Here is a 56,994-nt window from a genome sequence, read left to right as displayed (position 1 = left end):
GATCTATGCCGCGACCAAAAGCGGCGCGGCGGTATCGTTCAAGCAGATCCACGAACCCACCGGCAAGCCGATCCACTACGAAAAGATCGTCACCGGCGTCGGCCCGGTCGACACCGACGAGATCATGAAGGGATATGAGGTATCGAAGGGCGAATTCGTGCTGCTGGAGCAGGACGAGATCGATGCGGTGAAGCTCGAATCGAAGAAGACGCTGGAGCTGACGCAGTTCGTCGATGCGAGCGAGATCGACGTGCTCTATTACGAAAAGCCCTATTTCGTCGTGCCGGCCGACGACCTGGCGGAAGAGTCGTTCATCGTGCTGCGGGAGGCGCTGCGGCGGACCAAGAAGGTCGGGCTGGGCCAGCTGGCGATGCGGGGCCGCGAATATGTCGTCAGCCTGAAGCCGTGCGGCCGCGGCATGGTGCTGGAAACGCTGCGCTACGCCGACGAGGTCAACAAGGCGCAGAGCTATTTCCGCGAAATCCCCGACAGCAAGCCGGACGCCGACCTGCTCGACCTGGCCGAGGCGCTGATCGACAAGAAGAGCGGGACCTTCGATCCGCAGGAATTCCACGACCGCTACGTCGATGCGCTGAAGGACCTCGTCGCGCGCAAGCGCAAGGCGAAGGGCGGCAAGGTCATCGAAGAGAAGGACGATGGCGGCGGCAAGTCCGGCAGCAACGTCGTCGACCTGATGGCGGCGTTGAAGAAGTCGATGGAAAAATCGGGCGCGACTCCGGCGTCCCCGAAAAAGGCGCCGGCGAAGAAGGCCGCGGCGAAAAAGGCTTCGGCAGCGAAGACGGCGGCCAAGAAGCGTGCCTGACCCGCTTGCCCGCTACAACGCCAAGCGCGATTTTGCGAAGACCGCCGAGCCGGCGGGTACGTTGGCGCCGGGTCACGGCAACAGCTTCATGGTGCAGAAGCATGATGCGACGCGGCTGCACTGGGACTTCCGGCTGGAGGTGGACGGCGTCCTGAAAAGCTGGGCGGTGACGCGGGGCCCCAGCCTGGACCCCGGCGAGAAGCGGCTGGCGGTGCGGACCGAGGATCATCCGCTGTCCTATGCCACGTTCGAAGGGACGATCCCGGCGGGCGAATATGGCGGCGGCACGGTGATGCTGTGGGATCGCGGCACCTGGGCGCCGATCGCGGGCAAGTCGGCGAGCGATCTGGAGAAAGGCCACCTGCACTTCACGCTCGACGGCGAGCGGATGAAGGGGGAATGGCTGCTGATCCGCCTGAAGCCGCGGGCCAAGGAGAAGCGCGAGAACTGGCTGTTGCGCAAGATCGACGATGCGTTCGCGGGCGGCACCGACACGCTGGTCGAAGAGGCGCTAACCAGCGTCGCCACCGGCCGGACGATGGCGGCGATCGCGAGTGGCAAGGCCCCGCCCGCGGCGAAGCGGAAGGCGCGCGGCAAGCCTGCCGCCGCCACGACGCCGAAACGCCGCGGCGCCGGCAAGGCGATGCCGGCGTTCCGCGAACCGCAGCTGTGCACCCTGGTCGACAGCGTGCCGGCTGGCGGCGGCTGGCTGCACGAGGTGAAATACGACGGCTATCGCGCGCTGGTCGCCATCGGCGGGGGCAAGGCCAGGGTCTATACCCGCAGCGGCCTCGACTGGAGCGACAAGTTCGCCGCCATCGCCGACGCCGCGGCGGCGCTGCCGGTCGATTCGGCGCTGATCGACGGCGAAATCGTCGCGTTCAAGGACGGGCGCCCCGACTTTTCGACGCTGAAGGATGCGATCGCGGACGGCGGCGACATGACGCTGTTCGCCTTCGACCTGCTCGCCTGCGACGGCGAGGACCTGACCGGCCTGCCGACGGTCGAGCGCAAGGACCGGCTGCAGGCGATGATCGCCAATGGACCGCGCATCCAGTTCGCCGAGCATGTGCTGGGGTCGGGCGAGGAATTGTTCGCGACGATGTGCCGCGAGGGGCTGGAGGGCGTCGTGTCGAAGCGCGCCGATGCGCCTTATGCCGGCGCGCGCAACAGGACGTGGCTGAAGGCGAAGTGCATCCAGCGGCAGGAATTCGTCATCGTCGGCTGGACGCCATCCACCAAGAGCCGCGGCTTCAAGTCGCTGCTGCTCGGGGTGCGGGAAGGCAAGGGCTTCCGCTATGCGGGCAAGGTCGGCACCGGATTCGACCAGGCGCTGATGGCGGACCTGTCCGACCGGCTCGCCGACCTGAGCGTCGATACGCCATCGGTCGATGCGGCCAGCCTGGCAGCGCACAAGGCGGCGTTGCGCGGGGCGAAATGGGTCCGGCCGAAGCTGGTCGCGGAAATCGCCTTTGCCGAAGTGACGCCGGACAAGGTGCTGCGCCACTCCAGCTTCCTGGGGCTGCGCGGCGACAAGGCAGCGAAGGAGGTGGTCGCGGAGGTTCCCGAGCCGGCGCCCGCCGCGCCGGCGGTGCACGTGACGGTCAGCAACCGCGATCGCGTGATCTTTCCGGAGAGCGACGTCACCAAGGGCGAGCTGGCGGATTATTATGCGCAGATGTCGCCGATCATGCTGCCCTGGGCGGGGCGGCGCCCGGTCAGCCTGGTGCGCTGTCCGCAGGGCCGGGCCAAGGCCTGCTTTTTCCAGAAGCACGATGCGGGCAGTTTCGGCGAACAGGTCCACCATGTCGACGTGCGCGAAAAGGATGGGTCGGTGGAGCCGTACCTGTATGTCGACGACACGGACGGCCTAGTCGCCTGCGTACAGATGGGGACGATCGAATTCCACGGTTGGGGATCGTCGATCGACGATCTGGAAAAGCCCGACCGGCTGGTGATCGACCTCGACCCCGACGAGGGGCTGGATTTCGCCGACACCAAGCGTGCGGCGGACCATGTCAGCGCGCAACTGGCGGAATTGGGGCTGGTCAGCTTTCCGTTGCTGTCGGGCGGCAAGGGCGTCCACGTCGTCGTGCCGCTGACGCCGCAGGCGGAATGGCCCGCGGTGAGGGACTTCGCCGACCGCTTCGCGCGGGCGCTGTCGGCGGCGGAGCCCGACCGCTTCGTCGCGGTGATGACCAAGGCGAAACGCAAGGGCAAGATCTTCATCGACTATCTGCGCAACCAGCGCGGCAGCACCGCGATCATGCCCTATTCGGCGCGGGCGCGGGCCGGCGCGCCGGTCGCGGCGCCGGTGTCGTGGACCGAATTGCGCGACATCGACACCGCGGCCCGCTGGGGCGTGCGCGATGCGACCGAATTGCTGGAACGCGCCACATCGCGCGCGCTGGCGGGATGGGGCGTGGCGGATCAGGTGCTGCCCGATCTGTGAGGTTCCGGCGCGGGGCCGGTCATGCGCAGTCGCCATCGTTCCGGCGCGGGAAGACGGGCGAAGCCCCAATTTGTGTTGCTTCGCAGCACGCAAACGAACACGGTGCATGCGGGTTCAATGGGGTGACACGCTATAGCGATGGCGACGCAGGCTGCGCCCTTGTTCGATGCCGCGACGCATGCGCGGCGCTGGATCGACGATTATTGCGCGCGCACCACCACCGGCGACGTGCTGTGCGGCAGTGACGATCCCGCCTGGGCGGCGATGTTCGAGGAACTCGCCACCGTCGCGTCCGACGATCTAGACCATGTCCGCGAACGGGTGCGCCGCCACGCCGCCGATATCGGCATGGGATTCCGCATCATCGGCGAGGCGGACGAGCGGCCCTGGCCCGTCTCGCCCGTCCCCCTGCTGATCGACGCGCGGGAATGGGACGGCATCGTCCGCGGCGTCACCCAGCGTGCCGAACTGATGGAGGCGGTGATCGCCGACCTCTACGGCCCCGGCCGGCTGGTCGAGCGGGGGCTGATCCCCGCGGCGCTGGTCACCGGCAGCCCCTATTTCCTGCGGCCGATGGTCGGGCTGGAACCGCCGGGCGGCAAGCACCTGCATTTCATCGCGATCGACCTGGGGCGCGGCCCGACCGGCGAATGGCGCGTGCTCGCCGACCACCTGCGCGCCCGCGGGGGCCGGCTATGCATTGGAAAACCGGTTGGCGGTCAGCCGCACGCTGGGCGGGTTGCAGGGGCGGATCAACGTCCAGCGCCATGCGCCGTTCTTCGCCGCCTTCCGCGCAGGGATCGCGGCGATGTGCCGCCGCACCGATCCGCGCATCGGCCTGCTGACGCCGGGCCGGTTCAACCCGAGCTATCCCGAACAGGCGCATCTCGCCCGGTACCTCGGCCTCTTGCTGGTCGAGGGTGCCGACCTCGCCGCGCTGGAAAACCAGGTCTATGTCCGCACCATCGGCGGCCTGAAGCGCATCGATGCGCTGTGGCGGCGGGTCGATCCGCGGATGCTCGATCCGCTGGCCTTCGATTCGCATTCGCAGATCGGCGTGCCGGGCCTGATCGACGCCTATGCCGTGGGCAACGTCGTGCTGTCCAACGCGCCCGGCGCGGGCGTGCTGGAGGCGCCGGCGTTCGGCGCGTTCCTGCCGCAACTGGCGACGAGGCTGCTCGGCGAGAGCCTGCACCTGCCCAACATCGCGACATGGTGGTGCGGCCAGCCATCCGAATTGACGCGGGTCGAGGAGGACCTCGACCGGATGCTGATCGGATCGGCGTTCGGCCCGGTGCCGCTCGGCCTGCCCGGCGGGCGGACGGTGCACGGCGGCGAACTGGATGCGGGCCAGCGCGCGCAGCTGCTCGCCGACATGACGCGGCGACCGCAGGATTATGTCGGGCAGGAGATCGTCCGCCTGTCGACGATGCCGGTGGTGATCGAGGACACGCTGGAGCCACGCCCGTTCACCCTGCGCGTCTTCGCGGCGCGCGATGCGAGCGGCGGCTGGACGATCATGCCCGGCGGCTTCGCACGGATCGGCGAGGCGACCGATCCACGGGCGAGCGTGCTCGGCGAAGGAACGTGGTCGGCCGACGTCTGCATCCACGGTGCCGAGACGGTCGAGCCGGTGTCGCTGCTCCCCGCACCAGATTCGCACCACATCCGCCGCAACCCCGGTACGCTGCCGAGCCGGGTCGCCGACAATTTCTACTGGCTGGGCCGTTATCTGGAGCGCGGCGAGGCGCTGCTGGCGGCGATCCGCGTGATGCTGGGCAATTCGATCGATGCCGATGCCGGCGCGGCCTTGTCCGCGGGAACGGTCGGCAAGCTGGTCGGCCTGATCGCGGGCGGCGGGGCGGCGCCGCACCCGACGTCGCTCAAGCGCGGCGACCTCACCGCCTTCGCCAAGGTGGCGATGGAGGACGAGGGCTGGCATTCGGTGGCGACGATCAACCGGCTGGCGCGGGGCATCGGCGAAGGGTCGCGCGACCGGTTGTCGGCGGACATGGTAAGGCTGCTTGATGCGCCGTTCCCCACCAACCGCGGCATGCTCGATCGCGCCGGTGCGCTGCAGCGCCGCTACGTCGCGATCGCCGGCCTGTCAGCGGAGCATATGGGGCGCACGGCGGCGTGGCGGTTCCACGACCTGGGCCGCCGGGTGGAACGCGCCATGGCGATGACGCGGGCGCTCCGGTTGTTCGGCATGCCGGGCGCCACCGCCGACGATCTGTCGACGCTGCTCGACCTTGCCGACAGCCAGATCAGCTATCGCCAGCGCTACCTGACCGGCATCGCACGGGTGCCGGTGGTCGACCTCGTCGCACTCGATCCGGGCAATCCGCGCAGCCTTGCCTATCAGGCGGAGCGGATCGGCGAACGGCTGCGCGACCTGCCGGTGCTGAGCGACGACGGCATGCCCGAACCGCAACAGGCGCACGGCCGCGCGCTGGCGGCGGCGTTGGCGATGACCACCGCGGCGACGCTGGAGCCGGACGTGCTCGGCGATCTGGAGCGGCGACTGGCGCAATTGTCGGAAAGCGTCGCGCGCCGCTATTTTTTGCAAGGCGCCGAGCCGCTGCGCGCCGGGGGGCTGACGCTGGCGTGATGCTGTACGATATCCGCCACATCACCCGGTTCGATTATGGCGGCAACGTCAAGTTCGCGCGCTGCAACCTGCGCCTGAAGCCGATCGACTGGCCGGGGCAGACGCTGGAGGACTATGCGCTCACCGTCGAGCCGGTCGGCCGTACGATGCCGGCGCGCGCCGAGGCCGGGCTTGCCAACGTCACCCGGCTGGTGATCGATACGCCGGTGCGCGAACTGACGATCGAAAGCCGTTCGCGGATGCGCGTCGACCGGCTGGTGCCGGTGCCGGACGGCAGCGACCCGACACTGGGCGAGATCGCCGCGCTGGGGCGCGCCAGTCGCGACCTGTCGGCGGCGAGCCCGGCCAATTACCTGTTCCCCTCGCCGCTGATCCCCCTCGACCATGCGATCGCTGCCTATTGCGCGCCGGACCTCGATCCCGATCGTGGCAGCCTGGAGGCGGGGATCGCGCTGGCGCGGCGTATCCAGGACGAATTCACCTTCGATGCGACGGCGACGCTGGTCGACACGCCGCCGCACGAGGCGTTCCTGCAACGCAAGGGCGTGTGCCAGGATTTCGCGCAGATCATGATTACCGGCCTGCGTGCGGCCGGCCTGCCGGCGGCCTATGCGAGTGGCTATATCCGCACCATCCCGCCGGAGGGGCAGCCGCGACTGGTCGGCGCCGATGCGACGCACGCCTGGGTCCTGCTGTGGTGCGGGCCGGCGCGGGGCTGGGTCGGCCTCGATCCGACCAACGGCATCTGGATGGCGGGCGACCACATCGTCATGGCGGTGGGCCGCGACTACGCGGAGATCGCGCCGGTCGATGGCGTCGTGCTGGGGTCGCAGGCGCAGAACATGGCGGTGAGCGTGGACGTCGCGCCGCTGGACTAGTTTGCGTCCAGGTGACGGGGCGAAACGCGATGATGTGAGGATTGGGGTTCACGCGGAGGCGCGGAGGTGTTGCGCGCCAGTCCTGCCATAGCTTCCCGCGACCGACCGGAGCCGAGCATAGAGAGCGGCCGCGCTCGGGCCATCTCCGCGCCTCCGCGTGAACCGGACGTCTTCGTCTTTTCGCGGCTTCGCGGGATCACCCGCTCATTTCGTCACCGCATTTCCGTTGCCGACATCCTCGTCGGTATCGTCGTCGCCGGTGCCGGAATATTCGACGTGGCTCTGCCCGCCATGGCCCATGAAGCCGCCACCCACATCGTCCTGCTTGCCCTTGCCGGTGTGCGGATTGGGGTAGGCGCCGCCATTGCTCTCGCCGTCCGACTTGCCGGCCGGGCTGGCGGCGGCATCCTTGTCCGCGCCGTGATCGGTACTCATCGCCTGCATCGGCTGCTTGTCGGTCATGATCGCATCTCCTCTGCCCGCCCAACGAGCGAAGCCGAGATTGCGTTGCGCCGCGCCCTCCCCCACATAGGCGCGTAATACACCAACGGGGAACCAATGGCCGATCCATATCAGACCTTGGGCGTTGCCCGCGGCGCGTCCGAGGCGGACATCAAGAAGGCGTATCGCAAGCTCGCCAAGGAGCTGCATCCCGACCGCAACAAGGACAATCCCAAGGCGTCGGAGAAGTTCAGCCAGGTCACCAACGCCTATGACCTGCTGAACGACAAGGACAAGCGCGCCCGTTTCGACCGCGGCGAGATCGATGGCGATGGCAACCCCGCCTCGCCGTTCGGCTATGGCGGCGGCGCGCGGCCGGGTGCCGGCGGACGCGCCGGCGGGCCGGGCGGCGGCTTCAGCAGCGCCGGCTACGAATTCGGCGGCGGCGATGCCGACATGAGCGACATCTTCGAGGGGTTGTTCGGCGGCCAGAGCCGCGGCGGCGGCTTCGCCAGCGGCTTTGGCCGACGTCCGCAGCCCAAGGGCGCCAACGTCACCTATCGGTTGCAGGTGCCGTTCGTCGATGCCGCCATGCTCCATCCCCAGCGGGTGACGCTGGGCGATGGCAAGACGATCGACCTCAAGCTGCCCGCCGGCGTCGAGACCGGCACCCAGATGAAGCTGGGCGGCAAGGGCGAGCAGGGTCCCGGCGGCGCCGGCGACGCGATCGTGTCGATCGATGTGCAGGGCCACCGCGTCTTCACCCGCGACGGCGACGACGTGCGCCTCGACCTGCCGATCACGTTGACCGAGGCGGTGGCGGGCGGCGCGGTGCGCGTACCGACCGTCGACAAGGCGGTGATGCTCACCGTCCCCAAGGGCACGACATCGGGCAAGACGTTGCGATTGAAGGGCAAGGGCTTTCACAAGAAGGATGGCGGCCGCGGCGATCAGCTGGTGACGCTGATCATCGACATCCCCGCGGATGATGCAGCATTGCAACAGTTCGTGGCAAGCTGGACCGACGGGCGGAACCCGCGGGCGGCGATGGGCGTCTGACCGCGCAGTGACCGATACCACCGCCCTGACGCCCGAAGACCGTGCGCACCTGCGCCATGGTGCCCGCCACACATTGGCCCGGCTGAAGCCGGGGCCCGCGGTGCTGGAAGTCACCAAGCGCGCGGCGCTCGGCGTGTTCAACGATGGCTTCATCCATGCCGGCAATCTCGCCTATCTGGCGCTGATGACGGTGTTTCCGTTCTTCATCACCGCCGCGGCGGTGCTGTCGCTGCTCGGGCAGAGCGAGGAGACGCAACGCGCCGTCGCCTCGTTCCTGCACGTGCTGCCGCCCAACGTCGCCGACATCCTGCGCAAGCCGATCGCCGACGTGCTCGTCGCGCGCACCGGATCGCTGCTGTGGCTTGGCGGTCTCGTCGGCCTGTGGACGGTCGGCAGCTTCGTCGAAACGATCCGCGACATCTTCCACCGCGCCTATGGGATCAAGGCGACCGCGCCGTTCTGGCGATCGCGCCTGTCGTCATCCGGCGTCATCATCCTGTCGGTCATCATCGCGCTGATGAGCTTCCTGGTGCAGGGCATCCTCACCGCCGCGGAACAGTTCATCTATCGCCTGCTGCCGTTCGCAGAGGGCGTGGCGGGCTGGGTCGGGCTGTCGCGAGTCATTCCCGGGCTGGTGATGTTCGGCGCGCTGTACCTGCTGTTCTATTCGGTGACGCCGGCGAAATATCGCTACACCAAGTGCGCGAAATGGCCGGGCGCGCTGTTCACGGCCGGCTGGTGGATCAGCATGACGGCGCTGCTGCCGATCGTGCTGGCGCAGCTCGGCGGCTACGACCTGACCTACGGCAGCCTTGCCGGCGTCGTCGTCATGCTGTTGTTCTTCTATCTGATCGGGCTGGGAATGGTGTTCGGCGCGCATCTGAACGCGGCACTGGCGGAACCGCCCGAACCGGCGCTACAGGGAACCGCGACGACTATGGAGGCGAAGACGGCGTGACGGGTTTGATGGCTGGCAAGCGTGGGTTGATCATGGGCCTGGCGAACGACAAGTCGCTGGCCTGGGGCATTGCCAAGCAATTGTCCGAACATGGCGCGGAACTCGCCTTTTCCTACCAGGGCGCGGCGATGGAAAAGCGCGTGCGCCCGCTGGCCGAACAGCTGGGCGTGGCGCGGCTGTTCGACTGCGACGTGTCCGACATGGCGGCACTCGATGCGACGTTCGACCGCCTCGGCCAGGAGTGGCCGACGATCGACTTCGTCGTCCATGCCATCGGCTTTTCCGACAAGTCGCAGCTGCGTGGGCGCTATTACGACACCACGCTCGACAATTTCCTGATGACGATGAACATCTCCGCCTATTCGCTGGTGGCGGTGGCGCAGCGCGCGCGGCGGATGATGCCCGATGGCGGATCGATCCTGACGCTGACCTATTACGGCGCGGAAAAGGTCATTCCGCATTACAACGTCATGGGCGTCGCCAAGGCCGCGCTGGAGACGAGCGTCAAATATCTGGCGGTCGACCTAGGCCCGGACAATATTCGCATCAACGCGATTTCCGCAGGGCCGATCCAGACGCTGGCGGCGCGCGGCATCGGCGATTTCAACTATATCCTGAAGTGGAACGAGCTGAACGCCCCGCTGCGCCGCACGGTGACGATCGAGGACGTCGGCGGCGCGGGCCTCTACATGCTCAGCGACCTGGCGAGCGGCGTGACCGGCGAAATCCACCATGTCGATGCCGGGTACAACGTCATCGGCATGAAGGCAGAGGATGCGCCGGATATCGCGCTGGCGTGACGATGACGATCCGGCCGGCTGGCGGCGGTGACGTCGCGGCCATCGATGCATTGCTGCGCCACTGTTTCCCGGCGCCGGCCGAGGCCGTTCTTGTGCGGGACCTCTGCATCGAGGGCGACATGCTGCTGACCCTGGTGGCGGATGACGCCATGTCGGCGGATCTGGCGGGACTGGTCGCCTTCAGCCGGATGGCGGTGACGATCAACGACCGCCCCGTCGCGGCAGCGGCGCTGGCGCCGATCGCGGTCGACCCGGCGTGGCGACACCGGGGCGTGGCGGATGCGCTGATCGCGGCGGGGCTGGAACATCTGGAGGCCGCAGGGATCGTGCTGTGCTTCGTGCTCGGCGATCCGGCCTTCTATGGCCGCTTCGGCTTTGCGGCGGATATCGCCGCAGGGTTCTCATCGCCTTATGCCGGTGAGCATTTCATGGCGCTGCCGTTGCAGGGTGGCTTGATCCCCTGCGGCGTTCGCGGCAACGCCGCCCATGCGGCGGCCTTCGCCCGATTGGGGACCAGCGCGTGAGCATCAACAGTTTCGGCCACCTGTTCCGCTTTACCACCTGGGGCGAGAGCCATGGGCCGGCGATCGGTGCGGTGGTGGATGGCTGCCCGCCCGGATTGCGGCTGAGTGAGGCCGACGTACAGCCGTGGCTCGACAAGCGGCGCCCCGGCACATCGCGCTTCACGACGCAGCGGCGCGAGCCGGACCAGGTACGCATCCTGTCCGGCGTGTTCGAGGGGCGGACGACCGGCACGCCGATCAGCCTGATGATCGAGAATGTCGACCAACGGTCGAAGGATTATTCGGAGGTGGCGCTCGCCTATCGCCCCGGCCACGCCGATTATGCCTATGACGCCAAATACGGATTTCGCGACTATCGCGGCGGCGGCCGGTCGTCGGCGCGCGAAACCGCATCGCGCGTCGCGGCGGGTGCCGTCGCACGGCTGGTGATCCCGCAGGTGCGCGTGCGCGGCTGGGTCGAGGCGATCGGCGGCGATGCGATCGACTATGCCGCGTTCGACGATGCGGCGATCGACGGCAATCCGTTCTTCTGTCCCGATCCCGCTGCCGCGATCCGCTGGGAGGCGCTGGTCGACGGCGCGCGCAAGGCCGGATCATCGCTGGGCGCGGTGGTGGCCTGCGAAGCCGGGGGCGTGCCCGCGGGATGGGGCGCGCCGCTCTATGCCAAGCTGGATGCCGAGCTGGCACATGCCTGTATGGGCATCAACGCGGTGAAGGGCGTCGAGATCGGCGACGGATTCGCGGCCGCGGCGCTGACCGGAGAGGCGAATGCCGACGCGATGCGTCCGGGTGACGCAGGGCCCGAATTCCTTGCGAACCACGCCGGCGGCATCACCGGGGGCATCGCGACCGGCCAGCCGATCCGGCTGCGTGTCGCGTTCAAGCCGACCAGTTCCATCCTGACGCCCGTGGCGACGATCGATCGCGATGGGGCGGCGGCCGATATCGCCACCCGGGGGCGCCACGACCCGTGCGTCGGCATCCGCGGCGTGCCCGTCGTGGAGGCGATGATGGCATTGGTATTGGCCGACCAGGCGTTGCTGCATCGGGGTCAGACGGGCCGCTAGCCGGCGGCACGATGGAACCCTCTCCTGCCCGACCCGTTGGGGCGAGGCAAGTTTTGCAGGAGAGAACAGATGCGTAAGATCATTCCAATCATGGCGGCTGCCATGCTGATCCCAGCCGCAGCATACGCCCAGACGACCACCGGCGGCACCGCCGGATCGACGACGGGTACGACCTCGGGCACTATGGGCGGCACCATGGGTGGTCAGACGACCACTTCGCCGACCGACCAGACCATGTCGCCGTCGACCACGACGCAGACCCGCTCGTCGAAGCGGACGCGTGGTGGCCGTAGCGGTTCGACGACCACCGGCACCACCGGGTCCACGACGACCGACACGACCATGGGCGGCAGCATGGGCACGTCCACGCCAGACCCGATGAGCGGCACGACGGGCACCGGCACCGGTACGGCGACCGGTACCATGGGCGGCACCGGAACGACCGGCACGATGGGCGGTACGTCCACGACCGGGACGATGGGCGGCACGGCCGGCGGAACGACCACCGGCGGCACGACCACCCCGCAATAAGCATCGCATCCCGATGCTCGAACAGCCGGGTGGCATCCGCCGCCCGGCTTTTTCGTGCCTGCTCGACGTCGCCGGTGGCTGCGATCAGTCCGCGAAAGGGTCGCGGACCAGGATCGTGTCGTCGCGTTGCGGGCTGGTCGACACCAGCGCGACCGGGCAGCGAATCAATTCCTCGACGCGGCGGATATATTTGATCGCCTGCGCTGGCAGGTCGGCCCAGCTGCGCGCGCCGGCGGTCGATTCCTGCCACCCTTCCATGGTTTCGTAGATCGGCTCGACCGCGGCCTGATCGGCGGCATGCGCGGGGAAATAGTCCAGCGCCTCGCCGCGAAGACGATAGCCGGTACAGATCTTCACCTCGTCGAACCCGTCGAGCACATCGATCTTGGTCAGTGCGATGCCGGTGATCCCGCCGACGGCCGCCGATTGGCGCAGCAATACCGTGTCGATCCAGCCGCAGCGACGCTTGCGCCCGGTCACGGTGCCGAATTCGTGCCCGCGCTGGCCCAGCCGCTCACCCGTTTCGTCCTCCAGCTCGGTCGGGAAAGGCCCCGAACCGACGCGGGTCGTATAGGCCTTGGCGATGCCGAGCACGAAGCCGACCGCGGATGGCCCGAGCCCGGACCCGCCCGCCGCAGTACCCGCGATCGTGTTGGACGAAGTGACGAACGGATAGGTGCCGTGGTCGACGTCCAGCAACACGCCCTGCGCACCTTCGAACAGGATGCGCTTGCCGCGGCTGCGCGCTTCGTTGAGATCGCGCCACACCGGCTTGGCGAAGGGCAATACGAAGCCCGCGATCGCACGCAATTCGCCCAGCAGTTCCTCGCGGTCGATCGCCGGCGAACCGAAGCCCGCCCGCAGCGCGTCGTGATGCGCGAGCAACCGGTCGAGCTGCGGCCCTAGATCGTCGAGATGCGCCAGATCGCAGACGCGGATCGCCCGCCGGCCGACCTTGTCCTCATAGGCCGGGCCGATGCCGCGGCGCGTGGTGCCGATCTTGCCGGCGCCCGACGCATCCTCGCGCAGCGCGTCGAGGTCGCGATGAAGCGGCAGGATCAGGGCGCAGGTGTCGGCGATGCGCAGCGTTTCGGGCGTCGCGGACACGCCCTGTGCCGCCAGCCGCTCGATCTCTGCCTTGAGCGCCCAGGGATCGAGCACCACGCCGTTGCCGATGACGGAGGGCGTGCCACGGACGATGCCGGAGGGCAGCAGCGACAGTTTATAGACGTTGTCGCCGACGACCAGCGTGTGGCCCGCATTGTGGCCGCCCTGGAAGCGTACGACCATGTCGGCGCGCTCTGCGAGCCAATCGACGATCTTGCCCTTGCCTTCGTCGCCCCATTGCGCGCCGATGACTGCTACGTTCGCCATGGATACAGGTCTCCGCCTGCCGGCGTTGATCCGTGCGCCCTTCGACAGGACTCGGCACACGAACTGTCCTGAATTACGGGGGCGCGCCTACCGGTCCGCGCCCCGCGGGTCAACCGTCGAGCGGCCGCGCCTGACCATCCGCATACAGGTGGGTGGCGAGTTGCGCTTCCGGCGTGTCGCCCGGTTCGAGCGCCGCGACGGTCACCCAGCCGGCAGCGCGCATCCGCGCGCCATCCGCGCCCGGGGTGCCGAACGGCAGGAACAGGCGGCGGCGGTCGACGGTGCCCGCGGTGGCGACGATCGCGTCGGCATAGAGCGAAAAGCCGGTGGCGGTTTCCTCTGCGCCGCCTTCGTGCATCAGCGCATAGGTGCCGCCGCGCCCGACTTCGCGCGCGGCGCCGGCGATGAACAGCGAGAAGCCGAGCCACGACTGATATTCGAAGCCGTGCCGCTCGGTGGGATCGAGCGTCAGCGCGACATCGTCGCCCAATGCGGCGGCGATCGCGGCGAGGCCGTCCAGGCGGCTGGCGAGGACATGGCCGGTGTCGAACGCGCGTAGGCGGGCCATGGCGGTGCCGAACGGGCCGGCGGCTTCGATCAGCGGCAGATATGCGGGCGCGATCGCGGCCACGGCACCGGCGTCCTTGGCGTCCAGCCGGTCCTGCAGCGTCTCGACCGATTCCAGTGCGACCGGCAGCGGACCGGCGGACAGCGTCGCCACCAGATCGGGCAGGGTGAAATCGATCGACAGGCCGGTGGCACCCGCGGCGGTGAGCGCGGAGACGGCGACCGCCACCACCTCCTGCGCCGCAGCGATCGAATCGAGCCCGATCAATTCGCAGCCGATCTGCCGCCATTCGCGCGCGGGTGCGAGTTCGGGGCTGCGCAGCTTCAGCACCGGGCCGGCATAGGACAGACGGACGGGCCGCGGATGGTGGCCCATGCGCGTCGCCGCGATGCGCGCGATCTGGGCGGTGACGTCGGGCCGGATCGCCAGCGTGCGCTGCGACACCGGATCGACGTAGCGCACCGCGTCGGTCAGCGCCCCGTCCTTCAGCCGCGAACCGAGCGCGTCGGCATATTCGACCAGCGGCGGGTCGGCACGTTCATAGCCGTACAGCCGTGCCGCCTCGAGGACGCGCGCCTCGATGGCGGCGGCGGCATCGGCGTGTGGCGGCAGGCGGTCGCGAAAACCTTCGGGAAGCAAGGGTGTCATCGTGTCCCATCCCCTATCCGCGCCGCGGCAGGCGGGCAACGCGCATTGCGCGCGCGCTGCCCGCCCGTGCCTCAGAACGTCAGGCCCATCGCCGTCTTCACGCCGCCGAGCGCCTTCACCTTCGCCAGCAGCGCGCCATCGACCGGCTCGTCGACCGACAGCAGCAGCACCGCCTCGCCGCCTGCCTGACGCCGACCGAGGTGGAAGGTGCCGATGTTGACGCCCGCCTCGCCCAGCGCCGTTCCCAGCCGACCGATGAAGCCCGGGGCATCCTCGTTGACGACGTACAGCATCGGCCCGACCAGATCGGCCTCCACCTTGATGCCGAACAGTTCGACCAGCCGCGGTGCCTGATCGCCGAACAGGGTGCCGGCCACCGACCGTTCGCCATCGGCGGTCTTCACCGACACGCGCAGCAGCGTGTGGTAATCGCCCTCGCGCTCGGTACGCACTTCGCGCACCTCGACGCCGCGGTCGCGCGCCAGCAGCGGCGCATTGACCATGTTGACGGTCGCGGTCTGCGTGCCGAGGAATCCGGCCAGCACCGCGCTGGTGATCGGCTTGGCGTTCAGCTCCGCCGCGGCGCCCTCGGTATGGACCGAAATGCGCGTGATCGCGCCGGTGGTGAGCTGGCCGACGAGGCTGCCGAGCTTTTCGGCGAGCGCCATGTACGGCTTCAGCTTGGGCGCCTCCTCCGCCGACAGGCTCGGCATGTTGAGCGCGTTGGTGACGCCGCCCGACACCAGGAAATCGGCCATCTGCTCGGCGACCTGAATCGCCACGTTGACCTGCGCTTCGGTGGTCGAGGCGCCGAGGTGCGGCGTGCTGACGAAATTGGGCGTGCCGAACAGGGGCGATGCCTTCGCCGGCTCCTCGACGAACACGTCGAGCGCCGCGCCGCCGATATGGCCGCTGTCGAGGCCCTGCTTCAGCGCCGCCTCGTCGATCAGGCCGCCCCGCGCGCAGTTGATGATCCGCACGCCCTTCTTCGTCTTCGCCAGCGCCTCGGCCGACAGGATGTTGCGGGTCTGGTCGGTCAGCGGCGTGTGCAGCGTGATGAAGTCGGCGCGGGCGAGCAGTTCGTCCAGCGTCACCTTCTCGACGCCCATCTCCAGCGCCCGCTCGGGCGTCAGGAACGGATCGAACGCGACGACCTTCATCTTGAGGCCGCGCGCCCGATCGGCGACGATCGAGCCGATGTTGCCCGCACCGATCAGGCCCAGTGTCTTGGCGGTCAGCTCGACCCCCATGAAGCGGTTCTTCTCCCACTTGCCGGCCTGCGTCGAGGCGTCGGCCTCGGGCAGCTGGCGGGCGAGCGCGAACATCAATGCGATGGCGTGTTCGGCGGTGGTGATCGAATTGCCGAACGGCGTGTTCATCACCACCACGCCCTTGGCGGATGCGGCGGGGATATCGACATTGTCGACGCCGATGCCGGCGCGGCCGACGACCTTCAGATTGGTGGCGTGTTCGAGGATCGCCTTGGTGACCTTGGTCGAGCTGCGGATGGCGAGGCCGTCATAGTCGCCGATGATGGCGATCAGTTCTTCGGGCGTCTTGCCGGTGATCTCGTCGACCTCGACGCCGCGCTCGCGAAAGATCTGCGCGGCCTTGGGGTCCATTTTGTCGCTGATGAGGACTTTGGGCATGGGTATTTCCTTCGACTACCAGCCGTCATCCCCGCGAAGGCGGGGATCCAGATCCGCTGACGTTGCGGCTCCTTCGACGACCTGCGTGTATGGATCCCCGCCTTCGCGGGAATGACGATTTGGAGTTAAGCCGCCGCCTTCGCGGTCGCATAGGCCCAGTCGAGCCACGGTCCGAGCGCCTCGATATCGGCGGTATCGACCGTCGCGCCGCACCAGATGCGCAACCCCGGCGGCGCGTCGCGATAGCCGGCGACGTCGTATGCCGCGCCTTCCTTCTCGAGCGCACCGGCCATCGCCTTGATGAACGCCTCGTCGGCGCCTTCGACGGTGAGGCAGACGCTCGTCTTCGACCGTGTCGCCGGATCGGCGGCGAGATGGCCAAGCCAGTCGCGTTCCGCCACGATTCTGTCGAGCGCCGCCGCATTGGCGTCCGACCGGCCGATCAGACCGCGATCACCCAACGACTTTGCCCATTCGAGGCTGACGATGACGTCCTCGACCGCAAGCATCGAGGGCGTGTTGATCGTCTCGCCCTTGAACACGCCTTCGGTCAGCTTGCCCTTGGAAACCAGGCGGAACACCTTCGGCAGCGGCCAGGCGGGGGTATAGCTTTCCAGCCGCTCGACGGCGCGCGGGCCGAGGATCAGCACGCCATGCGCGCCCTCGCCGCCCAGCACCTTCTGCCAGCTGAACGTCGCGACGTCGATCTTCGCCCAGTCGATGTCATAGGCGAACACACCGGACGTCGCGTCGGCGAACGACAAACCTTCGCGGTCGGCGGGAATCCAGTCGGCGTTCGGCACGCGCACACCGCTGGTGGTGCCGTTCCAGGTGAACAGCACGTCGGTCGACCAGTCGACCTGCGTCAGGTCGGGGAGCTGGCCGTAATCGGCACGGATCACGGTGGGATCGATCTTGAGCTGCTTGACCGCATCGGTCACCCAGCCTTCGCCGAAGCTTTCCCAGGCAAGCGTGGTGACGGGGCGCGCACCCAGCATCGTCCACATCGCCATTTCGAACGCGCCGGTGTCGCTGCCGGGGACGATGCCGATCCGGTGCGTGTCGGGGAGGTTCAGCAACGCGCGCATCAGGTCGATGCTATATTGCAGGCGCTGCTTGCCGATCTTGGATCGGTGCGAGCGACCGAGCGAATCGGTGGCGAGCTTCGACGCATCCCAGCCCGGAGGCTTGGCGCAGGGGCCGGAGCTGAAGAAAGGGCGAGCAGGCTTGGTGCTCGGCTTCGTCACACCCAATGCGGGTGCGGTCGCGGTATCCGTCAATGTATCTCTCCTCACAGAGAGCACGCGCCGCGTTGGGGCGGCGTGGCCCGTCGACCGCTCTAGAGATGCATCGTGTCCCGGGCAAGCCGAATTCGTCCGGGTCGGACTTGTTTCGCCATATCGTCCTGCCGCATGGTCGTGGACGTGTATCGCTTTCCCGCCATTGCCACCGTCGCCATGCCGGCCTTGCTCGCCGGTTGCGGCAGCGCACCCGAACGGCCGAATGCGCCCCGCCCGACGATCGCCACGCCATCGCTGCGCGAGACGTCGCAATGCCTCGCCGACCTGCGGGCGATGAGTGTCGCCTATCGCATGCTGCCGGACAGGGATTTCGGCAATGGCTGCGGCCTGTCCGGCGCCGTGCAGCTGGTCGAGATCGGCGTGCCGGTCACCGGCATCACCGCGATGCGCTGCGGCGAGGCGCGGGCGTTTTCCGCCTGGGTCCGCAATGCGGTCGCGCCGGCGGCATATCAGCTGCTGGGCAGCGAACTCGCCAGCGTCCAGAGCATGGGCAGCTACGCCTGCCGCAACGTCGTCGGCACCGCCCGTGCCGGTGGCCGGCGATCCGGTCATGCCATCGCCAATGCGATCGATTTCGCCGGTGTCACGCTGAAGGACGGGCGGCGCGTCACCGTGTTGCGCGACTGGACCTCCCCCGACCCGCAGGTGCAGCGGTTTCTCACCACGATCCACGATTCGGCGTGCCGTCGCTTCGGCACCGTGCTGTCGCCCGCCTATAACGCCGCACACCGCGATCACCTGCATCTCGAGGACGATCGCGCGGGGTTTTGTCGATAGGATTTCGGGCGTTGAGCGGCTTCCCGCTTTGTTCTAACGCCTGCGGATGACCGACACACGCTTACCCGAACGGGTCTTTCCGCGCGCCAGCCAGGACGCCGCCAGCGCCAGCCAGGCGATCTCGACGCCGCAGACCGAACACCCCGCCTACAAGCTCGCCTTCCAGGACATGGACTTCCTGCTTCGCGAAGACTTGCGGCCCGTCCGCTTCCAGCTCGAACTGCTGAAGCCGGAACTGCTGCTGGAGGAAGCGAAGATCGCCTCCACCTTCGTCATGTACGGTTCGGCACGGATCCCGGAACCGGCCAAGGCGCAGGCGATGGTGGACCTCGCCACCGACGATGCGTCCCGGGCGATCGCCGAGCGGCTGGTCGCCAAGAGCCGGTATTACGACGTCGCGCGCGAACTGGCGCAGATCGCCAGCCGCGTGCCGCGCGACCAGAACGGCATGCGCCAGTTCGTCGTATGTTCGGGCGGCGGCCCGTCGATCATGGAGGCCGCCAACCGCGGCGCGACCGAAGTCGGCGCCGAATCGATCGGCCTCAACATCGTCCTGCCGCACGAACAGGCGCCCAATCCCTATGTCACGCCGTCGCTGAGCTTCCAGTTCCACTATTTCGCGCTGCGCAAGATGCACTTCCTGCTGCGCGCGCGCGCTCTGGCCGCCTTCCCCGGCGGCTTCGGAACGTTCGACGAATTGTTCGAATTGCTGACGCTGATCCAGACCGGCAAGATCAAGCCGATCCCGGTCCTGCTGTTCGGCCGCGAATTCTGGGAAAAGGTGGTGAATTTCCAGGCGCTGGTCGACGAGGGCGTGGTGAGCCAGCGCGACCTTGGCATCTTTACCTATGTCGAGAGCGCCGAAGAGGCGTGGGACGTGGTGCGCAATTTTTACGAGGAACAGGCGAAGAAGGACGACTGATCCGGGACGGTGCCGCCTTCGCACCGTCCGGCCATGCCAGGCGGCACTCGATCCCGCCCGCCACAACGAACGTTCCGCCCCGACCTCACCCCGCGGTGCTCACGCACCTGATCCCCTCTCCCGCCGGGAGAGGGGAGAGACGGCGCAGCCGGCGATGGGTGAGGGTCGGACGGAGCGGCGGCACGCGATCCCGCCCGCCTCAACGAACGTTCCGCCCCGGCCTCACCCTGCGGTGCTCACGCACCTGATCCCCTCTCCCGCCGGGAGAGGGGAGAGACAGCGCAGCCGGCGACGGGTGAGGGTCGGACGGAACGGGCGGCGCTCCATACCGCCCGTCACAACGAACGTTCCGCCCCGGCCTCATCCTGCGGTGCTCACGCACCTGATCCCCTCTCCCGCCGGGAGAGGGGAGAGACGGCGCAGCCGGCGACGGGTGAGGATGGGGCGGGGCGTCGCGCCAGAACAGCCATGGTCGTATCGTGACGCACTGCGTTCAGACCCCTCTCCCGCCGGGAAAGGGGCGGCAACGCCCTTTATTTGCCGGCCTTGGCGCCTTCCTTGGCGGCGGCGGGGTCGACCGATGGGGCGCCCGATGCCGGCGTGCCGGTGTTGGCGAGGTTGTTGACCGCATCGGTGTTGGTGACCGAATCCTTGCCTTCCGGAGGCGTCTTGTCGGCCGGAGCGGCGGCACCGGCAGCCGGGGCCGCCGGAAGCGGCAGGTTCGATCCCTGCGCATTCAGATAGGCGATGACGTTGGCGCGATCCTGCGCATTGCCGAGACCCGCAAAGGTCATCTTGGTACCGGGCGCGAACTTGCGCGGGCTGGTCAGCCACGCATTCATCTTGTCGAAGTCCCAGTTGCCGCCGACACCCTTCAACGCATCGGAGAAGGCGAAGCCGCCCTTGCCCTGGCCGATGCCCTCACCCAGCGTACCGTACAGGTTGGGGCCGATACCATTCGCCCCGCCCTGCGTCGCGGTGTGGCAGGCGGCGCATTTCTTGAACACTTCCGCGCCCTTGGCGACGTCGGCGGTCGGCAGCAGCGTCGCGATCGGCACGATGGCGGCGCCGCCTTCGGCGCCCTCCGCCTCGACGCCCTCGATCGCATAGCCCATCTTCTCGGGGCGTTCGCTGTGGAAGGCCATGCCGCCGACGATCGACAGTCCGAGCGCGAGCCCGCAGGCTGCCAGCGTCCACCCGGCGATCGTGTTGGTGCGGTTATCCATCTGCCTAACGCTGCCCCTGTTATCCTTCGCGTCAATTGCGCGCGCGGCAAACCCATAGGAAACGGCGTGTCCGACCGCAAGCGCGAGCTTGCTGGGCGTGCGCCGGCGCTCTACCGCCGCGGGCGTCATGGAAACCTACGCCGCCCCCGCCCGCCCGATCGTCGCCGCGATGACCGCCGCCGCCGCCGCCGAGCCGGGGCGCGCCGTCGCCTTCCAGGGTGCGCCGGGGGCCAACAGCCACGTCGCCGCGCTGGAATGCTTTCCCGACGGTTTGCCCCTGCCCTGCTTCGCGTTCGAGGATGCGATCGACGCGGTGCGGGACGGACGGGCCGATTGCGCGGTGATCCCGATCGAGAATTCGCTGCACGGCCGCGTCGCCGACATCCATTTCCTGCTGCCGGAATCGGGGCTGGTCATCACCGGCGAACATTTCCTGTCGATCCGCCACGCGCTGATGGGCACCGGCACCCGCGACGACGTGCGCGAGGCGATGAGCCACCCGCAGGCGATCGGCCAGTGCCGCCACTGGCTGAAGGCGCATGGCATTCGCCAGATGGCCTATCCGGATACCGCTGGCGCCGCCGCCTATGTCGCCGAACTGGGCGATCCGGCGGTCGCGGCGCTCGCCCCGCCCGGTGCGGCCGCCATCTACGGTCTCAACCTGCTGGGACTGGACATCGCCGATGCCGATCACAACACGACGCGCTTCGTCGTGCTGGCGCGGGGGGGCAAGCCGCCGGTCGGCCCCGGTCCGTGGATGACCACGCTGATCTTCGAGGTGAAGAACATTCCCGCCGCGCTGTACAAGGCGATGGGCGGTTTCGCGACCAACGGCGTTAACATGACCAAGCTGGAAAGCTACCAGCGCGGCGGGCAGTTCGTGGCGACCGAGTTCTTCGCGGATATCGAGGGCAAGCCCGGCGACGCCGCGGTCGATCGCGCGCTGGAGGAACTGGGCTTCCACTCCAAATGGGTGCGGGTGCTGGGAACGTACCGACGCGCGCGGGATCGGGGGTGATTCTCCCCGCCGGGGGAGGACGGCGCCTCATCCCTTGCGGCTGAAATCGATTCTGATCCGCACCCATGCGCCGATCTGGGCCTTGCCGTTGATGCGGGGCGGACGAACCTTGAACTGCCATGCCGCTTCGCGAATGCTGCGCGCCAACCCCGATCCCGCCTGCGAATCGCCGAGCTGGACGCAATCCTCCACCCGGTAATTGGCGGCGGTACGACAGGCGATCTCGGCCCACGAACCCAGCGGCACGTTGGCGGGAAGGTAGGGCGACAGTTGCGATTGCGCCGGTTCGACGTACCATTCCGCCGCGAACAGTCGCTGCCCGCCCGGCCCGGTGCCTGCCGATGCGCTCGTCTCGCCGGCGTCGCCGTCGCCCTGCCCGTCCGCCGCCGCGACCTGCTTGCCTGCGCTGCCACCGGATTTGCGCGAGGGGATCTTGCCGACGTCGGATGCGGCGAACTCGTTCTTGCTCAGTACCAGATAGCCGGGAAAGGTCGTCGTCACCGGCGGCACCGGCGTATCCTCCGTCGGCGGCTTCGGCGCGGCGGGTGGTTCGGGCGCGGTGCGACGGCTCGCCCGGGCGGCGCGGGCGGGCGCCTTGGCGCTCTTGGTGGCGGTGGAATTGTTGTCACCGACGGGCAGCATGTTCACCGTCAGCGACCGGCCGGGTTCCGACGGCGGATCGAGCGTCGGCGCCAGCCGCCAGAGCAGCACCGCGATCAGGATGTGCGCGGCGATCGTCAGTGCCAGCGAAAACGCCCGGCGACGGTCCGACGAAGGCTGATAGGACCGCATGGAACGCCGCGCCTAGCGCGCGCCGCGGGCCGCCGCAACTGGTTCGCACGCGGTCGGCGGCGCTGCCATGCCGATGCCACCTTCACCCGCCAATCCGGCGCGATGGACACATCCGCCGACCCGATGCCGACGCCCGCCAAAATCGCGATCTACGACCTCGATCGCACGATCACCCGCGCGCCGACGTGGACGCCGTTCCTGCTGCACGCGGTGACGCATCATGCGCCCTGGCGGCTGGCGCTGCTGCCGGCGGTGATCGGCGCGGCGGCGCTCAGGGCGCTGGGCCTGATCCACCGCGACCGGTTGAAGCAGGTGATGCACCGCGCCGCGCTCGGCACGCTGACGCCGGCGCGCGCCGAACACATCGCCGCCGGCTGGCTGGCACGCTTCGGCCCGGCCCATATCCGCCGCGGCGCGCGCGCGCAGATCGCCGCCGACCGCGCCCATGGCCATCGCATCGTCATCGCCACCGCCGCCTATGGCTTTTATGCCGAGGCGATCGCGCGGGACGTCGGCGCCGATGCGCTGATCGCGACGCATACCGCCATCGACAGTCTCGGCCGGCTGCTGCCGCGGATCGAGGGGGACAATTGCTACGGCCCGGCGAAGCGCGACATGATCGAACGCTGGTTCGCGGATCAGGGCATCGCGCGGGATCGGGCGACCGTGCGCTTCTATTCCGACCATGTCTCGGACGTGCCGAGCTTCGAATGGGCGGACGAGCCGGTGGTGGTCAATCCCCACGCCGCCCTGCGCCGCGTCGCCGCGCAGCGCGGCTGGCGTCAGGTCGACTGGAACGGCTGAGCCGCCCCGTCGGCGAGGATCGCGCGGACGAGGTCGAGATCGGCCGGCGTGTCGACGTCCACCGCCGCCAGGCCGTTCCGCGCCGCCACCGCTGCCGCCCGCACGCCCACCGTCGCGCCCAGCCGGGCCAGCGCGGCCTGCAAGGTCAACCGCCCGGTCGCGTAGCGCAGCAGCGTTCCCGGCCCCAACCGCCGGACGATCCGCCACGGCCGCTTGCGATCCCGTTCGACCGACATCCACAGGCCGATCGCCGCCTCGGCTGCCGGGGTGCGGCACAGGAACAGGTTGCACCCCGACCATGCCCCGTCGGCGAAGCGGAGGTAGGTGCGCCGCGTCGGCGGCGAATCGCGCTCGATCGCGTCGCGGCTGGCGAGCAGCGCGGCGACGTCACTGTCGCCCGGTGCATCGGCCAGGAACGCGCGCACCCATTCCGCCCGCAACAAGGCATGGTCCGCGGTCGTCACCAGCAGCGGCGCGCCCAGTGTCTGCAGACCGAGCAGCGTGCTCGCGCTCGGCCCGGCGGCGGCGGCCAGCGGTTCGGTGCCCAGCCGCAGCGCCTCGGCACGCACCGCAGGCGCGTTGGCGGACACCGCGATCCGCACCGCGCCCGCCTCGCGCAGGGCGGTCACCACGCGCTCCAGCATCGTCGCACCATCGATCCGGATCAGCGCCTTGTCGGCCACGCCGGCATGATCGGCGACCGGGTCGGGTCCACCGCGCGATCCCGCCAGCACCAGTGCATGAAAGCTCATGACGCGCGCCTATGCCACACCCGCAACATCACGCCAGGGGCCGCGAGGATGGGGTGCCGTTCGCGCCACGGCGTCAGCGGCAGGTCGATGCCGGTGTGGCGTTGCAACTTCCACAGGCCGTAACGGGCGGCACCGTCGAAGGTGAACGCCGCCTTCACGAGCCGCGCGACGTTCAGCCACTTGCCCAGCCGCTGGCGCCACCACCACGCCGCCAGCGTCGCCCGCATGTCGCGTTCCGGCACGAGGGGGGCGTACAGCTCTCCGCGGCGTTGGTGACCGATCCCGGCCCCCTGCCACGCCAGCGGCAGCAGCGTGTCGAACCGGCCGGGGTCGAAGGCGATGATCTGCCGCTCGCGCCCGGGCGCCTCGACGCGCAATTCGGCGGAATATGTCTGGCGGAACAGCGCCAGCCAGAAATCGGCCGGCCTGCCGCTCTCCGGTCCTAACACCGCAGCGAACCGCGCCGCGGTGGCGGCGGCATAGGCGACGGCGCGCACGACGCGCGCACCGACCGTCGGATCCGCAGTCCACACCAGAGCTGCGGGCTGGGCGAAGCGGGTCCATACCGTCGTATCGATCGTCCGCCCCTCCGCCGCACGGCAGAAGGTGTCGAGCGGCATCGATGCGACCTTCGCCCGGACGATCCGGCCGCCGACCTCGACCTCGTGAAAGCTGACGTCCGGCCACAGCGTCCGCGTCGCCCAGGCGCCCATGCCCCATCCGCGCGGCGGGGGGTCAGCACATAGAAGTCGAGGACGCCGTCGAGGTCGCCGGTGCGCAACACCGATCCATAGAACAACACGGCAAGGCCGTGCAGCCGGTTCACCACCGCGCGCGCCGCCGCCGCGATCGGCGGCGCCACCGCCGCGTCGAGTTCGTCCGCGACGAACGATAACAGCGTCGTCGCCACCGCTTGGCTCAAGCCGCGGCGAACCGGATCGGCGCTCCCGCACGGATCGTCAGGTCGCCCCCGGCATAATGTTCGCCATCCAGGATGAACGCCTCGTCCAGCTGCACACGGACCGTCCGGGGGTCGGTCCTGGCAAAGCCTGCCGCCACCGCGGGGCTGCCCGTCGTCCCCGACAGGATTGGCTTCAGCATGCGGAACAGGTGCCGGGGCGGGGCATTCACGGTCAGCATCTTCAGCCCGGCGCGGGCCGGCCCGAACGGCTTCAACCCGACCGGCATCCGTTCCAGCGTGGACGCGAGCAGCAGGTACAATTGCCGCGTCGCCGGCGCCTCGTCGTCCGCCTGCACGCGCACCGCGGTCCCGCGGCGCCAGGCGTTGCCGGCACCGCCGAACAGCGTCTGCGCGATGCTCCAGCCGAGTGACAATGCCACCGCCACGCCGTTGAAGGCGCCGGCGCGGTGCGTGCTCTGCGCCAACTCGGTCGCCCGCACGAATCCCCCCATGCCCAGCAGGAACCCGCATGCGTCCGGCCGGGCGGCATCCCCGCGCCACACCTGCACCGGCGCACGCTCGACGAATCGCCCGGCCTGCGCCGCGGCGATCGCATCGCGCACCGTCCAGCCTTCGGGAATGCCGAGGTCCAGTGCCAGCGCGTTGGTCTTGCCAGACGGGATGATCGCCATCGGCGGCATCACGTCGAACACCCGCGCCGCCGCGGTCATCACGTCGCGCAACGTCCCGTCGCCGCCGTTCACCACCAGCAGGCCGATGCCACGCGCCGCATAGTCGCGCAGCGCCTCTTCCAGCGCCTCGAACGTTTCCGGCGCGGTGTACAGCACGTCCGGCCAGTGATCGAGCCGCATGCCGTGCTTCATATTGCGATGGCTGCGGATATTGGCGATGACCCCGACCAGCAGCGGTGCGGGCGCCGGGCCGATCGCCGCCGGGCCGCGCGCGATCCGCGCCTCGCCGACCACGTCGAGCGCGGTATCGGGGCGCCGGAACATCGCCCGTCCGGCCGCACTCACCCATGCCTCGCCGGCGGAGGGTCGCCTGTTGATTACCGTGGCCAAGTTACGCCCTCCGTCACGCGTTCTTCATCGAACTGTCACAGGAGCAAATATGGGCAGGATTGCGGCCCCAACAAGAAAATTGATGCCGATTGGTATGATTCGGCGGAATTATCCCGCTCTATTGGTCACTTGACCGGATTTCGGGCTGTTCGGACTGGAGCAGCGACTGGATGGCGAGCCCCAGCAGCAGCGCGACGATCACCGCGTTGACCAGCACGGCGATCGACACGCCGATCACCTCCAACGACGGGCTGAGCCAGAAACTGACCATGAACAGCGCCGCGATCCCGACCAGCCGGGCAACGAAGGTCGCGCCGATCCGGTTAGCCGCCAGCAGCAGCGGTTCGAATCCGACGGTGACCAGATCGATGCACCCCGCCGCCGCCAGCCACAGCAGGATCGGATAGGCGCGGCCGAATTCCTTGCCGCCCATCAGCGTCAGCACGGGGTGGCCGAACACCACGACGATCAGGAACGCAAAGGCGGCAACCACCGTCGCCATCAGGAACGAGCGCAGAATCATCTGCCGCACCCGCGCCAGCCCACCGGCGGCGACGGCCCGGACGATTTCCGGAAACGCCGCGCGGGCGAGCAGTTGCGACACCTTGGTCAGCGCCTGCGCCAGCTGCAACGCCAGCCGGAACGCGCCTGCCGATGCGGTACCGACGGTGCCGCCGACCAGCAGCAGCGGGATCTGCTTGCTCGAAAGGCCGAGCGAGGAACTGGCGTTGGTCGCGAGGGAAAAGCGGACGATACCGGGGTGATCGGTCACCACGTCGCGCACGCCGATACCGGGTGCGAACAGCAGCTTGAGGTCGCCGCTGCGCGCTAGCGCCGCCCAATAGGCCGCGGCGGTCAGCACCTCCGCCAGGCCCCAGGCGATCAGGAATCCGGTGACGCTGGGCAGGAACAGCGCCGCCAGCACCGCGCCGACCAGCCGGGTCGCCGGCGTCACGCTGTCCGCCGCCGCCGCGATCGAGAACCGGTCGCGCAACCGCAGGATACCGAGCGGCGTCGAGCGGATCGACAGCAATTGCGCGACGGTGAAGATCATCGTCGCGCGCGCATGGACCGGCCGTACGCCCAGCGCCTCGCCCCAGGTGTGGATGATGACCGCCGCCAGGACCACGCCGATCGCCGCGCTGCCGATGTCCAGCAGGCCGCACGCCTTGAACAGGCGTGCCAGCCGCGTCTCGTCGCCGGGTTTCAGATGCTGGTGACCATAGCGGACGATGATCTGCCACGTCTGGAAACCGACCACGGTCGCCAGCGCCTGGCTGGCACCGGTGATGAGCGCGAACCGGCCGAAGCCGGCCACGCCCAGCGTCCGCGTGACGATCGCGAGATAGACGAGGCTGAGGACCGCGAGCACGCCCCGGCTCGCCAGCATCCAGCCGAGGTTGCGCGCGATCGCGCGCATCGGTCCGCCCTGCGGCCCGCCCCGGAACATCGCACTGGTCATCGCGTCATGCCAGCCAGCTGACGATCCTTCTGCCCTGTCTGGCGACAACCATCGCCTGGAACAACCGGACCAGATGTACCACCAGCGACGCCATCGTCCAGACGGCGACCGCGACGATCCCCCAATCGGGCCGCGTCACCACCAGGCCCGCGAAAAGGATCACCATGTTGGGGTTGCGCCGCGCGGTCACCAGCCTGAATCGGCTGTCGAACCGTTCCCAGACGTGGATGTGCATGCCGAACCGCGCGATGAACGCGCCCTCGATCAGCCGCTGCGCGACATAGCCGAACAGCATCGCTGCGATCACCGCGACGAAGCCGTCATGGCTCAGCGGATGGCCGTAGGGGGTACAGCCCGCCGCCCAGGCCCACCACCAGAAGGGCGGGTGGATCAGGTCGACGCCATGATCCCAGGCGTTGCCCAATGCCGACGACGTGATCGTACAGCGCGCCAGCTTTCCATCCACGGTATCCAGCACCATGAAGACGAGGCCGATCGCGAGCCCGCTCCAGAACCAGCCATACCAGAAGGCGATGGTGGCGATGATGCACAATACCGATCCGACCGCGGTCACCTGGTTGGGCGAAATGCCGGCCCGCGCGCACAGCCGCGTGATCCACAATGCCCATTCCGGCCACAGATACTTGGTCAATAGGTCGGTGACGCCCTTGTAGGCACCGGTGTAACTCGCCCGTTCGATGGCCGGAACGGCGGCAGGCACCAGCCGCTCGGCGAACGGCTTCTCGCGCTTGCGCAGCGCCTCGTTGAAGATGCCCTCGTCCGCCTCCGCCGCGATCACAGCCAGCGTCCCGGGATCGAGCGGCCCGTCCGCCTCCATCGCCGCCATGACGCGGGCGCGATCCGCCGGCGTCGTGACATGCGCCAGCACCGGCACCCCCTCGCGCGTCAGGACCGTGCCCGGCCGGGCGATCAGGTACGGCAACCACGCCGGATCGAATGCGAATCGCAGGTTGGCGAGCAGCGCACCCGCCGCATCCGCATCGCCCGCCAGCGGCAACCCGCGTGCCGCCGCCATCCGGCGCAGCCGCTCGGCGGCGGTCATGCCCCAGATCGGCGTCGGATTGGCGCCGACCGGAATGACGATCGGCTGATGCGATGATGCGGATGCGGCCATGTCCGGCCCGATAGCGTCCACCACGCGTTCGGGATAGTCGGCAGCCGTCAACCGTCTGTCGACACGCGTGAAATTGCCTCTGCCGCACGCCGGGGCGCGGTTCCGTCGGTGTTGCCGAGGGAATCGGCGGCGAACGTCCGCTGTGCGGCGACGAACGCCGGATGCCGCGCCGCTGCTCCTTCCAGCGCATCCGGCAGCGCGGCAAGGTCGCTCACCACCTCGCCCGCGGTCCACATGTCGTAGCTGGGATCGCCCCGCCACACGACGCCGCGCGGGTCCAGGAACACGCAGGGCCGCGGCCGCATCAGGAATTCGACGACCTGGCTCGACGTATCGCCCAGATACAGGTCGGCCGCAGCGGTATAGCTGCCATCGACCATCGCAAAGCTGTCGAGGTCGACATGCACGTCGCCGCGTCCCGCCAGCGATGCCGCAAAGCCACGCACCTCCGGCGCCTTTTCGACCAGCCGCTGATGCGGTGCAAAAATGAGATTGTAGCGGTTGGTGGCGAGCACCGTGCGTACCGCCGCCTCGCCCCACTCCCACCAGGACGAGCGATGCCGCTGCCAATGGGGGGCATACAGTACCGTGGCACGCGGTTCGGCGAAATCCAGCGCGACATGCGTGCGCTGGCGGAATCCCGCCTTGATATAACCGGTGACCGCGACGCTGGCCGGGTCGACGCCATGCGCCGCGAGCGCCTGTCGCTCGCGTATCGACGCGACGATGGTCAGCGCCGCCGCCTTGCGCCGCCGGTCGTCGCGGTTCATCATCGATCCCGCGCCGTGCAGGATGTTCACGAACCGCGCACGGGTCGGCAGCATCGCGGGTATCCACAGGCTGGTCTGTTCCGCGGTCACGACCACCCGGGTCCGCAACAGCCGCGGCGCCAACCGGGCGAGCACCGGCAGTTTCGCCGGCAAGGGCGGATTGCGCCCGGCATCCCATGCGCCCAGATCGCGAAACCCCGGCGCCCGCCGGATCCGCACGCGCGTGTCGGCGCCCAGCCAGCCGCCGATCAGCGCCTCGTGCATCGACGTCGCCACCCAGGCATCGATACGCCATGTCGGCTCGGCCGCGGCCAGCGCCTCCAGCACCGGAAACAGGTGCGGGATCAGCAGCGTCTCGCCCAGGAACAGGAACGCGACGTCGCTCGCCATCACCCGTGCTGTCCGGTCCAGGCCGCGATATCCTCGGGCTGGTCGATCTCCTGCCACGCCCCCGCACCCGCGACGATCGCGCGGACCGGTGCATATCCGGCGAGGTCGGCGATGATCGCATGGTGGAACGCGTTGAGCCCGCCCGGCCGCGCGATGACGCTCTCCAGCGCACCGGCATAGGCATCGCCGCCGTTCGAGACGATCACCCCCAGCGACCGGTGCGTCGCCACGTCGGGCGCCAGGTCCTTCGCCACCGCACACACCTGCCCGTTGGCAACGGTCACCAGCATGTCGTCCAGCGCCGCATCGCGCAGCGGCTCGACCAGCAGGCCGACGCCCTCGCCCGGCGCCTGCACCGCCGCCGCGACCAGATCCGTGTCGAACACGGTGTCGCCGTTCATCAGGCAGAACGGATCGTGGAGCAGGTCGCGCGCCATCCACACGCTGCCGATGCTGCTCGCCACCGACCAGAACGGGTTGAACACCAGCCGCACCGGCAACGGCGGCCGTGCGCGCGCCAGATGCGCGCCGATCTGGCGGTAGCGATAGCCGCCGACGATTACAGCGCGCTCGATCCCCGCCGCATGCAGGGCATCGATCTGGTGGTCAAGGATGCTGCGTCCGCCCACCTCGACCAGGCATTTCGGTATCTCGCGGGTCAGCGGCAACAACCGCGAGCCGATGCCCGCGCTGAGGATGACAGCTTGCATGCCCGCGCCTTAGAACAAAGCGCCGCCATGCGAAACACGCCCGCCCGGCGTCGTCAGCGCCGCATGTTCGCCACCGCCAGCCCGCCGGCGAGCAGCGCCGCATCCTCGACGAAACCCGTCGCTGTCTGGCCGAACCGCTGCATCGCGCGCTTGCGCAGCGCCAGGCCGAGGTAGGAACTGGCGATCGCCGCAGTTACCGCCAGCGCCGCCCCGACCCTGCGCTGCCCCGGCCTGGCCAGCGCCGCACCGGCGAAGCCCGACGTCAACGCCCGCGCGCTCAGCCCAGCAAGGACCGTCCGGTCCGGCGCCGTCTTCATCTTGTCGCCCGCCATTTCGGCGGCAGCGAGCGTCACCGCCCCCGCCCGGCCCAGCGGATGCGCGATCAGCGCCGCGCCCGGCATATCGGCACCGACATGCCCCTTCGCCGCTTCGCCCGCGACGATCGAGAGCGGGGTCATCGCGCGCTGGCCGGCGATCAGGCCGATGAGGATCGAACGGAGCATGGCTTTGGGTCCTGTCACGGAAGGGATGATCGCCGTCACAACCCGGCCACGCGGCCGAAGGTTGCACCGCGTATCAGCGCAGCAGCCCGGGCGGCGGCATGCCCGCGAAATGCGCATCGAGGTTGGCGACCGCCATCGCCGCCATCGCCGCCCGCGCCTCGGTTGTCGCCGATCCCTGGTGCGGCGACAGCACCACCGTATCGCGATGCAATGCCGCCGGGACGCTCGGTTCGTCGGCGAACACGTCCAGCCCCGCCCCGGCGATCGTCCCGCTCGCCAGCGCCGCAACCAGCGCCGGCTGATCGACCAGCAATCCGCGCGCCACATTGATCAGCACGCCGCCCGTCCCCAAAGCGGTCAGCACCGCCGCATCCACTACGCCGGCATTGCCCGCATCGGCCGCCGCCGCCAGGAACAGGACGTCGCTCGCCGCCGCCAGCGCGGTCAGGTCGGGGACGAACCGCCACGCCACATCGGGCTTGGCGGACCGCCCGCCATACAGCACCTCGCCCGCGAACGGCGCCGCGCGCGCGGCGATCGCCCGCCCGATCGCGCCCAGCCCATAGACGCCGATCCGCCGTCCCGACGCCCGCCGCGCGAGCGGCACCGACCATCCACCCGCGCGCACGCTCCGGTCGTTCGCCGCGATCCGCCGCTCCACCGCCAGCCACAATCCGATCGCCAGATCGGCGACATCCTCGGTCAGCACGTCGCTGGTGATCGCCAGCACGATGCCGCGCGCCGCCAGCGCCGCCTTGTCGATGCCGTCATGCCCGACGCCGTGCACCGCGACGATCTCGAGCCGCGGCAGCCGGTCGAGCAATGCCGGATCGACGGTCATCGACCCGCCACCCACCAGCGCGCGCACGGCCGGCAGCGGCGCGCCGCCCGCCCCGACATGCACCGCATAGCGTTCGCGCAGGGCGGGTGCGAGCGTTTCGGGCAACGGCGAAAGCGAAAGGATCGGGATCATGCGGGGGTCAACGTGCGACCGGCCGTTTCGTCACGCCGCGTCAGGCCAGCAGATGACGCGCCCGTGCGCAGTCGCGCTCCATCTGCGCGGTCAGCGCATCCAGATTGTCGAACTTCGCCTCGGGGCGCAGATAGTCGATCAGCGCCACCTCGATCGGCTGCCCGTACAGGTCGCCGGCGAAATCGAAGAAATACGGCTCCAGCAGTTCCTTGGGCGGATCGAAGGTCGGCCGGATGCCCAGGTTCGCCGCGCCCTTCAGCAGGCGCCCGTCGGCCAGCCGCCCGGTCACCGCATAGATGCCATAAGCGGGACGCAGATACTTGCCCATGTCGACGTTCGCGGTCGGGTAGCCGATCGTGCGCCCCAGCTTGTCGCCGTGCTGCACCACCCCTTCGATCGCGAACGGCCGGGTCAGCAGCCGCGCCGCCGTCCGCGGATCCCCCTCGCGCAGCGCGGTCCGGATGCGCGTCGACGACACCGGCTCGCCATCCAGCGTCACCGCACCGACCGTCTCGGCGATAAAGCCGTGCGCCGCGCCCCGCGCCGCCAGCATCGCCACGTCGCCGCGCTTGGCGGTGCCGAACGTGAAATCCTCGCCGGTCACCACGCCGGCGACCTGCAGGTCGGCGTGCAGCCGCTCGGCGATGAACCGTTCGGCCGACAGCCGTGCGAAGGCGCCATCGAACTTAAACACCGCCATCGCATCCACCCCCGCCGCGGCGAGCAGCCGCTGCCGCTGGTCGAGCGTCGTCAGCCGGAACGGCGGCGTGCCGGGCCGGAAATGCCGGACCGGATGAGGATCGAAGGTCGCGACCAGCGCCGGCCGCCCCTCGGCCCGCGCCCGCGCCACCGCGCGCCCGACCACCGCCTGGTGACCGAGGTGAAAACCATCGAAATTGCCGAGCGCGACGATCCCGCCGGCCAGATGCGGCGGCACCGCCGAGCCGCCGTCCAGCCGCTCCATCCGCGGCGCCTTAGGGCTGGGTCGCCCGCGGGGCAACAGCGGGCGCGAGTCCGGCGTGCAACAGCCGCAGCACGTTGCCGCCCATCACCTTGCCGATCTCGTCCGCGGTGAAGCCGCTGTCGATCAGCGCCTGGGTAACGCCGGCCAACTGGCTGGCGTCGAACCCCGTCGTCACCGCGCCGTCGAAGTCCGATCCCAGACCGACATGCTCCACCCCCACCAGATCGCGGACGTGCGCGATCGCGCGTGCCACCGCCGCCGGACGGGTCGAACAGACCGCCGCCTCCCAATAACCGATGCCGATCACGCCGCCGGTGCGCGCGATGCCGCGAATCTCGTCGTCAGTCAGGTTGCGGTTGACCTTGCACGTCGCCTGCACCCCGCCATGGCTCGACACGACCGGCCGCCGCGCGATGCGCAGGATGTCGGCGACGGCGGCGTGGCTGGCATGTGCGACGTCGACGATCATGCCCTTCGCCTCCATCCGCGCGATCACCTGTCGCCCCAGCGGCGTCAGCCCGCCCTTGGCGATCCCGTGCATCGATCCCGACACGTCGTTGTCGAAGAAATGCGCCATCCCCGCCATGCGGAATCCCGCGGCATAGAGCCGGTCGAGGTTGCCGATCGCCCCCTCCAGATCCTGCAATCCCTCGACGGACAGCATCGCGCCGACCGGCGGCCCGGTCAGGCACGCATCATCGAAGCACCGCGTCCATTCCGCCCGGGCGCGCAACAGCGCGTCGAGATCGGCCGGCCCGCGGATGAGCCGCAGCCGCCCCTCGGACGCGGCGGCGGAGCGGCGCAGCTTTTCGGCATGCCACAAGGATCGCTCCAGCAGCGACGTCCACGTCCGCGGCGGCTGCATCTGCGCCACCGTCAGCAGCGTGATGTTGTCGGTGTCCGCGCCGTTGGCATCGTAATTCTGGTGCTTCGGCGTCTTGGTGACCGACGAAAAGATCTGGAGCGCGACATGGCCGTCCTCCAGCCGCGGCAGGTCGACCTGCCCGCGTCCGCTGCGATCGAGCAGGTCGCGGTTCCACAACAGCGTATCGGCATGCATGTCGGCGATGAACAGACGGCGGTGCAGCGCGCGCGCCTCCGGCGTCACCCGGATCGGCACCGGCTCGACCCGGTTCATCGATCGCTCCACCAGCATGGGCGCAAGGCCGAAGAAGCCGAGCAGCGCCAGGACGACGATCACCCCGCCCGCGACCAGCCATTTCCGCATCCGCCCCTCCCCCAGCCGCGGAGTCGGACGCTCCCGGCGGATGGATTATGCGGGAATACGGCAGAAGACGATACCCATCCCGCCGCGGTCGGGCCGGGCCTGCAATCGATCGAAACGCAGCCGGGCGGGTGTCTCTCCCACGTCCGCGTCGCAGGGCATGCACCAAGGTCCGACAAGAACCGGCTCCGAGTAAAGTCAGCCCGACGGCTCGACTTCGAAACGACGGACGCTTCCCTCGCGCACCAGCGTCACGAAACTATACGCCGGCCGCTCGCCCTCGGCCGCGTGATCCTCGCGCGCCACCTCGTGCCAGTCGTCGAACCCCGGCATGCGGACGTCGCCGATCGCATCGCAATGGACCTCGGTCAGCTCCACCCGGTCCGCCCGGTCGCGGAACAGCGCGAACACCTCCGCGCCGCCGATCACCGCGACGTCCCCGCCGGCGCTCGCCAGCGCTTCATCCACCGAATGCACCACGTCCGCACCCGCCGCGTTCCAGTCGCGATCGCGGGTCAGCACGATGTGGCGCCGCCCCGGCAGCGGTGCCGGAAAGCTTTCGAACGTCTTGCGCCCCATCACCATCGGCCGGCCGATCGTCTGCGCCTTGAACCGCTTCAGGTCGGCCGGCAGCCGCCACGGCAATCCGCCGTCCCGCCCGATCACGCCATTGTCGGCCCGCGCCAGGTGAAAGCTGATCACACCGCCACCGGCGCCTTGATATGCGGCTGCGCGACATAATCGTGCAGCACGAAATCCTCATATTCGTAGGCATCGATCGCGGGCGGCGTCCTCACGATCTCCAGCCGTGGCAACGGCCCCGGATCGCGCGTCAATTGCAGCCGCGCCTGGTCGAGGTGGTTGGAATACAGATGGCAATCGCCGCCGGTCCAGACGAACTCGCCGACCTCCAGCCCGCATTGCTGCGCCAGCATGTGGGTCAGCAGCGCATAGCTCGCGATGTTGAACGGCACACCCAGAAAAATGTCCGCCGACCGCTGGTACAATTGCAGCGACAGCCGCCCGTTGGCGACATGCGTCTGGAACAGGCAGTGGCATGGCGCCAGCGCCATCGCGTGCAGATCGCCGGGGTTCCACGCCGACACGATCTGCCGGCGCGAGGCGGGCTGCGTCCTGATCTGCTCGATCAGCTCGCGAATCTGATCGATATGACGCCCGTCCGCGGTCTGCCAGTCGCGCCATTGCTTGCCATAGACCGGTCCCAGGTCGCCCTGCTCGTTCGCCCATTCGTCCCAGATGCTCACCTTGCGGTCCTGCAACCAGCGCACGTTGGTGTCGCCGCGCAGGAACCACAGCAATTCGATGATGATCGATCGCAGGTGCAGCTTCTTAGTGGTCAGCACCGGAAAGCCGTGGGCCAGATCGAACCGCATCTGCGCCCCGAACACGGACAGCGTGCCGGTGCCGGTCCGGTCCATCTGCTGGGTGCCGCTGGTCAGCACGCGGTCCATGAGGTCGAGATATTGGCGCATGCCGCCGACCTACCGTGTGCCGCACGAGTCGCCTAGTGTCGCCGGGCTCGCTCCGAAACGGATGCGCCCGCACGTGCGCGTCCGCGGCATGCCGACAAGACAGGGCGGATGAGCGATCCTGCCCCGTCCCTGTTCGTTACCGACGCCGGTCAGGCCGCCGCACTGCTTGCCGGGTTGCGCGGTTCACCCGTCGAGCGCGCTGCCGTCCTCTATCTCGATCCGGAATGGAGGTTGTTGGGCCGCGCCGACTTCACCGGTACGCTCGACCGGGTCACTCCGCCGTTCCGCACGATCTTCGCGGCGGCATTGCGCCTCGATGCCGCCGCACTGGTCTTCGCGCACAGCCATCCGCACGGCAACAGCGAGGCGAGCGCGCCCGACATCGCCTTCACTCGCGCGCTGATCCGCATGGCCGCCGCGCTGGACATCGTCGTGGCCGATCACCTGATCGTCGCTGGCGATGCCGTCACCAGCCTGCGCGACGCCGGCTTGATGTAACGGATGGCGGGCGATGGGAACGGCTCCGTCACGGGGGGTCTCTTCCCTCGCGCGTCCGGCACGCCATCGATCGAATCGGATCGTGTCCCCGTTACGATTTGACGCCAAACCCCATCATCCACGGGACGTCCAGGCCCCGCGTCGACAGACTCCCGATGGGCCGCACTTGGCCGGCGCCGCCCACGCCGGCAGCCTCGCGCCGGCGCTAGTCGCGCATCACGCACGGCTTGATCGCGGCCGGCTCCGGCCGCGGGCCCACCGCGCGGAACGTCGCGACATAGCCGCCGGCCGACGGCATCTCTGCCGTCGACACCTGGCGATACCCCACCGCCGCGAACTCGCAGGTCAGCAGCGCGGGCGGCGTGCCGTGGTTCTTCGTCTGGCGGTTGGCGTCTACCACCACGACCAGCCCGTCGCGCTTCAGCGACGGCCGCAGCCGCCACAGGAATTCGTACGGCTGCGCGATTTCATGGTACATGTGGACCATCAGCACCCGGTCGAAGCTCGCCGCCGGCAGCTTGGGATCGGCCGGCGCGCCCAGCCGGACCGACACGTTCTCCAGATCCTCGCGCGCGACGCGTTCGGCCAGCGCATCGCGGACGCCCGCGACGATGTCCTCGGCCAGCACCCGGCCATGCTCGCCGACGCGGCTCGCCAGCCGGATCGTGTAATAGCCCTCGCCCGCGCCGATGTCGGCGACGGTCATGCCGGGCGCGATCCCGGCCTTGTCCATCACCTCGCCCGCCTCGTTCAGCCGGTCGCGCGCCTCCTCGTTCGACCACCGCGACGACACGATGTGCGCCACCGGCCGGTCGGCGGCGGGGAACAGAACGGGCTTCTCCTCGCGCTTGATCAGCGGCTTGGACCCGTCGCACGCCACCAGCAGCAGGCACGATGCGCCCGTCGCCGCCGCCACGATCAGGGTCCGCGCGCGGATCAATCCACGTCCTCCACCTCGACCTTTTCCCCGGTCACGCGCTGCGACAGCGCCGCCGCCATGAACGGGTCGAGGTCGCCGTCCAGCACGTCGCCGGGCGCGGTCGACGTGGTGCCGGTGCGCAGGTCCTTCACCAGCTGGTACGGCTGCAGCACATAACTGCGGATCTGGTGGCCCCAGCCGATGTCGGTCTTGCTGGCGTTCTCGGCATTCGCCGCCTGTTCGCGGATCTGCAACTCGCGTTCGTACAGGCGCGCGCGCAGCTGATTGTACGCCTCCGCCTTATTCTTGTGCTGCGACCGCTGGTTCTGGCACTGCACGACGATGCCCGTCGGGATGTGCGTGATGCGCACCGCCGAATCGGTGGTGTTGATGTGCTGTCCGCCGGCGCCGGATGCGCGATAGGTGTCGATGCGCAGGTCGCTCTCGTTGTATTCGACCTGGATGTCGTCATCGATGACCGGATAAACCCACACGCTCGAAAAGCTCGTGTGCCGCCGTGCCGCGCTGTCGTACGGGCTGATCCGGACGAGGCGATGCACGCCGCTTTCGGTCTTGGCATAGCCATAGGCATTCTCGCCCTTGACCAGCAGCGTCGCCGACTTGATCCCCGCCTGTTCGCCGGCATGATAGTCGATCACCTCGACCTTCATGCCGCGGCGCTCGGCCCAGCGCGTGTACATGCGCAGCAGCATGCCCGCCCAGTCCTGGCTCTCCGTGCCGCCCGCACCCGAATTGATCTCGACATAGGTGTCGTTGGCGTCCGCCTCACCGGCCAGCAGCGCCTGGATCTTGTCGTGGTCGGCGCGCTTCGCCAGCGCGGCGAGCGCCTCGACGCCCTCCAGCTCCATCGCGGTGTCGCCCTCGGCCTCGGCCATCTCGATCAGCTCGACGGTGTCGTCCATCTCGGACTGGATCGCCCGCGTCGCGGTGACCGCCTCGTCCAGCCGGCGCCGCTCGCGCATCACCTCCTGCGCGGCCTTGGGGTCGTTCCACAGGGCCTGGTCCTCGACGCGCGCGTTCAGCTCGTCGAGACGGCGGAGTGCGCGATCCCAGTCGAGGAACCGGCGCAGCAACGCCAGTGCGTCCTTGATGCTGTCGACGTGGGATTGCGCTTCGGCGCGCATGAACACTCTCCGGAATAGGTCGTCGGGGCGGGGAAGCGCCCATATAGGAAGCGGCGCTAGTAGATTCCGCCTTCCCTTTGCAAGAAATCGCTGTCGCGCGGCGTATCGGCGCGCTTGGCCGCGGCGGTCGCCGCCGCCACCGGCGCCGGCCCGCGCCGGATCGCACGCCGCGGTTCGCTCGACGGCTTGAACGCCTCCCAGATCACGCCCGCCTTGGGATCAGCATCGGTCGGGAAGGTGCCGTACACCGGCCGCCCGCTCGCCCGGTCGATGCGCACCATGCGGATGCCGGCGGGCGCGCGGAACGGCAGCTTTTCCAGCCCCTCATACGCCTTGACCGCGAATTCCTTGAAGATCGGCGCCGCGAACGTGCCGCCCTGGGCATAGCCGCCCAGGTTCGTCGGCGTGTCGTAACCGACGTACAGCCCGCCGACAAATTGCGGCGTGCCGCCGACGAACCAGACGTCGGTCGGCCCCGTCGTCGTGCCCGTCTTGCCGAACATCGGCCGGTCGAGATCGCGCAGCACCACCGCGGTGCCGCGCTGGATCACGCCTTCGGTGATGTGCACCATCTGATAGGCGGTCATCGCATCGATCACCTGCCGGGTGCGATCGCCCGGCCGCGGCATCGCCTTGCCGTTCCAATCCTTGCCGTTGCACCCGTCGCAGGCGCGCCAATTCTCGGGCAAAATCACCTTGCCGTGCCGGTCCTGCACGAAATCGATCAGCGTCGGATTGTGGGCGCGCCCGTTGTTGGCGAGCGTCGCATAGGCGTTGACCATCCGCGCGACGGTGGTGACGCCGGCGCCGAGCGCATTGGCGAGATAGGGCTGATAGTCGCCCACCCCCATCCGCTTCATCGTGTCGACCACCTTGGGCATGCCCGTCGTCGCCGCGGCACGCACCGTCATCAGGTTGCGCGACTGTTCGATGCCCCAGCGCATCGTGTGCGGCCCTGCCGCGCGCATGTTGCCGAAGTTGCGGAAGCACTTCTGCCCCAGCCGCGCGCCCTGATAGACGCAGAACGGCCCGTCGACGATGATCGATGCCGGCGTCATCCCGTTTTCCAGCGCCGCCGAATAGACGATCGGCTTGATCGTCGATCCCGGCTGGCGCAGCGCCTGCGTGGCGCGGTTGAACGCCGCCAGACGGCTGTCGAACCCGCCCTGCATCGCCAGCACGCGGCCCGTCGCGGGCTCCTCGACGACGAAGCCGCCCGAAATCTTCGGCACCGACCGTAGCGCATAATCGTCGCCCTCGGGCGCCACCGCGATCACGTCGCCCGGCTTGATCGCTGCAAAGCTGGTGCCGCCCTTGCCGCGCACCGGCATCTGCGCCGCCCAGCGCGGCAGCCGCCCGGTCTTGCCGTCGGCGAAGCCCAGGCTCCAGGCATCGCCGTCCCGGCCGATCACGATCGCCGCCCGCCAGTTCTCGTAATCGAGCCCCAGGTTGGTGTTGAGCAGCGTCTGCAACCAGGCATCGCCATCGATATCCCTGTGCGCCAGCGGCCCCGACCAGCCCCGGCCGCGATCGTAGCGCAGCAGGCCGTCGCGCAGCGCCTGCGCCGCCAGGTCCTGCAACCGCGTGTCGAGCGAGGTGCGCACCCACAACCCGCCCTGATAGACGCCATAGGGTCCATCGCGCGCCGTCTCGCCGAACTTGTCGATCAGCTGCCGCCGCACCTCCTCGACGAAATAGCCGCCGACCCGCTCGAACTTCGGCGTCCGCCGCAGGATCGTGCCGAGCGGCTCGCCGACCGCGGCATCGTGCTGCGCCGGCGTGATGAAGCCGTTGCGCAGCATCTCGCCCAGCACATAGTTGCGCCGCTCCATCGCGCGTTCGGGATGGCGCACCGGATCATAGTTCGACGGCCCCTTGGGCAGGATCGCCAGATAGGCGAGCTGCGCCAGGTCTAGCTCGTCCAGCTCCTTGTCGAAATAGGCGTGGCTCGCCGCCTCGACGCCGAACGCGTTGCGCCCGAGCGCGATCTGGTTGAGGTACAATTCCAGGATCTGCGGCTTAGTCAGCGTATCCTCGATCTTATAGGCGAGGATCGCTTCCTTCAGCTTGCGCGTCGGCGAATATTCGTTGTTTATCAGCAGGTTCTTGACGACCTGCTGGGTGATCGTCGATCCGCCCTTGGCGCGGCGGCCGCTGCCGTACTTCTGCACGTAATCGATCACCGCACCGGCCAGACCGGGATAATCGACGCCGTGGTGTTCGAAGAACGTCTTGTCCTCCGCCGCCAGGAACGCCCGCACCAGCAGCGGCGGATATTCGGCATAGCTCAGCTCGACGCGCCGCTCGCGGGCGTAGGACTGGATCGGCGTGCCGTCGATGCCGCGCACGTTGGTCGGCAGCGGTGGTTCGTAGGTGCGCAGCTGATCGACCGAGGGCAGGCCGCGCAGGATCGTCACCCACAACACGCCATAACCGATCACCGCCAGCACGGCGAGGATGGCCAGCCCCTTCACCCACCACCGGCGCCATGACCGACGCGCAAGGCCGCGCAGGCCGCCATTGTCGCGGAACACGGAGAAACGGGTGGTGCGGGGTGCTTCGGACGCCATGATACTGGCATCGGCGTGTAGCAGGTTCACCGCGGGTTGCCAGCCTCTGGGACGCGGATCGGTACGCCTCCCGACTTCGCGACGAACCCATTTCCAATACCTCGACGCCGCGAACCCGTTCCGGGCTCCACCGTGCGGCAAGGCGAGCACATAGAGGCTCTTGCCTTGCCCGTGCGGGACGGTGGACCCCGGAACGAGCCCCGCGGTGGCAGGGCAGACCGGAAAGCCTCCTTCCCCCTGCGCAACGGGCGGGACAGGAACAGCACCTCGCTCACCCGGCGTTCAGCCGGCATGCTCCACCATTTCGCCGTGACCTCGCCCCCGCCTGCGCCTATGACCGTTCCGTGCCAGCCATGAAGCGCCTCGCCCTCGCCGCCATCGCCACCTTGCTCGCCGCGCAGCCGGCGCAGGCGCAGTCGATCCTGCGCGATGCCGAGACGGAGGCGATGTTCGCCGACATGGCGGTGCCGCTGGTAAAGGCCGCCGGCCTGTCCCCGCGCGACGTCAAGGTCGTCCTCATCAACGATGATTCGATCAACGCCTTCGTCGCCGGCGGCCAGACCGTCTACGTCCATTCGGGGCTGTTGCAGGCGGCGGTCAACGCCAACCAGGTGCAGGGCGTCATCGCCCACGAACTCGGCCATATCGCCGACGGCCACGTCGTGCTGGCCGATGCCGGGATCAAGCCGGCGATGAACATCACTTTGCTGTCGATGGTCCTCGGCCTCGCCGCCATCGCCGCCGGTGCGGGCGAAGCGGGTGCCGGGATCATGGCGCTCGGCCAGTCCGCCGGCATGGGCAAATACCTGTCGTTCAGCCGCACGCAGGAATCCGCCGCCGACGCCGCCGGCGCGCGCTATCTCACCACCGCCGGCATCACCGGCAAGGGCATGCTCAGCTTCTTCAAGACGTTGCAGCAACAGGAATATCGCTACGGCGTCGAGAATATTGACCCGTTCATGCAGACCCACCCGCTGTCCGGCGAACGGATCGCGCACCTGACCGCCGACCTTCAGGCCTCGCCCGCCTGGAACAAGCCGTCCGACCCGGCGCTGGAGGAACGCTTCCGCCGGGTGAAGGCCAAGCTTGAGGGCTATGTGATGACGCCCGACCGCACGCTGAAGGACTTTCCGGAAACCGACACCAGCGTCTACGGCCATTACGCCCGCGCCTACGCCTTCCACAAGGCGGGATATCCCGACAAGGCCGACGCCGAATCGCTGGCGCTGATCAAGGCCGATCCGGGCGATCCCTATTTTCAGGAGGTCCGCGGCCAGATCCTGCTCGAGGCCGGGCGCCCCGCCGACGCCATCGCGCCCTTGCGCGCCGCGACCGAGGGTACGCGCAACAATGCCCTGATTGCCACCACCTTTGGCCACGCCCTGATCGCGACCGAGGACAAGGCGAATTACCCGGAGGCGATCCGCGTCCTGCGCGTCGCCACGGGCCGCGACGACGAAAACCCCTTCGCCTGGTATCAGCTCGGCACCGCCTATGAACTGACCGGCGATACGGCCCGCGCCGCGCTCGCCACCGCCGAACGCGCCAGCATGAACGGCGACCACCGCACGGCCGCGCAGAGCGCCCGCTACGCGCTCGCCAACATTCCTGCCAACACGTCCGACTGGATTCGCGCGCAGGACATCGCCATGGCCGCGCAGAATGACATGGAAGACAATCCAAAGAAGTATAAAAAGCGTTGAAAAACAAAACATTAGCACTGATCGCCGGGCTCGGCGCGGTGATCGGTGCCGGCGCCGTGTGGAGCTACGATCGCCTCACCGCACCGGGCGGCGCCGACCAGGCCCGCATCGAACGCGTCGTCCACGACTATGTCCTCGCCCATCCGGAGATCATTCCCCAGGCGATGCAGAAACTGCAGGACCAGCAATCGGGACAGGCGGTCGCCGCCAACCGCGACGCGATCACCACGCCCTACGCCAGCGCCTGGGCCGGCAATCCCAAGGGGGATGTCACCCTCGTCGAATATTTCGATTACAATTGCGGGTATTGCCGCGCATCGCTGCCGCTGATCGCCGACCTCATCAAGCGCGATCCGAAGCTGCGCGTGGTCTATCGCGACCTGCCGATCCTCTCGGACGAAAGCCGCGTCGCCGCCCGCGCCAGCCTCGCCGCGGCGCAACAGGGCAAGTTCCAGGCCTTCCACGACGCGCTCTATGCCGGCGGCCCGGTCAGCCAGACCTCGATCCAGGCCGCCGCCGCCAAATCCGGCGTGTCGCTGGCCCAGATCGACGTGCCGGTCGTCGATGCCGAGATCGCCAGGAACATGCAGACCGCCGCCAAGCTCGGCATGAACGGCACGCCCAGCTGGGTGGTGGGCGACCGCATCCTGTCCGGCGCGCTGCCGATCGAGGAGATCGAGAAGGCGATCGCCGCGGCGCGGGGGGCTTAGAAGCGCATAACGCCCCCAGCGTCCGTCATCCCCGCGCAGGCGGGGATCCATACACGCTGACGTTCCGCTTCTATCGAAAAGATTGCGGGTCTGGGTCCCCGCCTGCGCGGGGATGACGGACGGACGGTAGGCGAGGCGATGGCTGCGGACCACCCGCCCCCTAGCACTCGCCCCAGCCACCCCCTATCTCCGCGCGACAAGGGGGCCTGCCGCATGCCAGAACCGATCCTCGCCGTTGCCGGCGTGTCCAAGACGTACAAGGGCGGCTTCACCGCGCTCCACCACGTCGATCTGAAAATCGAAAAGGGTGAGATCTTCGCGCTGCTCGGCCCCAACGGTGCCGGCAAGACCACGCTCATCAGCATCATCTGCGGCATCGTCACGCCATCAACCGGCACGATCACCGTCGCCGGTCACGATGCGCTGACCGACTACAAGGCCGCGCGCCGCCGCATCGGGCTGGTGCCGCAGGAATTGTCGGTCGACATGTTCGAAACCGTGCTCGCCACCGTCACCTTCTCGCGTCGGCTGTTCGGCCGCTCGGGCCACAGCGCCTATATCGAACAGGTGCTGCGCGACCTGTCGCTGTGGGACAAGCGCGATGCCAAGATCATGGAATTGTCGGGCGGCATGAAACGCCGCGTGCTGATCGCCAAGGCGCTGGCGCACGAACCGGAAATCCTGTTCCTCGACGAACCCACCGCCGGTGTCGACGTCGCGCTGCGCCGTGACATGTGGAAGCTGGTGCACGGTCTGCGCGAACGTGGCGTCACGATCATCCTGACGACGCATTACATCGAAGAGGCCGAGGAGATGGCCGACCGCGTCGGCGTCATCAACCAGGGCAAGCTGCTGCTGGTCGAACACAAGGCGGCGCTGATGAAGAAGCTCGGCAAGCGCGAACTCGACCTGGCGCTGGTCGATCCGCTCGATGCGGTGCCCGCCGGCATGGAACGCTGGCAGCTGGGCCTCGTCAACGACGGGCGCACGCTGCGCTACGTCTTCGATGCGACCGAGGAACATACCGGCATTCCATCGCTGCTGCGCGAACTCGCCGAACGCCATATCGCCTTCAAGGACCTCGAAACCTCGAAATCGAGCCTTGAGGATATCTTCGTCGACCTGGTCGGGGAACGGGCATGACGCCCGCCTCCACAAGCATGACTTTCGTGACTTTCGAACGGGCGGTACGCGCATGAACCTACATGGCATCTGGGCGATCTATCGCTTCGAAATGGCCCGCGCGCTGCGCACGCTGTGGCAGAGCCTCGTCGCGCCCGTCCTCACCACCAGCCTCTATTTCATCGTCTTCGGCGGCGCGATCGGCAGCCGCATGCAGACCGTCGACGGCGTCAGCTACGGCAGCTTCATCGTGCCCGGGCTCATCATGCTGTCGCTGCTCACCCAGAGCGTCGGCAACGCCTCGATCGGGATCTACTTCCCCAAATTCACCGGCACCGTCTTCGAACTGCTGTCGGCCCCCGTCTCGGCGATGGAGATGGTGCTGGGCTTCGTCGGCGCCGCCGCGACCAAGTCGGTCGTGCTTGGCGTCATCATCCTCGCGACATCGTCTTTCTTCGTGCCGTTGCAGGTGATGCACCCGCTTGCGATGGTCGCATTCCTGCTGCTCACCGCCGTGGCATTCAGCCTGTTCGGCTTCATCCTCGGCATCTGGGCGAAGAGCTTCGAACAGCTGAACTTCGTGCCTATGCTATTGATAACGCCGCTAACTTTTCTTGGCGGCAGCTTCTACTCGATCGACATGCTGCCCCCGGCATGGCGAACGGTCAGCCTGTTCAACCCTGTCGTCTATCTCGTCAGCGGCTTTCGCTGGAGCTTCTTTGGCAAGGGCGACGTCGATATCGCGGTCAGCCTCGGCGTGACGCTCGGCTTCCTCATCGCCTGCCTCGCGATCATCGCCTGGATCTTCAAGAGCGGCTGGCGGCTGAAGAACTAGAGCAACTGCAGCCCGTCTTCCCGTCGCCCCGGGGTCCAGCTTTTACCGCGGTCGGCAAGATGGCGGGACCCCGGATCAGGTCCGGGGGGACGAACATCGCCGAATGTCGATACGCGCTAGCGACGTAGCCGCGCGCTGAACGCCGGCCGCAGGACGAGCGCATTGAGGTCGACCAGCGCATGAACCGCGATCGGCAACCATAAGGCGCCGCTGCCGAAGTAGAGCGCGGTCAGCAAGCCGCCGCCGACCGTGTTGGCGGCCACGCCTGCCCAGCCTTGATAGCGATGCATTGCGGCGAAACAGAGCGTGCCGACGACGACGCCCGCGGTCCCCGAACCGCTGGCGAGCGCGACGATCAACGGCAGCCAGAGGCGGTAGAACAATTCTTCCGCCACTCCCGCCGACACCGCGAGCGCGGCGGCGGGCCACAGGTCGGCATCGCTGGTCGGCATGATCGACCGCGCATCGCCCGCGGTCCACGGCGCCCTGCCCCGCCGCGCCCGCCACCACGTCAGGACGAGCCCGAGCAGGCTGCCGCCAGCGAGGCCGATCGCGACGAGTTCGATGCCGATCGATCCGGGCGGCACCTCCAGGTACCAGGCGAGCGGGAGAAACTCGGGGGGCAGATGGCCGATGCCGGGCAGCCGCCCGATCGCCAGCAGGCCGATCAGCGCCGGCACGCCATAACCGATCCACAGGCCCGACGCCCAGCGCAGGTGCCGCGCCCGGAACCCGATCCGCAGCGGCGAGATCAGCCGGCCGCGCCACAGGAGTATGGCCTGATAGCCAAGGGTCAGGATGAGCAGGACATGGACGAGCATGACGGTCATCGTCGCAGAACCACCCGCCTACCACCACCATTCCGTCATGCCCGCGCAGGCGGGGATGACGAAGGACAAGCGGCTCAGGCGGTTCACCCCGGTAACGGGGTCACCCTCAGTCGGTGCGATGCTCGCCCTTCACCCAGCGCACGGTACCGGTTGACGCCCGCATCACCACGCTCTCGGTGGTCATCTTGCCCTTGCGGCGCTTCACGCCCTCCAGCAGCGATCCGTCGGTGACGCCGGTCGCGGCGAAGATGCAATCGCCCTTGGCCAGCTCTTCCAGGTCGTATTGCTTGTCGAGATCCTCGATCCCCCACTTGCGTGCACGGCCGCGCTCGTCGTCGTTGCGGAACAGCAGCCGGCCCTTGAACTGGCCCCCGACGCAGCGCAGCGCCGCGCAGGCGAGCACGCCCTCGGGCGCGCCGCCCGAACCCATGTACACATCGATCGTCGTGTCCGGATCGGCGGTCGCGATCACACCGGCCACGTCGCCGTCACCGATCAGCATCACGCCGCAGCCGATGCTGCGCAGTTCGGCGATCAGCGCCTCGTGGCGCGGTCGATCCAAGACGCAGGCGATGATCTCGCTCGGCTTCACACCCTTCGCCGCGGCGATGGCATGCACGTTCTCGGTCGGTGTCTTGTCGAGGTCAATGATCCCGGCAGGCAGGTTCGGCCCGACCGCGATCTTGTCCATATAGACATCGGGCGCATTCAGCAGCCCGCCCTTCTCGGCGATCGCCAGCACCGCGAGGCTGTTCGGCCCCGCCTTGGCGCAGATCGTCGTTCCCTCCAGCGGATCGAGCGCGATGTCGATCGCCGGGCCGTTGCCGGTGCCGACCTTTTCGCCGATGAACAGCATCGGCGCCTCGTCGCGCTCGCCCTCGCCGATCACGACCGTGCCGTCGATGTCGAGTTCGTTCAGCGCCTCGCGCATCGCCTCCACCGCTGCCGCATCGGCCGCCTTCTCGTCGCCTCGCCCGGTCAGCGTCGACGCTGCGATAGCCGCCGCCTCGGTGACGCGCACCATCTCGAGGACGAGGACGCGGTCGAGCACCTTGCTCGCATTCAGGCTGACGTCGGGCATGCTCTTCCCTCTGTTTAACGTGTATAACAGATCGATAGGCCGCTCCGCCCGGCTTGTCGAGCGACGAACCGCGTTCCGTAACGTCCTACAACGTTATCGCCGCCTTCAGGCCGAGGACGCCGACATCGTCCGCCTGCCGTATGCCACCGGGATGATGAATATATTGCAGGTTCGGTCGCAGCTCCAGCCAGTCGGCGGGATGGATGCTATAATAAACCTCGGCAGCATATTCGGCGTGGCGCACCGGTGTTCCCAGCACCAGCCGGTCGGCGGTCGCCGCCCGTCCGTTGACGTTGGTCCGCGCGACGCCGAAGCCCAGGACGTCACCCGGCACCGCCGGCACCAGCCCCTTGTAGAACAGCCCCAGCGACACCTGGTTGTCGGTGACCGACGTCGCCCGGTCCGCCTGCGTCACATTGGCGAACATCGACAGGCCAGTCAGCGACTTGCCATCCTTGGACGTGCCGGTCAGCTGCTGCTGCATCGTCGCATAGACGCCATAGCGGCTCGATCGCTGCAGCGGCGCCAGACCGGTGACGATGCTCGGATTGCGGTTGCGGTCGAACAGCACGTCGTCGCCATCCGCCGTGCCGATCCAGCCGCCGACCTTGTACGACCCGACGTTGCCGCCGCGCTCGCCGGCATTACCGCCGCGCGTCCAGCCGATCTCCACCGGGATCAGCACACCTGTCGCGCCCTTGAAACGGGCGATGAAGAAGTCGTTGTCGAGGTTGCGCGGATTGATCTCATACACGCCGCCCTGGACATACAGGTCGCGCGGCAGGTCGACGCGCACCCGTGCGCCCCATTGCCCGACCGGCCAGTTTTGCCAGTAATCGCCGACCAGATTGCCCGGCTGCGCCCCGCAGAAACTGAGGTTCATGAAGTGGCACGAGAAGACGGCGAAATCCTCGCCCGGATTGGTCCGTCCGACCTTCACCTCGACCGCATTGCCGATCCGCTGTTCGTACCACAATTGCGTGACCCGGACCGTTTGACCGCGGCCATAGACCTCCTGCACCTGCTGCAGCGCATTGATCCCGGCGTCGGTCGTCAGGTTGCGCCCGCGCCGCCACGTCACCGTAGCCTGGAACGCGCCGCCGGTCAGCCCGACGAGCTTGTCTAGGTCGAGCAGCACGCCCGCGTCGAACTGCCCCGTCTCGCGGAACAGCTTCCTGTCGCCACCGGCGAAGTTATAGCCGCTTTCCGATGCGTAGCGTGCGGTGACGCCGATGCCGCGTTCGCCCAGCCGGGTGCGGATCGCCTGCCAGTCGCCGAACAGGCCGGGCGGTGGCGAGCTCTGCGTATCGCCGATCAGCGCCGATGGAGAGGTATCGCGCGCGCGACTGATCGGGGTCCGCGGTCGACGCTGCGTATCGCCCTGGGTGCTGTCGGGCGACGCCTCGGCGGCGTCGGGCGCGGGCGGCGACGCGCCGACATCCACCTGTTGCGCCTGTGCCGTGCCGGCCAGCAGCAGGGCAGCTACACCAACCGCGGAAGCGCGGACCAATCCTGAGCTCATCGGACCCTGTCGAAACGATCGCACGGCAGATCGCCGCTCATCATCGACAACGGCTATGCGCTTCGTTGGTTCTCGTCCGCATCGCCGGTTCCACGGCGACTGTGGCCGATTCGCCACGCCTTCGCGCGCGCCTTGCGGGTCAGTCGCGCAGCAACTCGTTGATGCTCGTCTTGCTGCGGGTCTGCGCGTCGACACGCTTGACGATCACCGCACAATACAGGCCCGGCTTGCCGTCGCCGCCACCGGTCGATCCCGGCACAACCACCGCATACGGCGGCACTTCGCCCTTGAACACTTCGCCGGTCGCGCGATCAATGATCTTGGTCGACGCGCCCAAATAGACGCCCATCGACAGCACCGCACCCTCGCCGACGCGCACGCCCTCGGCCACCTCGGCGCGCGCGCCAATGAAGGCGCCATCGCCGATGATGACCGGATCGGCTTGCAACGGCTCCAGCACGCCGCCGATACCGGCACCGCCCGACAGATGGACGTTCCGGCCGATCTGCGCGCACGATCCCACGGTCGCCCAGGTGTCGACCATCGTGCCTTCGCCGACATAGGCGCCGATGTTGACGAAGCTCGGCATCAGGATCGCGCCCTTGCCGATGAACGCGCCGCGCCGCACCACGCTGCCCGGCACCGCACGGAAGCCGGCGGCGCGGAACGCCGCCTCGTCCCAGTCCGCGAACTTCAGCGGCACCTTGTCGAAATGCCCGGTCGGCATGACGCTGTTGTCGTTGAGGCGAAAGCTCAGCAACACCGCCTTCTTCAGCCATTGGTTGACGCGCCAGCCGCCCGCGCCGTCCGGCTCGGCGACGCGCGCCTCGCCGGCGTCGAGCAGGCCGAGCGCTGCCTCGACCGCGTCGCGCACCTCACCCGTCGTTCCGAAGCTCAGGTCGGCGCGATTGTCCCATGCGGTGTCGATGACGGTGGCCAGGTTCTGGCTCATGATGCCTCCATGATATGCTGCAGCCACGGCGCGAGGTCGTGGACGGTGTAGTCGATATGGTCGCGGCGCGGCTCCGGCCCCTGTTCGGACCCGTTGTCGACCCACACGGTCGTCATGCCGATCGCCTTGGCCGGTGCCAGGTTGCGCGCCATGTCCTCGAAGAAGATCGCGCGCGTCGGTTCGATCCCGAACGACGCACACAGCCCGGCATAGGCCGAAGGGTGCGGCTTGGGGACGAGGTCCATCGCGTGGATGTCGTGCACCGCCTCGAAGCTCTCGCCCAGCCCCAGCCGGTCGAGCACCTTCAGGGCATAGGGCTTGTCGCCGTTGGTGAAGACCAGCTTGCGCCCCGGCAGCTGCGCGATCGCGGCGGCGAGCGGTGCGTCCGCCTCCAGCACGTCCATTTCGACGTCATGCACATCGGCGAGGAATTCGTGCGGGTCGACGCCATGGTCGGCCATCAGCCCGGTCAGCGTGGTGCCGTGGCGATGGAAATAGTCCTTCTGCACCACCCGCGCTTCGTCCCGGTCCAGGTCGAGGCGCCGCGCGACATAGCTCGTCATGCGGTCGTCGATCCGCGCGAACAGGTTGGCGCGCGCCGGGTACAGGGTATTGTCCAGATCGAAGATCCAGGTGTCGATCGTGGCGAGCGCGGCAAGCATGCCCGCCGTCTAGGCGGCGTCCGCGAGCCGCACAAGCGAACAGGCGACACACCGCGACGATCCCTGCCGGGGTCGGGGGCGCCGTCCGACCAACGGTCTCGTGCGGGGTCGATCGGAGGCACGCACGGCAGTGGCCGCCGGCATCCGCAAAATGCTGTGGCTTATCGCGACGGCACCGGCCCGCGCAGCACGCTGCACGCTGCACGCTGCCCATCGCGAACGGCGGCACCAACCCTCCATCCGCCGACGTTGCGGCGCGGTCCGCTACATCATCGCCTGCCAGCCGGCCGCGCGATCGGTGCATTGCGGGACGGGTCGAGCCTTCCCATCTCCCGGGCATGACGCAATTTTCCCTGCTCGACCTGGTCCCCGTCGTCGAGGGCGGCACCGTCTCGCAATCGCTGGCCAACGCCGCCGACCTTGCCCGTCACGCCGAAACGCTCGGCTTCCGGCGGTATTGGGTGGCGGAGCATCACGGCATGCGCGGCATCGCCAGCGCCGCGACCGCGGTCGTCATCGCGCACGTCGCCGCGGCGACCAGCCGTATCCGCGTCGGCGCGGGCGGGATCATGCTGCCCAATCACGCGCCGCTGGTGATCGCCGAACAGTTCGGCACGCTCGATGCGCTGTTTCCCGGCCGCATCGACCTCGGCCTCGGTCGCGCGCCCGGATCGGACCAGCGCGTCGCCCGCGCGATGCGCCGAACATTGGAAAGCGACGCCAATGCCTTCCCGCAAGACGTCATGGAATTGCAGAGCTATTTCGCCGACGACGGTCGCACCGGCATCGCCGCCACGCCAGGCGCGGGCGCGAACGTGCCGCTGTGGATTCTCGGCTCCAACACCTTCGGCGCGCAACTGGCCGCCGCCCTCGGCCTGCCCTATGCGTTCGCATCGCACTTCGCGCCCGACGCACTCGATGCCGCGCTTGCCATCTATCGCCGCGATTTTCGCCCCTCGGCGCAGCTCGCCAAACCGCACGCCATGGCCGGGTTCAACGTCTTCGCCGCCGACACCGATGAGGAAGCGGAACTGCTCGCCAGTTCGCAGCAACAGTCGTTCGTCGCGCTGCGTACCGGCAACCCACGCCAGTTGCCACCGCCCGTCGCCGGCTATCGCGCCAGCCTGGGTGCGCAGGGATCGCAGATCCTCGATCACGTCCTCCAATGCTCGGCGGTCGGATCGCCCGACACGGTGGCCCGCCAAACGGCGGCGTTCATCGCGCGCACCGGCGTCGACGAAGTGATGGTGGCAAGCGCGATCTACGATCACGACGCCCGCAAGCGCAGCCTCACGATCACCGCGGAGGTGATGAGCGGCCTGACCGTCCCCGCCTGACCGCCGCCGCGGCAGGCACCGCGGCGATCAGGTCCGCTCGCGGAGCACAGCGGCGACGGGCGCGCGAGCCCGTGCCGGATCAGACGTCGACCGCGCTTTGCGCCCGGCCGTCCGCGCCGAAGATGCGCAGGTATCGTGCGATCTCCGTTGCCTCGCCGGTTGCCTTGGCGGGATTGTCCGACAGCTTCACCGCCGGTCGCCCGTTTGCGCGTGTCACCTTGGCGACGAGCGAGATCGGCTCCAGCCCCGCGGCGCCATCGGGGTCGCATCCCCGGAAATCGTTGGTCAGGTTCGTCCCCCAACCAAAGCTCATCCGCACCCGACCATGGAAATGATGATAGACGCGCTCGATCGAATCCACGTCCATCCCGTCGGAAAAGATCAGCAGCTTGTCGCGCGGGTCGCGTCCGTGACGCTGCCAGAATGCGATGATCTGTTCGCCCGCCTCGATCGGCGGCGCGCTGTCCGGTCGGAATCCGGTCCAGTCCGCCACCCACGCCGGCGCGTCGCGCAGGAATGCCGCGGTGCCGAACGCATCGGGCAGGACGACCAGCAGATTGCCGCCATAATGCGCCTGCCATTCTTCCAGCACGCGATAGGGTGCCGCCGCGACCCCGGCATCGTCCTGCGCCAGCGCTGCCATCACCATGGGCAATTCGTGCGCGTTGGTGCCGATCGCCTCCAGGTCGTTGTCCATCGCCAGCAGCACGTTGGACGATCCGATGAAGCGACCCCCCAGCCCCTCCTTCAGCGCCTCGACGCACCAGCGCTGCCACAGGAAGCCGTGTCGCCGCCGCGTTCCGAAGTCGGAAATGACAAGATCGGGCAATTCGCGCAGCCGCTCCACCTTGTCCCACAGCTTGGCCTTGCCGCGCGCATACAGCACGTCGAGCGCGAACCGCCCCTTGTCGCGCAACGCGGCGCGCGCCCGCAGCTCGTTCACGATCGCGAGTGCCGGAATCTCCCACATCGTGGTGTGCGTCCATGGCCCGTCGAACGTCAGCTCGAATGGCCCGTCGACGCGGTGCAATTTATAGGGGGGCAGCTGGAAATCGGCGAGCCAGCGGATGAAGTCGCCCGAGAACATGCGCTCCTGGCCATAAAAGCTGTTGCCCGCCAGCCAGATCAACTCCTTCTTGGCAAAGCGCAGCCCGCGCGCATGGTCCAGCTGCGCGCGCAGCTCGTCCTCGTCGATCACGTCCGCCAGCCGCACGCTGGTGCTGCGGTTGATCAGCCGGAACGTCGCATCGACGTCGCCGTGCAGGTGACGGATCATCTGCAGCATCAGCAATTTGTAGAAATCGGTATCCAGCAGGCTTCGCACGATCGGATCGAGCCGCCAATTGTGGTCCCAGGTGCGCGTGGCGATGTCGGTAACGGCCATCGCCCAGGCGCTACAGCCAAGCGCCGGGCTTTCCAACCGCCGCCATGCCCCCTAGTCCTGATCCGACATATCACGGGAGAGCGGGATGGCGATCAAGAGCGAACGGCGCGAACCGTCCCATACCCTGATCGCACGCGATCTCGGCATCGCCATCGTCACCGGCCAGCACGCCCCCGGCAGCATCATCCCCGGCGAGATCGACATCGCCGCCCGCCGCGGCGTATCGCGCAGCGTCGTGCGCGAGGCGCTGCGCATGCTGTCCGCCAAGGGGCTGGTCGAAAGCCGCCCCAAGTCGGGCACCCGCGTCCGCGAACGCGCGCAATGGAACCTGCTCGATCCCGATCTGCTCGCTTGGATGTTCGAGGGCGAACCGCCGGCCAGCTTCGTGCGTGCGCTGTTCCAGCTGCGCATGATCGTCGAACCCGCCGCCGCCGAAATGGCCGCCCTGTCGCGCCAGCCCGACCAGCTTGTCCGCATGGCCGCCGCGCTCGACGGCATGGCGACGCACGGCCTCGACACGCCCGATGGCCAGGCCGCCGACCAGGCGTTCCACAACACCATTCTGGAAGCGACCGACAACGAACTGCTGGTCAGCCTGTCCGGCAGTATCGGTGCCGCGGTGCGCTGGACGACGATCTTCAAGTTCCGCGGCAGTCGCCGCCCGCGCGATTCGATGCCCCAGCACCGCCGCCTCTACGACGCCATCGCCGCCCGCGACGCCGCCACGGCAAGGGATGCGACGATCGTTCTGCTGCAGCAGGCACACGAGGACACGGAACGCTCATTGCACGGGTGAACAGCAGCGTGGTGTCCGTCCGTCACCCGCTCCCTCGTTCGTCGTCCCGGCGAACGACGATGGCGGCGCGTAACCGATGGGTCATGCTTGACGCCGAGTCATCGTAGTCATGAGCCCCGCGTTCGTTAAATGATGCGAAAGGGGAACGCCGGTCGACAACGACGCCGCCAAATGCGGTCGGCACGACGCCCCCCGTTTAAGAACCGTCATGCCCGCGAAGGCGCGAACCCGCCTATGCTGACGGTCGGCCAGCCGCGTGAGCCGTCCGCGTCGGTCGACGACGGCGCAATCCGATATTGCCGGCGTGGTGTGCGAGCCTGTTCCGACAACCGTCATCGCCACGATGACGGGGATGACGGCCGCAGGCGTCCCCCGCGTCGCGATCAGTGATTGTCCCGCGGCAACCCCATCGTCTGCGCGATCCGCTGGTACTTTTCCGCACCCTCCAGGATCGCGCCGGTGTTCATCTGGCCGACGACGGCGCGCTGAATCTCCTGCCACGGCGTCTGCGAAGCCGGATAGGCGAACCCGCCCGCCGCCTCCAGCGCAGCGCGGCGCTCGGCCAGCTCGGCATCGGGGATCAACACGTTCGCCGTGCCGGTGTTGAGGTCGATGCGCACCCGATCGCCGGTCTCGAGCAGCGCCAGCCCGCCCATCGCCGCCGCCTCGGGGCTGGCATTGAGGATCGATGGCGACCCGCTGGTTCCCGACTGGCGGCCGTCGCCGATGCACGGCAGCGCGCTCACTCCCTCGGTGATGAGATACGCTGGTGGTCGCATGTTGACGACCTCCGCCGCGCCCGGATAGCCGATCGGCCCCGCGCCACGCATGAACAGCACCGTCTCGGGCGTAATCCCGGTCGCCGGGTCGTCGATCCGGTGATGATAATCCTCCGGCCCGTCGAACACCACGGCCGGCCCCTCGAACGCATTCGGGTCTTCGGGGTTGGACAGATAGCGGTCGCGGAATTCGGGCGAGATCACGCTCGTCTTCATCACCGCCGCATCGAACAGATTGCCCGACAGCACGATGAAGCCCGCATCCGTCACCAACGGCTGGTCGAACGGCCGGATCACCTTTTCGTCCTCGATCGCCACGCCGCGGCAATTCTCGCCCATCGTCTTGCCGTTGACGGTCAGCGCGTCCTCATGGATCAGCCCCTGCCCGATCAACTGGTTGACCACTGCCGGCACGCCGCCCGCGCGATAATAATCCTCGCCCAGATATTCGCCCGCGGGTTGCAGGTTGACCAGCAGCGGCACCTTGTGCCCCTCGGTCTCCCAATCCTTCAGCGGCAGGTCGACGCCGATGTGACGTGCGATCGCCGACAGGTGGATCGGCGCGTTGGTCGATCCGCCGATCGCCGAATTGACCCGGATCGCATTGTGGAACGCGGGCCTCGTCAGGATGTCGGATGGCTTCAGATCCTCCGCCACCATCTGCACGATGCGCTTGCCGGTCAGGTACGACACCTCCTGCCGATCGCGATACGGCGCCGGAATCGCCGCCGATCCCGGCAGCGACATGCCCAGCGCCTCGCACAGCGAATTCATCGTCGTCGCGGTGCCCATCGTGTTGCAATATCCGGTCGACGGCGCCGAACTGGCCACCAGCCGGATGAACTCCGCATCGTCGATCTCACCCGCCGCGAGCAGCTGCCGCGCCTTCCACACGATCGTCCCCGACCCGGTCCGCTCGCCCTTGTGCCAGCCGTTCAGCATCGGCCCCACCGACAGCGCGATCGCCGGGATATTGACCGTCGCCGCCGCCATCAGGCAGGCCGGCGTCGTCTTGTCGCAACCGATCGTCAGCACCACGCCGTCCAGCGGATAGCCGTACAGCGTCTCGACCAGCCCCAGATAGGCAAGGTTGCGGTCGAGCCCCGCAGTCGGCCGCTTGCCGGTCTCCTGGATCGGATGCACCGGGAACTCCAGCACGATCCCGCCCGCTTCGCGCACGCCCTCGCGCACCCGCTCCGCCAGCACCAGATGGTGGCGGTTGCACGGCGACAGGTCGCTACCCGTCTGGGCGATGCCGATGATCGGCTTGCCCGATTGCAGTTCCTCCAGCGACAGCCCGAAGTTGAGATAGCGCTCCAGATACAGCGCCGTCATGTCGATGTTGGCGGGATTGTCGAACCAGGCGCGACTGCGCAATTTCGTCATGTTACTTGGCCACCGAAAATTTGTAGATCATCACGTGCCGATACGGCTTGCCGGGGTCCACCCGGGGCGACGCAAAGGCGGGCTTGTTGGGGGAATCGGGAAACTTCTGCGGCTCCAGCGCGATGCCGTCGCCCATCCGATAGACGTGCCGGCCCTTGCCGACATACGTGCCGTCCAGGAAATTGCCGGTATAGAATTGCACGCCCGGCTCGGTGGTGGACACCTCCAGCACGCGGCCCGATGCCGGATCCTCCAACCGTGCGGCGAGGCCGGGCGTCGCGGTCGAACCCTTGTCCAGCGCGAAATTATGGTCGTAGCCGCGCCCGACCACGATCTGCGGATCGCGGCCGTCGCGCAGGCCGTCGGCCACCGTGCGGCCGCCACGGAAGTCGAACACCGTGCCGGCGACCGGACGCAACGCGCCGGTCGGGATCAGATTGGCATCCACCGGCGTGATCGCCTTGGCGGGAATCGTCAGGCGATGCCCCATCGCCCCCATCGGCGATCCCTCGCCCGCCAGGTTGAATATCGCATGGTTGGTCATGTTGACGACCGTCGGCTTGTCCGTCGTCGCACCGAAGGTTATGGTCAGCGCACCATCGTCGCTCAACGCATAGGTCACCGTCACGTCCAGCTTGCCGGGATACCCCTGATCGCCATCGGCGCTGGTCAGCGCCAGCGTCACGCTGCCGTCCTTGACCGCCGTGATCCGCCACGGCTGCTTGTCGAATCCCTTGGTCCCGCCGTGCAGCGAATTGACCTTGTCGTTCAGCGGCAGCGTGTATGCCTTGCCGTCCAGCGTGAACCTGCCACCGCCGATCCGGTTCGCATAGCGCCCAACCGTCACGCCGAAGAAATTTGGATGCTCGGCATAATCGCGCGCATCGTCATAGCCGAGCAATACGTCGGCGACCTTGCCGTCGCGATCCGGTGCGCTCAACCGCTGCAGCGTCGCGCCATAGCTCAGGATGCGCGCCACCACACCGCTCTTGGCGGTCAGCGTCACCGCCTCGACCTGCGTGCCGTCCGCCAGCGTACCCGCCGCCTCGCGCGTCGCCGTCGCCGCGTCGGCCTGTCCCACATTGGCGCCCGCCGCGACCATCGTCATCAATCCCGCGACCGTCATGCCCAGTGCCTTACGAACCCTCATCGCATCCCTCCTCGGATACATCCCCGGCAT

51 protein-coding genes and 1 pseudogene (1 of these 52 running past the window's edge) are annotated in these 56,994 nt (G+C 68.4%); 21 read left to right on the top strand and 31 right to left on the bottom strand.

From position 1 onward, the window contains the following. The 4 genes and pseudogenes from ku to GTH33_RS06825 form a co-directional block, all read left to right on the top strand. Positions 1-823 carry the 3' portion of a non-homologous end joining protein Ku gene (ku, locus tag GTH33_RS06840; protein WP_163957778.1) on the top strand. The gene continues 62 nt to the left of window position 1, outside the view, so the window shows 823 of its 885 coding nt (coding positions 63-885); its start codon lies beyond the left edge, outside the window; the stop codon is at positions 821-823. Continuing rightward, positions 816-3,275: a DNA ligase D gene (ligD, locus tag GTH33_RS06835; protein WP_163957777.1), complete on the top strand. Its 2,460-nt coding sequence runs from the start codon at positions 816-818 to the stop codon at positions 3,273-3,275. The genes ku and ligD overlap by 8 nt, the downstream gene beginning before the upstream one ends. 138 nt (positions 3,276-3,413) lie before the next feature. Further along, positions 3,414-5,886 (top strand): annotated as a pseudogene (locus GTH33_RS06830) (circularly permuted type 2 ATP-grasp protein). Next, complete coding sequence (locus GTH33_RS06825) at positions 5,886-6,764, top strand: transglutaminase family protein (RefSeq protein ID WP_163957776.1); 879 nt, start codon at positions 5,886-5,888, stop codon at positions 6,762-6,764. Before GTH33_RS06830 ends, GTH33_RS06825 begins: the two are co-directional and overlap by 1 nt. Before the next feature lie 204 nt (positions 6,765-6,968). Here GTH33_RS06825 and GTH33_RS06820 read toward each other — a convergent pair whose 3' ends face one another. After that, complete coding sequence (locus GTH33_RS06820; RefSeq protein WP_163957775.1) at positions 6,969-7,226, bottom strand: hypothetical protein; 258 nt, start codon at positions 7,224-7,226, stop codon at positions 6,969-6,971. Positions 7,227-7,322: 96 nt separating this feature from the next. On the opposite strand from GTH33_RS06820, the gene GTH33_RS06815 reads away from it, so the two are divergent. The 6 genes from GTH33_RS06815 to GTH33_RS06790 all read left to right on the top strand — a co-directional run bounded on the left by GTH33_RS06815 (position 7,323) and on the right by GTH33_RS06790 (position 12,144). Next, positions 7,323-8,264, top strand: coding sequence for a DnaJ C-terminal domain-containing protein (locus tag GTH33_RS06815; RefSeq protein WP_163957774.1), 942 nt, complete (start codon positions 7,323-7,325; stop codon positions 8,262-8,264). Positions 8,265-8,271: 7 nt separating this feature from the next. Continuing rightward, a complete protein-coding gene (locus GTH33_RS06810; protein ID WP_163957773.1) occupies positions 8,272-9,222 on the top strand; it encodes a YihY/virulence factor BrkB family protein in 951 nt (316 codons plus the stop codon). Between the two features lie 8 nt (positions 9,223-9,230). Next, positions 9,231-10,022 carry an enoyl-ACP reductase FabI gene (gene fabI, locus GTH33_RS06805; RefSeq protein WP_163957772.1) on the top strand — a complete coding sequence of 264 codons (792 nt, stop codon included), beginning with the start codon at positions 9,231-9,233 and terminating at the stop codon, positions 10,020-10,022. Positions 10,023-10,024: 2 nt separating this feature from the next. Continuing rightward, a complete protein-coding gene (locus tag GTH33_RS06800; protein WP_163959685.1) occupies positions 10,025-10,546 on the top strand; it encodes a GNAT family N-acetyltransferase in 522 nt (173 codons plus the stop codon). Next, positions 10,543-11,613 (top strand): chorismate synthase, encoded by a 1,071-nt coding sequence (gene aroC / locus GTH33_RS06795; protein ID WP_163957771.1) that lies wholly within the window; start codon positions 10,543-10,545, stop codon positions 11,611-11,613. Before GTH33_RS06800 ends, aroC begins: the two co-directional genes overlap by 4 nt. Positions 11,614-11,682: 69 nt before the next feature. Further along, positions 11,683-12,144: a hypothetical protein gene (locus tag GTH33_RS06790; RefSeq protein ID WP_163957770.1), complete on the top strand. Its 462-nt coding sequence runs from the start codon at positions 11,683-11,685 to the stop codon at positions 12,142-12,144. Positions 12,145-12,228: 84 nt separating this feature from the next. Here the strand turns inward: GTH33_RS06790 and GTH33_RS06785 are convergent, their stop codons facing one another. From GTH33_RS06785 to GTH33_RS06770, 4 genes are all read right to left on the bottom strand, one after another. Further along, positions 12,229-13,518 carry an adenylosuccinate synthase gene (locus tag GTH33_RS06785; protein WP_163957769.1) on the bottom strand — a complete coding sequence of 430 codons (1,290 nt, stop codon included), beginning with the start codon at positions 13,516-13,518 and terminating at the stop codon, positions 12,229-12,231. A gap of 109 nt (positions 13,519-13,627) precedes the next feature. Further along, positions 13,628-14,734, bottom strand: coding sequence for an ATP phosphoribosyltransferase regulatory subunit (locus GTH33_RS06780; protein ID WP_163957768.1), 1,107 nt, complete (start codon positions 14,732-14,734; stop codon positions 13,628-13,630). A gap of 71 nt (positions 14,735-14,805) precedes the next feature. After that, on the bottom strand, positions 14,806-16,383 hold the full coding sequence (gene serA, locus GTH33_RS06775) for a phosphoglycerate dehydrogenase (protein WP_163957767.1): 1,578 nt from the start codon (positions 16,381-16,383) through the stop codon (positions 14,806-14,808). A gap of 125 nt (positions 16,384-16,508) precedes the next feature. Next, positions 16,509-17,663: a phosphoserine transaminase gene (locus GTH33_RS06770; protein WP_163957766.1), complete on the bottom strand. Its 1,155-nt coding sequence runs from the start codon at positions 17,661-17,663 to the stop codon at positions 16,509-16,511. 132 nt (positions 17,664-17,795) lie between these two features. Here GTH33_RS06770 and GTH33_RS06765 point away from each other — a divergent pair, with 132 nt between their 5' ends. Both GTH33_RS06765 and GTH33_RS06760 read left to right on the top strand, forming a co-directional pair. After that, positions 17,796-18,461 carry an extensin family protein gene (locus tag GTH33_RS06765; protein WP_243848508.1) on the top strand — a complete coding sequence of 222 codons (666 nt, stop codon included), beginning with the start codon at positions 17,796-17,798 and terminating at the stop codon, positions 18,459-18,461. 46 nt (positions 18,462-18,507) lie between these two features. After that, entirely contained in the window at positions 18,508-19,383 is an 876-nt protein-coding gene (locus GTH33_RS06760; RefSeq protein ID WP_163957765.1) for an LOG family protein, read from the top strand. Positions 19,384-19,916: 533 nt separating this feature from the next. On the opposite strand, the gene GTH33_RS06755 is transcribed toward GTH33_RS06760, so the two are convergent. Further along, complete coding sequence (locus GTH33_RS06755) at positions 19,917-20,609, bottom strand: c-type cytochrome (RefSeq protein ID WP_163957764.1); 693 nt, start codon at positions 20,607-20,609, stop codon at positions 19,917-19,919. A gap of 127 nt (positions 20,610-20,736) precedes the next feature. On the opposite strand from GTH33_RS06755, the gene GTH33_RS06750 reads away from it, so the two are divergent. Continuing rightward, a complete protein-coding gene (locus GTH33_RS06750) occupies positions 20,737-21,627 on the top strand; it encodes a prephenate dehydratase (protein WP_163959683.1) in 891 nt (296 codons plus the stop codon). A 27-nt stretch (positions 21,628-21,654) separates the two neighbouring features. Here GTH33_RS06750 and GTH33_RS06745 read toward each other — a convergent pair whose 3' ends face one another. Continuing rightward, a complete protein-coding gene (locus GTH33_RS06745) occupies positions 21,655-22,419 on the bottom strand; it encodes a hypothetical protein (protein WP_163957763.1) in 765 nt (254 codons plus the stop codon). A 102-nt stretch (positions 22,420-22,521) separates the two neighbouring features. On the opposite strand from GTH33_RS06745, the gene GTH33_RS06740 reads away from it, so the two are divergent. After that, positions 22,522-23,223, top strand: a complete 702-nt coding sequence (locus GTH33_RS06740; RefSeq protein WP_243848507.1) for an HAD family hydrolase — start codon at positions 22,522-22,524, stop codon at positions 23,221-23,223. Here GTH33_RS06740 and GTH33_RS06735 read toward each other — a convergent pair. From GTH33_RS06735 to GTH33_RS06675, 13 genes are all read right to left on the bottom strand, one after another. After that, positions 23,202-23,975 (bottom strand): nucleotidyltransferase family protein, encoded by a 774-nt coding sequence (locus GTH33_RS06735; RefSeq protein WP_163957762.1) that lies wholly within the window; start codon positions 23,973-23,975, stop codon positions 23,202-23,204. The genes GTH33_RS06740 and GTH33_RS06735 overlap by 22 nt on opposite strands. After that, positions 23,972-24,688 carry a hypothetical protein gene (locus tag GTH33_RS06730; protein ID WP_249055023.1) on the bottom strand — a complete coding sequence of 239 codons (717 nt, stop codon included), beginning with the start codon at positions 24,686-24,688 and terminating at the stop codon, positions 23,972-23,974. Before GTH33_RS06730 ends, GTH33_RS06735 begins: the two co-directional genes overlap by 4 nt. Before the next feature lie 205 nt (positions 24,689-24,893). After that, complete coding sequence (locus tag GTH33_RS06725; protein ID WP_163957761.1) at positions 24,894-25,958, bottom strand: diacylglycerol/lipid kinase family protein; 1,065 nt, start codon at positions 25,956-25,958, stop codon at positions 24,894-24,896. 118 nt (positions 25,959-26,076) lie between these two features. Further along, a complete protein-coding gene (locus GTH33_RS06720; RefSeq protein WP_163957760.1) occupies positions 26,077-27,420 on the bottom strand; it encodes a lipopolysaccharide biosynthesis protein in 1,344 nt (447 codons plus the stop codon). 4 nt (positions 27,421-27,424) lie between these two features. Beyond that, positions 27,425-28,555 (bottom strand): CDP-alcohol phosphatidyltransferase family protein, encoded by a 1,131-nt coding sequence (locus tag GTH33_RS06715; RefSeq protein WP_163959678.1) that lies wholly within the window; start codon positions 28,553-28,555, stop codon positions 27,425-27,427. Between the two features lie 47 nt (positions 28,556-28,602). After that, entirely contained in the window at positions 28,603-29,715 is a 1,113-nt protein-coding gene (locus GTH33_RS06710) for a hypothetical protein (RefSeq protein WP_163957759.1), read from the bottom strand. Further along, the gene (locus tag GTH33_RS06705; protein WP_163957758.1) at positions 29,715-30,425 is read right to left on the bottom strand and encodes a phosphocholine cytidylyltransferase family protein; all 711 of its coding nucleotides are present in this window, start codon (positions 30,423-30,425) and stop codon (positions 29,715-29,717) included. The genes GTH33_RS06710 and GTH33_RS06705 overlap by 1 nt, the downstream gene beginning before the upstream one ends. Positions 30,426-30,478: 53 nt before the next feature. Continuing rightward, a complete protein-coding gene (locus tag GTH33_RS06700) occupies positions 30,479-30,928 on the bottom strand; it encodes a DUF4126 domain-containing protein (protein WP_163957757.1) in 450 nt (149 codons plus the stop codon). 73 nt (positions 30,929-31,001) lie between these two features. Then, positions 31,002-31,901, bottom strand: coding sequence for an NAD(P)-dependent oxidoreductase (locus GTH33_RS06695; protein WP_163957756.1), 900 nt, complete (start codon positions 31,899-31,901; stop codon positions 31,002-31,004). 40 nt (positions 31,902-31,941) lie between these two features. Continuing rightward, a complete protein-coding gene (locus GTH33_RS06690; RefSeq protein WP_163957755.1) occupies positions 31,942-32,865 on the bottom strand; it encodes a bifunctional riboflavin kinase/FAD synthetase in 924 nt (307 codons plus the stop codon). A gap of 10 nt (positions 32,866-32,875) precedes the next feature. After that, entirely contained in the window at positions 32,876-34,093 is a 1,218-nt protein-coding gene (locus GTH33_RS06685; protein WP_163957754.1) for a dipeptidase, read from the bottom strand. Between the two features lie 195 nt (positions 34,094-34,288). After that, a complete protein-coding gene (locus GTH33_RS06680; RefSeq protein ID WP_163957753.1) occupies positions 34,289-34,792 on the bottom strand; it encodes a dihydrofolate reductase in 504 nt (167 codons plus the stop codon). Next, complete coding sequence (locus GTH33_RS06675; protein ID WP_163957752.1) at positions 34,789-35,583, bottom strand: thymidylate synthase; 795 nt, start codon at positions 35,581-35,583, stop codon at positions 34,789-34,791. Before GTH33_RS06675 ends, GTH33_RS06680 begins: the two co-directional genes overlap by 4 nt. A 108-nt stretch (positions 35,584-35,691) precedes the next feature. Between GTH33_RS06675 and GTH33_RS06670 the strand changes: the two genes are divergently transcribed. Next, positions 35,692-36,081 (top strand): JAB domain-containing protein, encoded by a 390-nt coding sequence (locus tag GTH33_RS06670; protein ID WP_163957751.1) that lies wholly within the window; start codon positions 35,692-35,694, stop codon positions 36,079-36,081. A gap of 205 nt (positions 36,082-36,286) precedes the next feature. On the opposite strand, the gene GTH33_RS06665 is transcribed toward GTH33_RS06670, so the two are convergent. Genes GTH33_RS06665 through GTH33_RS06655 form a run of 3 tightly spaced genes read right to left on the bottom strand, consistent with a single transcriptional unit; the run spans position 36,287 to position 40,715 of the window. Then, a complete protein-coding gene (locus GTH33_RS06665) occupies positions 36,287-37,021 on the bottom strand; it encodes a class I SAM-dependent methyltransferase (protein ID WP_163957750.1) in 735 nt (244 codons plus the stop codon). After that, positions 37,018-38,145, bottom strand: a complete 1,128-nt coding sequence (gene prfB / locus GTH33_RS06660; RefSeq protein ID WP_163957749.1) for a peptide chain release factor 2 — start codon at positions 38,143-38,145, stop codon at positions 37,018-37,020. Before prfB ends, GTH33_RS06665 begins: the two co-directional genes overlap by 4 nt. 56 nt (positions 38,146-38,201) lie before the next feature. Next, complete coding sequence (locus GTH33_RS06655; protein WP_163957748.1) at positions 38,202-40,715, bottom strand: penicillin-binding protein 1A; 2,514 nt, start codon at positions 40,713-40,715, stop codon at positions 38,202-38,204. 353 nt (positions 40,716-41,068) lie between these two features. On the opposite strand from GTH33_RS06655, the gene GTH33_RS06650 reads away from it, so the two are divergent. The 4 genes from GTH33_RS06650 (at position 41,069) to GTH33_RS06635 (ending at position 45,085) form a co-directional block, all read left to right on the top strand. Then, positions 41,069-42,418: a M48 family metalloprotease gene (locus GTH33_RS06650; protein WP_163957747.1), complete on the top strand. Its 1,350-nt coding sequence runs from the start codon at positions 41,069-41,071 to the stop codon at positions 42,416-42,418. Next, on the top strand, positions 42,415-43,128 hold the full coding sequence (locus GTH33_RS06645) for a DsbA family protein (protein ID WP_163957746.1): 714 nt from the start codon (positions 42,415-42,417) through the stop codon (positions 43,126-43,128). The genes GTH33_RS06650 and GTH33_RS06645 overlap by 4 nt, the downstream gene beginning before the upstream one ends. Positions 43,129-43,341: 213 nt before the next feature. Continuing rightward, positions 43,342-44,271, top strand: a complete 930-nt coding sequence (locus tag GTH33_RS06640) for an ABC transporter ATP-binding protein (RefSeq protein ID WP_163957745.1) — start codon at positions 43,342-43,344, stop codon at positions 44,269-44,271. A 52-nt stretch (positions 44,272-44,323) separates the two neighbouring features. Next, positions 44,324-45,085, top strand: coding sequence for an ABC transporter permease (locus GTH33_RS06635; protein WP_163957744.1), 762 nt, complete (start codon positions 44,324-44,326; stop codon positions 45,083-45,085). Positions 45,086-45,201: 116 nt separating this feature from the next. Here the strand turns inward: GTH33_RS06635 and GTH33_RS06630 are convergent, their stop codons facing one another. The 5 genes from GTH33_RS06630 to GTH33_RS06610 all read right to left on the bottom strand — a co-directional run bounded on the left by GTH33_RS06630 (position 45,202) and on the right by GTH33_RS06610 (position 50,132). After that, positions 45,202-45,915: a CPBP family intramembrane glutamic endopeptidase gene (locus GTH33_RS06630; RefSeq protein WP_243848505.1), complete on the bottom strand. Its 714-nt coding sequence runs from the start codon at positions 45,913-45,915 to the stop codon at positions 45,202-45,204. Positions 45,916-46,021: 106 nt separating this feature from the next. Next, positions 46,022-46,996, bottom strand: a complete 975-nt coding sequence (gene glpX, locus GTH33_RS06625; protein ID WP_163957743.1) for a class II fructose-bisphosphatase — start codon at positions 46,994-46,996, stop codon at positions 46,022-46,024. An 85-nt stretch (positions 46,997-47,081) separates the two neighbouring features. Further along, positions 47,082-48,518 (bottom strand): carbohydrate porin, encoded by a 1,437-nt coding sequence (locus GTH33_RS06620; RefSeq protein WP_163957742.1) that lies wholly within the window; start codon positions 48,516-48,518, stop codon positions 47,082-47,084. 139 nt (positions 48,519-48,657) lie between these two features. Continuing rightward, the gene (gene dapD / locus GTH33_RS06615; RefSeq protein ID WP_163957741.1) at positions 48,658-49,470 is read right to left on the bottom strand and encodes a 2,3,4,5-tetrahydropyridine-2,6-dicarboxylate N-succinyltransferase; all 813 of its coding nucleotides are present in this window, start codon (positions 49,468-49,470) and stop codon (positions 48,658-48,660) included. Beyond that, positions 49,467-50,132, bottom strand: a complete 666-nt coding sequence (locus tag GTH33_RS06610) for a pyrimidine 5'-nucleotidase (protein ID WP_163957740.1) — start codon at positions 50,130-50,132, stop codon at positions 49,467-49,469. Before GTH33_RS06610 ends, dapD begins: the two co-directional genes overlap by 4 nt. A gap of 338 nt (positions 50,133-50,470) precedes the next feature. Between GTH33_RS06610 and GTH33_RS06605 the strand changes: the two genes are divergently transcribed. Next, complete coding sequence (locus tag GTH33_RS06605) at positions 50,471-51,469, top strand: LLM class flavin-dependent oxidoreductase (RefSeq protein WP_163957739.1); 999 nt, start codon at positions 50,471-50,473, stop codon at positions 51,467-51,469. 79 nt (positions 51,470-51,548) lie between these two features. Here GTH33_RS06605 and pncB read toward each other — a convergent pair whose 3' ends face one another. Continuing rightward, positions 51,549-52,853: a nicotinate phosphoribosyltransferase gene (gene pncB, locus GTH33_RS06600; RefSeq protein WP_163957738.1), complete on the bottom strand. Its 1,305-nt coding sequence runs from the start codon at positions 52,851-52,853 to the stop codon at positions 51,549-51,551. Between the two features lie 85 nt (positions 52,854-52,938). Here pncB and GTH33_RS06595 point away from each other — a divergent pair, with 85 nt between their 5' ends. After that, a complete protein-coding gene (locus GTH33_RS06595) occupies positions 52,939-53,649 on the top strand; it encodes a FadR/GntR family transcriptional regulator (protein ID WP_163957737.1) in 711 nt (236 codons plus the stop codon). Between the two features lie 383 nt (positions 53,650-54,032). Here GTH33_RS06595 and GTH33_RS06590 read toward each other — a convergent pair whose 3' ends face one another. Together GTH33_RS06590 and GTH33_RS06585 are read right to left on the bottom strand one after the other, a co-directional pair. Next, entirely contained in the window at positions 54,033-55,814 is a 1,782-nt protein-coding gene (locus GTH33_RS06590; RefSeq protein WP_163957736.1) for an IlvD/Edd family dehydratase, read from the bottom strand. A 1-nt stretch (position 55,815) separates the two neighbouring features. Then, a complete protein-coding gene (locus GTH33_RS06585) occupies positions 55,816-56,964 on the bottom strand; it encodes an aldose epimerase family protein (RefSeq protein WP_163957735.1) in 1,149 nt (382 codons plus the stop codon). Between the last annotated feature and the right edge of the window lie 30 nt (positions 56,965-56,994).

This window comes from Sphingomonas insulae (assembly GCF_010450875.1).
Lineage (GTDB): Bacteria > Pseudomonadota > Alphaproteobacteria > Sphingomonadales > Sphingomonadaceae > Sphingomonas > Sphingomonas insulae.
This window is presented reverse-complemented; position numbering and strand designations above follow the sequence as displayed.

Bases quoted from the DNA above. Each gene is read 5' to 3' on its own strand.
- GTH33_RS06700 (WP_163957757.1), bottom strand. From the start codon at position 30,928: ATGCTCCGTTCGATCCTCATCGGCCTGATCGCCGGCCAGCGCGCGATG.
- GTH33_RS06675 (WP_163957752.1), bottom strand. From the start codon at position 35,583: ATGCGCCAATATCTCGACCTCATGGACCGCGTGCTGACCAGCGGCACC.
- GTH33_RS06730 (WP_249055023.1), bottom strand. From the start codon at position 24,688: ATGGGCGCCTGGGCGACGCGGACGCTGTGGCCGGACGTCAGCTTTCAC.
- GTH33_RS06815 (WP_163957774.1), top strand. From the start codon at position 7,323: ATGGCCGATCCATATCAGACCTTGGGCGTTGCCCGCGGCGCGTCCGAG.
- GTH33_RS06745 (WP_163957763.1), bottom strand. From the start codon at position 22,419: ATGCGGTCCTATCAGCCTTCGTCGGACCGTCGCCGGGCGTTTTCGCTG.
- GTH33_RS06640 (WP_163957745.1), top strand. From the start codon at position 43,342: ATGCCAGAACCGATCCTCGCCGTTGCCGGCGTGTCCAAGACGTACAAG.
- GTH33_RS06735 (WP_163957762.1), bottom strand. From the start codon at position 23,975: ATGAGCTTTCATGCACTGGTGCTGGCGGGATCGCGCGGTGGACCCGAC.
- GTH33_RS06605 (WP_163957739.1), top strand. From the start codon at position 50,471: ATGACGCAATTTTCCCTGCTCGACCTGGTCCCCGTCGTCGAGGGCGGC.
- GTH33_RS06610 (WP_163957740.1), bottom strand. From the start codon at position 50,132: ATGCTTGCCGCGCTCGCCACGATCGACACCTGGATCTTCGATCTGGAC.
- GTH33_RS06780 (WP_163957768.1), bottom strand. From the start codon at position 14,734: ATGACACCCTTGCTTCCCGAAGGTTTTCGCGACCGCCTGCCGCCACAC.
- GTH33_RS06690 (WP_163957755.1), bottom strand. From the start codon at position 32,865: ATGGAGCGGCTGGACGGCGGCTCGGCGGTGCCGCCGCATCTGGCCGGC.
- GTH33_RS06685 (WP_163957754.1), bottom strand. From the start codon at position 34,093: ATGCGGAAATGGCTGGTCGCGGGCGGGGTGATCGTCGTCCTGGCGCTG.
- GTH33_RS06635 (WP_163957744.1), top strand. From the start codon at position 44,324: ATGAACCTACATGGCATCTGGGCGATCTATCGCTTCGAAATGGCCCGC.
- GTH33_RS06825 (WP_163957776.1), top strand. From the start codon at position 5,886: ATGCTGTACGATATCCGCCACATCACCCGGTTCGATTATGGCGGCAAC.
- GTH33_RS06630 (WP_243848505.1), bottom strand. From the start codon at position 45,915: ATGACCGTCATGCTCGTCCATGTCCTGCTCATCCTGACCCTTGGCTAT.
- GTH33_RS06655 (WP_163957748.1), bottom strand. From the start codon at position 40,715: ATGGCGTCCGAAGCACCCCGCACCACCCGTTTCTCCGTGTTCCGCGAC.
- GTH33_RS06590 (WP_163957736.1), bottom strand. From the start codon at position 55,814: ATGACGAAATTGCGCAGTCGCGCCTGGTTCGACAATCCCGCCAACATC.
- GTH33_RS06790 (WP_163957770.1), top strand. From the start codon at position 11,683: ATGCGTAAGATCATTCCAATCATGGCGGCTGCCATGCTGATCCCAGCC.
- GTH33_RS06695 (WP_163957756.1), bottom strand. From the start codon at position 31,901: ATGATCCCGATCCTTTCGCTTTCGCCGTTGCCCGAAACGCTCGCACCC.
- GTH33_RS06740 (WP_243848507.1), top strand. From the start codon at position 22,522: ATGGACACATCCGCCGACCCGATGCCGACGCCCGCCAAAATCGCGATC.
- pncB (WP_163957738.1), bottom strand. From the start codon at position 52,853: ATGGCCGTTACCGACATCGCCACGCGCACCTGGGACCACAATTGGCGG.
- GTH33_RS06785 (WP_163957769.1), bottom strand. From the start codon at position 13,518: ATGGCGAACGTAGCAGTCATCGGCGCGCAATGGGGCGACGAAGGCAAG.
- GTH33_RS06585 (WP_163957735.1), bottom strand. From the start codon at position 56,964: ATGAGGGTTCGTAAGGCACTGGGCATGACGGTCGCGGGATTGATGACG.
- serA (WP_163957767.1), bottom strand. From the start codon at position 16,383: ATGCCCAAAGTCCTCATCAGCGACAAAATGGACCCCAAGGCCGCGCAG.
- GTH33_RS06760 (WP_163957765.1), top strand. From the start codon at position 18,508: ATGACCGACACACGCTTACCCGAACGGGTCTTTCCGCGCGCCAGCCAG.
- GTH33_RS06670 (WP_163957751.1), top strand. From the start codon at position 35,692: ATGAGCGATCCTGCCCCGTCCCTGTTCGTTACCGACGCCGGTCAGGCC.
- glpX (WP_163957743.1), bottom strand. From the start codon at position 46,996: ATGCCCGACGTCAGCCTGAATGCGAGCAAGGTGCTCGACCGCGTCCTC.
- GTH33_RS06720 (WP_163957760.1), bottom strand. From the start codon at position 27,420: ATGACCAGTGCGATGTTCCGGGGCGGGCCGCAGGGCGGACCGATGCGC.
- GTH33_RS06595 (WP_163957737.1), top strand. From the start codon at position 52,939: ATGGCGATCAAGAGCGAACGGCGCGAACCGTCCCATACCCTGATCGCA.
- prfB (WP_163957749.1), bottom strand. From the start codon at position 38,145: ATGCGCGCCGAAGCGCAATCCCACGTCGACAGCATCAAGGACGCACTG.
- GTH33_RS06755 (WP_163957764.1), bottom strand. From the start codon at position 20,609: ATGGATAACCGCACCAACACGATCGCCGGGTGGACGCTGGCAGCCTGC.
- dapD (WP_163957741.1), bottom strand. From the start codon at position 49,470: ATGAGCCAGAACCTGGCCACCGTCATCGACACCGCATGGGACAATCGC.
- GTH33_RS06750 (WP_163959683.1), top strand. From the start codon at position 20,737: ATGGAAACCTACGCCGCCCCCGCCCGCCCGATCGTCGCCGCGATGACC.
- GTH33_RS06765 (WP_243848508.1), top strand. From the start codon at position 17,796: ATGGTCGTGGACGTGTATCGCTTTCCCGCCATTGCCACCGTCGCCATG.
- GTH33_RS06715 (WP_163959678.1), bottom strand. From the start codon at position 28,555: ATGGCCGCATCCGCATCATCGCATCAGCCGATCGTCATTCCGGTCGGC.
- GTH33_RS06705 (WP_163957758.1), bottom strand. From the start codon at position 30,425: ATGCAAGCTGTCATCCTCAGCGCGGGCATCGGCTCGCGGTTGTTGCCG.
- GTH33_RS06620 (WP_163957742.1), bottom strand. From the start codon at position 48,518: ATGAGCTCAGGATTGGTCCGCGCTTCCGCGGTTGGTGTAGCTGCCCTG.
- fabI (WP_163957772.1), top strand. From the start codon at position 9,231: ATGGCTGGCAAGCGTGGGTTGATCATGGGCCTGGCGAACGACAAGTCG.
- GTH33_RS06710 (WP_163957759.1), bottom strand. From the start codon at position 29,715: ATGGCGAGCGACGTCGCGTTCCTGTTCCTGGGCGAGACGCTGCTGATC.
- GTH33_RS06800 (WP_163959685.1), top strand. From the start codon at position 10,025: ATGACGATCCGGCCGGCTGGCGGCGGTGACGTCGCGGCCATCGATGCA.
- GTH33_RS06820 (WP_163957775.1), bottom strand. From the start codon at position 7,226: ATGACCGACAAGCAGCCGATGCAGGCGATGAGTACCGATCACGGCGCG.
- GTH33_RS06650 (WP_163957747.1), top strand. From the start codon at position 41,069: ATGAAGCGCCTCGCCCTCGCCGCCATCGCCACCTTGCTCGCCGCGCAG.